Source organism: Pseudomonas pharyngis (assembly GCF_021602345.1).
GTDB lineage: Bacteria > Pseudomonadota > Gammaproteobacteria > Pseudomonadales > Pseudomonadaceae > Aquipseudomonas > Aquipseudomonas pharyngis.
Window position 1 is genome coordinate 168,147 of sequence record NZ_BQID01000006.1, and the last position, 57,339, is coordinate 225,485.

At 61.7% G+C, this 57,339-nt stretch carries 52 protein-coding genes (2 of these 52 running past the window's edge); 34 read left to right on the top strand and 18 right to left on the bottom strand.

All coding sequences use genetic code 11. The features are described from left to right. The 3 genes from recQ to L6D74_RS14555 form a co-directional block, all read left to right on the top strand. A protein-coding gene (recQ, locus tag L6D74_RS14545; RefSeq protein WP_007958398.1) for a DNA helicase RecQ crosses the window boundary here: on the top strand, window positions 1–1,836 show its 3' portion. 294 nt of this gene lie to the left of the window's left edge; the window shows 1,836 of its 2,130 coding nt (coding positions 295–2,130); its start codon lies beyond the left edge, outside the window; it ends in the stop codon at window positions 1,834–1,836. Between the two features lie 134 nt (window positions 1,837–1,970). Next, on the top strand, window positions 1,971–2,405 hold the full coding sequence (locus L6D74_RS14550) for a MarR family transcriptional regulator (protein ID WP_039765478.1): 435 nt from the start codon (window positions 1,971–1,973) through the stop codon (window positions 2,403–2,405). Between the two features lie 127 nt (window positions 2,406–2,532). After that, a complete protein-coding gene (locus L6D74_RS14555; protein WP_236189625.1) occupies window positions 2,533–4,314 on the top strand; it encodes a motility hub landmark protein FimV in 1,782 nt (593 codons plus the stop codon). 6 nt (window positions 4,315–4,320) lie between these two features. Here the strand turns inward: L6D74_RS14555 and L6D74_RS14560 are convergent, their stop codons facing one another. Next, on the bottom strand, window positions 4,321–6,522 hold the full coding sequence (locus L6D74_RS14560) for a patatin-like phospholipase family protein (protein ID WP_236189627.1): 2,202 nt from the start codon (window positions 6,520–6,522) through the stop codon (window positions 4,321–4,323). Between the two features lie 71 nt (window positions 6,523–6,593). On the opposite strand from L6D74_RS14560, the gene L6D74_RS14565 reads away from it, so the two are divergent. Further along, window positions 6,594–6,881 carry an Rdx family protein gene (locus L6D74_RS14565; RefSeq protein ID WP_039765482.1) on the top strand — a complete coding sequence of 96 codons (288 nt, stop codon included), beginning with the start codon at window positions 6,594–6,596 and terminating at the stop codon, window positions 6,879–6,881. Here L6D74_RS14565 and L6D74_RS14570 read toward each other — a convergent pair. Both L6D74_RS14570 and L6D74_RS14575 read right to left on the bottom strand, forming a co-directional pair. Beyond that, on the bottom strand, window positions 6,875–7,768 hold the full coding sequence (locus tag L6D74_RS14570; RefSeq protein ID WP_236189629.1) for a DMT family transporter: 894 nt from the start codon (window positions 7,766–7,768) through the stop codon (window positions 6,875–6,877). The two genes, L6D74_RS14565 and L6D74_RS14570, sit on opposite strands and share 7 nt — an antisense overlap. Before the next feature lie 72 nt (window positions 7,769–7,840). Beyond that, on the bottom strand, window positions 7,841–8,605 hold the full coding sequence (locus tag L6D74_RS14575) for an AraC family transcriptional regulator (RefSeq protein ID WP_236189631.1): 765 nt from the start codon (window positions 8,603–8,605) through the stop codon (window positions 7,841–7,843). Between the two features lie 132 nt (window positions 8,606–8,737). Here L6D74_RS14575 and L6D74_RS14580 point away from each other — a divergent pair, with 132 nt between their 5' ends. Next, a complete protein-coding gene (locus L6D74_RS14580) occupies window positions 8,738–9,553 on the top strand; it encodes a UDP-2,3-diacylglucosamine diphosphatase (RefSeq protein ID WP_007958385.1) in 816 nt (271 codons plus the stop codon). Window positions 9,554–9,712: 159 nt separating this feature from the next. Here the strand turns inward: L6D74_RS14580 and L6D74_RS14585 are convergent, their stop codons facing one another. Next, on the bottom strand, window positions 9,713–10,297 hold the full coding sequence (locus L6D74_RS14585; RefSeq protein WP_085648550.1) for an HD domain-containing protein: 585 nt from the start codon (window positions 10,295–10,297) through the stop codon (window positions 9,713–9,715). Window positions 10,298–10,321: 24 nt separating this feature from the next. Further along, complete coding sequence (locus L6D74_RS14590) at window positions 10,322–10,633, bottom strand: Mpo1-like protein (protein WP_041475173.1); 312 nt, start codon at window positions 10,631–10,633, stop codon at window positions 10,322–10,324. A gap of 167 nt (window positions 10,634–10,800) precedes the next feature. Between L6D74_RS14590 and L6D74_RS14595 the strand changes: the two genes are divergently transcribed. Further along, a complete protein-coding gene (locus tag L6D74_RS14595; RefSeq protein WP_011332998.1) occupies window positions 10,801–11,862 on the top strand; it encodes an AraC family transcriptional regulator in 1,062 nt (353 codons plus the stop codon). Here the strand turns inward: L6D74_RS14595 and L6D74_RS14600 are convergent. After that, on the bottom strand, window positions 11,819–13,273 hold the full coding sequence (locus L6D74_RS14600) for a TrkH family potassium uptake protein (protein WP_039765494.1): 1,455 nt from the start codon (window positions 13,271–13,273) through the stop codon (window positions 11,819–11,821). The two genes, L6D74_RS14595 and L6D74_RS14600, sit on opposite strands and share 44 nt — an antisense overlap. 121 nt (window positions 13,274–13,394) lie before the next feature. On the opposite strand from L6D74_RS14600, the gene L6D74_RS14605 reads away from it, so the two are divergent. Then, window positions 13,395–13,961, top strand: coding sequence for a nitroreductase family protein (locus tag L6D74_RS14605; RefSeq protein WP_134334345.1), 567 nt, complete (start codon window positions 13,395–13,397; stop codon window positions 13,959–13,961). Window positions 13,962–14,231: 270 nt separating this feature from the next. Here the strand turns inward: L6D74_RS14605 and L6D74_RS14610 are convergent, their stop codons facing one another. The 6 genes from L6D74_RS14610 to L6D74_RS14635 all read right to left on the bottom strand — a co-directional run bounded on the left by L6D74_RS14610 (window position 14,232) and on the right by L6D74_RS14635 (window position 18,340). After that, on the bottom strand, window positions 14,232–15,572 hold the full coding sequence (locus L6D74_RS14610; protein WP_236189633.1) for a sensor histidine kinase: 1,341 nt from the start codon (window positions 15,570–15,572) through the stop codon (window positions 14,232–14,234). A gap of 67 nt (window positions 15,573–15,639) precedes the next feature. Next, window positions 15,640–16,089 carry a Spy/CpxP family protein refolding chaperone gene (locus L6D74_RS14615; RefSeq protein ID WP_007958371.1) on the bottom strand — a complete coding sequence of 150 codons (450 nt, stop codon included), beginning with the start codon at window positions 16,087–16,089 and terminating at the stop codon, window positions 15,640–15,642. A gap of 136 nt (window positions 16,090–16,225) precedes the next feature. Then, entirely contained in the window at window positions 16,226–16,903 is a 678-nt protein-coding gene (locus tag L6D74_RS14620) for a response regulator transcription factor (RefSeq protein WP_236189635.1), read from the bottom strand. Between the two features lie 7 nt (window positions 16,904–16,910). After that, window positions 16,911–17,321: an SH3 domain-containing protein gene (locus tag L6D74_RS14625; protein ID WP_039765500.1), complete on the bottom strand. Its 411-nt coding sequence runs from the start codon at window positions 17,319–17,321 to the stop codon at window positions 16,911–16,913. Between the two features lie 121 nt (window positions 17,322–17,442). Beyond that, window positions 17,443–17,742, bottom strand: a complete 300-nt coding sequence (locus L6D74_RS14630; protein WP_064594279.1) for a YciI family protein — start codon at window positions 17,740–17,742, stop codon at window positions 17,443–17,445. A gap of 1 nt (window position 17,743) precedes the next feature. Further along, window positions 17,744–18,340: a septation protein A gene (locus L6D74_RS14635; RefSeq protein ID WP_011333003.1), complete on the bottom strand. Its 597-nt coding sequence runs from the start codon at window positions 18,338–18,340 to the stop codon at window positions 17,744–17,746. Between the two features lie 87 nt (window positions 18,341–18,427). Here L6D74_RS14635 and L6D74_RS14640 point away from each other — a divergent pair, with 87 nt between their 5' ends. The 8 genes from L6D74_RS14640 to arfB all read left to right on the top strand — a co-directional run bounded on the left by L6D74_RS14640 (window position 18,428) and on the right by arfB (window position 26,120). Continuing rightward, entirely contained in the window at window positions 18,428–19,291 is an 864-nt protein-coding gene (locus tag L6D74_RS14640) for a PHP domain-containing protein (RefSeq protein WP_064594281.1), read from the top strand. 13 nt (window positions 19,292–19,304) lie between these two features. Next, window positions 19,305–19,934 (top strand): L-threonylcarbamoyladenylate synthase, encoded by a 630-nt coding sequence (locus L6D74_RS14645; RefSeq protein ID WP_102686021.1) that lies wholly within the window; start codon window positions 19,305–19,307, stop codon window positions 19,932–19,934. Between the two features lie 120 nt (window positions 19,935–20,054). After that, window positions 20,055–20,753 (top strand): segregation and condensation protein A, encoded by a 699-nt coding sequence (locus L6D74_RS14650; protein WP_170928268.1) that lies wholly within the window; start codon window positions 20,055–20,057, stop codon window positions 20,751–20,753. Between the two features lie 11 nt (window positions 20,754–20,764). Continuing rightward, a complete protein-coding gene (gene scpB / locus L6D74_RS14655) occupies window positions 20,765–21,784 on the top strand; it encodes an SMC-Scp complex subunit ScpB (protein WP_236189637.1) in 1,020 nt (339 codons plus the stop codon). A 2-nt stretch (window positions 21,785–21,786) separates the two neighbouring features. Continuing rightward, window positions 21,787–21,978: a DUF1289 domain-containing protein gene (locus L6D74_RS14660; protein WP_007958358.1), complete on the top strand. Its 192-nt coding sequence runs from the start codon at window positions 21,787–21,789 to the stop codon at window positions 21,976–21,978. A gap of 153 nt (window positions 21,979–22,131) precedes the next feature. After that, the gene (rluB, locus tag L6D74_RS14665; protein WP_007958356.1) at window positions 22,132–23,349 is read left to right on the top strand and encodes a 23S rRNA pseudouridine(2605) synthase RluB; all 1,218 of its coding nucleotides are present in this window, start codon (window positions 22,132–22,134) and stop codon (window positions 23,347–23,349) included. Between the two features lie 848 nt (window positions 23,350–24,197). After that, window positions 24,198–25,616 (top strand): amino acid permease, encoded by a 1,419-nt coding sequence (locus L6D74_RS14670; RefSeq protein ID WP_064378594.1) that lies wholly within the window; start codon window positions 24,198–24,200, stop codon window positions 25,614–25,616. Window positions 25,617–25,706: 90 nt separating this feature from the next. Continuing rightward, a complete protein-coding gene (gene arfB, locus L6D74_RS14675; protein ID WP_011333010.1) occupies window positions 25,707–26,120 on the top strand; it encodes an alternative ribosome rescue aminoacyl-tRNA hydrolase ArfB in 414 nt (137 codons plus the stop codon). Here the strand turns inward: arfB and L6D74_RS14680 are convergent. The 6 genes from L6D74_RS14680 to phhA form a co-directional block, all read right to left on the bottom strand. Then, on the bottom strand, window positions 26,117–27,304 hold the full coding sequence (locus L6D74_RS14680; RefSeq protein ID WP_172829517.1) for an MFS transporter: 1,188 nt from the start codon (window positions 27,302–27,304) through the stop codon (window positions 26,117–26,119). The two genes, arfB and L6D74_RS14680, sit on opposite strands and share 4 nt — an antisense overlap. Window positions 27,305–27,399: 95 nt before the next feature. After that, window positions 27,400–27,579 (bottom strand): hypothetical protein, encoded by a 180-nt coding sequence (locus L6D74_RS14685; RefSeq protein ID WP_011333012.1) that lies wholly within the window; start codon window positions 27,577–27,579, stop codon window positions 27,400–27,402. A gap of 73 nt (window positions 27,580–27,652) precedes the next feature. Beyond that, window positions 27,653–27,784, bottom strand: coding sequence for a hypothetical protein (locus L6D74_RS29990; RefSeq protein WP_007958347.1), 132 nt, complete (start codon window positions 27,782–27,784; stop codon window positions 27,653–27,655). A 258-nt stretch (window positions 27,785–28,042) separates the two neighbouring features. After that, a complete protein-coding gene (locus L6D74_RS14690; protein WP_011333013.1) occupies window positions 28,043–29,236 on the bottom strand; it encodes an amino acid aminotransferase in 1,194 nt (397 codons plus the stop codon). After that, window positions 29,236–29,592 (bottom strand): 4a-hydroxytetrahydrobiopterin dehydratase, encoded by a 357-nt coding sequence (locus L6D74_RS14695; RefSeq protein ID WP_003222798.1) that lies wholly within the window; start codon window positions 29,590–29,592, stop codon window positions 29,236–29,238. Before L6D74_RS14695 ends, L6D74_RS14690 begins: the two co-directional genes overlap by 1 nt. Before the next feature lie 110 nt (window positions 29,593–29,702). Continuing rightward, the gene (gene phhA, locus L6D74_RS14700) at window positions 29,703–30,494 is read right to left on the bottom strand and encodes a phenylalanine 4-monooxygenase (RefSeq protein ID WP_039765515.1); all 792 of its coding nucleotides are present in this window, start codon (window positions 30,492–30,494) and stop codon (window positions 29,703–29,705) included. A gap of 280 nt (window positions 30,495–30,774) precedes the next feature. Here phhA and L6D74_RS14705 point away from each other — a divergent pair, with 280 nt between their 5' ends. From L6D74_RS14705 to pseB, 19 genes are all read left to right on the top strand, one after another. Next, on the top strand, window positions 30,775–32,337 hold the full coding sequence (locus L6D74_RS14705) for a sigma-54-dependent phenylalanine hydroxylase transcriptional regulator PhhR (RefSeq protein ID WP_011333015.1): 1,563 nt from the start codon (window positions 30,775–30,777) through the stop codon (window positions 32,335–32,337). A gap of 204 nt (window positions 32,338–32,541) precedes the next feature. Beyond that, window positions 32,542–33,282, top strand: a complete 741-nt coding sequence (locus L6D74_RS14710) for a flagellar basal body rod protein FlgF (RefSeq protein WP_007958343.1) — start codon at window positions 32,542–32,544, stop codon at window positions 33,280–33,282. 45 nt (window positions 33,283–33,327) lie between these two features. Then, window positions 33,328–34,113: a flagellar basal-body rod protein FlgG gene (gene flgG, locus L6D74_RS14715; protein WP_039765524.1), complete on the top strand. Its 786-nt coding sequence runs from the start codon at window positions 33,328–33,330 to the stop codon at window positions 34,111–34,113. 53 nt (window positions 34,114–34,166) lie between these two features. Beyond that, complete coding sequence (gene flgH, locus L6D74_RS14720) at window positions 34,167–34,862, top strand: flagellar basal body L-ring protein FlgH (RefSeq protein ID WP_039765527.1); 696 nt, start codon at window positions 34,167–34,169, stop codon at window positions 34,860–34,862. A 27-nt stretch (window positions 34,863–34,889) separates the two neighbouring features. After that, window positions 34,890–35,978 (top strand): flagellar basal body P-ring protein FlgI, encoded by a 1,089-nt coding sequence (locus tag L6D74_RS14725; RefSeq protein ID WP_011333019.1) that lies wholly within the window; start codon window positions 34,890–34,892, stop codon window positions 35,976–35,978. Window positions 35,979–35,989: 11 nt separating this feature from the next. Next, window positions 35,990–37,282, top strand: coding sequence for a flagellar assembly peptidoglycan hydrolase FlgJ (gene flgJ / locus L6D74_RS14730; RefSeq protein WP_221398965.1), 1,293 nt, complete (start codon window positions 35,990–35,992; stop codon window positions 37,280–37,282). Window positions 37,283–37,303: 21 nt separating this feature from the next. Then, window positions 37,304–39,349: a flagellar hook-associated protein FlgK gene (gene flgK, locus L6D74_RS14735; RefSeq protein ID WP_236189638.1), complete on the top strand. Its 2,046-nt coding sequence runs from the start codon at window positions 37,304–37,306 to the stop codon at window positions 39,347–39,349. Between the two features lie 13 nt (window positions 39,350–39,362). Further along, complete coding sequence (locus L6D74_RS14740) at window positions 39,363–40,934, top strand: flagellar hook-associated protein 3 (RefSeq protein WP_064594294.1); 1,572 nt, start codon at window positions 39,363–39,365, stop codon at window positions 40,932–40,934. Window positions 40,935–41,046: 112 nt separating this feature from the next. Further along, window positions 41,047–44,643, top strand: a complete 3,597-nt coding sequence (locus tag L6D74_RS14745; RefSeq protein ID WP_236189639.1) for a glycosyltransferase — start codon at window positions 41,047–41,049, stop codon at window positions 44,641–44,643. A 191-nt stretch (window positions 44,644–44,834) separates the two neighbouring features. Beyond that, window positions 44,835–47,243 (top strand): calcium-binding protein, encoded by a 2,409-nt coding sequence (locus L6D74_RS14750; RefSeq protein ID WP_064594301.1) that lies wholly within the window; start codon window positions 44,835–44,837, stop codon window positions 47,241–47,243. Window positions 47,244–47,498: 255 nt separating this feature from the next. Continuing rightward, window positions 47,499–48,272, top strand: a complete 774-nt coding sequence (gene rfbF / locus L6D74_RS14755) for a glucose-1-phosphate cytidylyltransferase (RefSeq protein WP_011333025.1) — start codon at window positions 47,499–47,501, stop codon at window positions 48,270–48,272. Then, complete coding sequence (rfbG, locus tag L6D74_RS14760) at window positions 48,254–49,336, top strand: CDP-glucose 4,6-dehydratase (protein ID WP_192563975.1); 1,083 nt, start codon at window positions 48,254–48,256, stop codon at window positions 49,334–49,336. Before rfbF ends, rfbG begins: the two co-directional genes overlap by 19 nt. After that, window positions 49,333–49,893, top strand: a complete 561-nt coding sequence (gene rfbC / locus L6D74_RS14765; RefSeq protein WP_064594307.1) for a dTDP-4-dehydrorhamnose 3,5-epimerase — start codon at window positions 49,333–49,335, stop codon at window positions 49,891–49,893. The genes rfbG and rfbC overlap by 4 nt, the downstream gene beginning before the upstream one ends. Then, window positions 49,890–51,116: a class I SAM-dependent methyltransferase gene (locus L6D74_RS14770; RefSeq protein WP_236189640.1), complete on the top strand. Its 1,227-nt coding sequence runs from the start codon at window positions 49,890–49,892 to the stop codon at window positions 51,114–51,116. The genes rfbC and L6D74_RS14770 overlap by 4 nt, the downstream gene beginning before the upstream one ends. Continuing rightward, the gene (locus tag L6D74_RS14775) at window positions 51,113–52,234 is read left to right on the top strand and encodes a DegT/DnrJ/EryC1/StrS family aminotransferase (protein ID WP_064594311.1); all 1,122 of its coding nucleotides are present in this window, start codon (window positions 51,113–51,115) and stop codon (window positions 52,232–52,234) included. Before L6D74_RS14770 ends, L6D74_RS14775 begins: the two co-directional genes overlap by 4 nt. Next, window positions 52,231–52,896 (top strand): acetyltransferase, encoded by a 666-nt coding sequence (locus L6D74_RS14780; RefSeq protein ID WP_064594314.1) that lies wholly within the window; start codon window positions 52,231–52,233, stop codon window positions 52,894–52,896. Before L6D74_RS14775 ends, L6D74_RS14780 begins: the two co-directional genes overlap by 4 nt. Window positions 52,897–52,926: 30 nt before the next feature. Next, complete coding sequence (locus tag L6D74_RS14785; RefSeq protein ID WP_236189641.1) at window positions 52,927–53,655, top strand: cephalosporin hydroxylase family protein; 729 nt, start codon at window positions 52,927–52,929, stop codon at window positions 53,653–53,655. A 51-nt stretch (window positions 53,656–53,706) separates the two neighbouring features. Then, window positions 53,707–56,631 (top strand): glycosyltransferase family 2 protein, encoded by a 2,925-nt coding sequence (locus tag L6D74_RS14790; RefSeq protein ID WP_236189642.1) that lies wholly within the window; start codon window positions 53,707–53,709, stop codon window positions 56,629–56,631. Window positions 56,632–56,663: 32 nt separating this feature from the next. Beyond that, a protein-coding gene (pseB, locus tag L6D74_RS14795) for a UDP-N-acetylglucosamine 4,6-dehydratase (inverting) (RefSeq protein ID WP_007958320.1) crosses the window boundary here: on the top strand, window positions 56,664–57,339 show its 5' portion. The gene runs 326 nt beyond the window's last position; only the first 676 of its 1,002 coding nucleotides appear in the window; the start codon lies at window positions 56,664–56,666; its stop codon lies beyond the right edge, outside the window.

The following is a 57,339-nucleotide window of genomic DNA, read 5'->3' on the forward strand; positions in this document are numbered from 1 at the left end:
CTCGCCAACCGGATCAAGCGCGGCGAAGTGAAAATGCTGTATCTGGCGCCGGAGCGGCTGGTGCAGCCGCGCATGCTGTCGTTCCTGCAAGGCTTGAACATCGCCCTGTTCGCCATCGACGAAGCGCACTGCGTATCGCAATGGGGCCATGACTTCCGCCCGGAATACCTGCAACTGGGGCAGTTGGCGGAAATGTTCCCCGACGTACCCCGCATCGCTCTGACCGCCACCGCCGACAAACGCACCCGCGAAGAAATCGTCACCCGCCTGCACCTGCAGAATGCCGAACGTTTCCTCTCGAGCTTCGACCGGCCGAACATCTTCTACCGCATCGTGCCCAAGGAGCAGCCGCGCAAGCAGTTGCTGGCGTTCCTTGCCGAGCGGCGCAGTGACGCCGGCATCGTCTACTGCCTGTCGCGCAAGAAAGTGGAGGAGGTGGCCGCGTTTCTCACCGAGCAGGGCTTCCCGGCCCTGCCGTATCACGCCGGTCTGCCCAACGATCTGCGCGCCTATCACCAGAAGCGCTTCCTCAACGAGGAAGGCCTGATCATGGTCGCCACCGTGGCGTTCGGCATGGGCATCGATAAACCCAACGTGCGCTTCGTTGCTCACCTCGACCTGCCGAAATCCCTTGAGGCGTATTACCAGGAAACCGGACGTGGCGGCCGTGACGGTCTGCCGGCGGACGCGTGGATGGCCTACGGCCTGCAAGACGTGGTGATGCTTAAGCAGATGCTGCAGAACTCCGAGGGCGACGAGCGCCACAAGCGTCTGGAGCAGCACAAGCTCGACGCCATGCTCTCGCTCTGCGAAGAAACCCGCTGCCGCCGTCAGGCGCTGCTGGCCTACTTCGATGAAGACATGCCGGAGCCGTGCGGCCACTGCGACAACTGCACCGACGGCGTGCAGACCTGGGACGCCACCGAGCCTGCGCGTCAGGCGCTGTCGGCGATCTATCGCACCGGCCAGCGTTATGGCGTCGGCCATCTGGTGGACGTGCTGCTGGGCAAGGACAACGAAAAGGTCCGCAGCTTCGGCCATCAGCATCTGTCGGTGTACGGTGTCGGCAAGGCGCTGAGCGAGAGCGAATGGCGCTCGCTGTTCCGTCAACTGGTTGCTCGCGGCCTGGCGGATGTCGATCACGAAGGTTACGGCGGGCTGCGTCTGAGCGACACGTGCCGGCCGCTGCTCAAGGGTGAAGTGAGCCTGGAGCTGCGCCGCGACCTCAAGCCGCAAGTCTCCGCCAAGAGCGGCAGCAAGAGCCCGGCCAGCCAACTGGTGCGCGGCGAAGAACGGGAACAGTGGGAAGCGTTGCGCGCCCTGCGGCGCAAGCTGGCGGAAGAACACGGCGTGCCGCCGTACGTCATCTTCCCCGACTCGACCCTGCTGGAAATGCTCCGCAGCCAGCCGACCTCGCTGGCCGACATGGCCCGGGTCAGCGGCGTCGGCGCGCGCAAGCTGGAGCGCTACGGCGAGGCCTTCCTCGAAGTGCTCGGCGGCGAGGCCGAGGCGCCGAAAGTCGTGGCCGACGTGCGCCACGAACTGATCACCCTGGCCCGCGCCGGCATGACGCCGTTGCAGATCTCCGGTCAATTGCAGTGCTCGGAAAAGAACGTTTACACCATGCTCGCAGAAGCCATCGGCAAGCAGCAGCTGTCGCTCGAGCAAGCGCTGGATTTGCCGGAAGACCTGATGGGCGAAGTCCAGGATGCGTTCCTTGACGGCGAAGGCGAGTTGCCGTCGGTCGCCGAAGTGGCCGAGCTGTTTGCCGGTCGCGTGCCTGAAGGTGTGCTGTATTGCGTACGGGCTGCGCTGCAATCCGAGTTTGAAATGTGAGAGGGCGTTTGTGCCAACCGCTATACCGATGTAACGATTCAGTACAGGACGCCTCTTGCCTATAGGCAAATGTCATGCTTAGCTGACTAATAATTAGTTTTTCTCTATTTCTTCAGTCTGATCATGAGTGTTTTATGCCGTTGACCGATCAACACCGTTTTGGCATGCAATTGGCCCAGATGTCCCGTGGCTGGCGTGCCGAACTGGATCGCCGGCTGGCCGGCCTGGGCTTGTCCCAGGCACGCTGGCTGGTGCTGCTGCATCTGGCGCGTTTCGAAGAGGCGCCGACCCAGCGGGAGCTGGCGCAAAGCGTCGGCGTCGAAGGGCCGACCCTGGCCCGTCTGCTCGACAGCCTGGAAAGCCAGGGCCTGGTGCAACGCCAGTCCGTGATGGAAGACCGTCGGGCGAAAAAAATCGTGCTGTGTGCTCCGGCCCTGCCGCTGATCGAACAGATCGAAACCATCGCCACGCAACTGCGCAAGGAATTGTTCGAAGGCGTCGACGAGGCGGATCTGAAGGTCTGCATGCGGGTTCACGGGCACATTCTGGCTAACCTGGAAAAGTCTTGAGGCACAACCGCGTGCCGTTTTTTTGAGAGATCGCGCTGGGCAGACTATAAGAACTACTGGGCAATATCGTGTTCGTACCGGATGTGCGAACGCATAGAAGTCGGTTTTGCTTATTCAAGGGATGCTCATGCTCGGAAGTCGGCACGTAGTACTGCGTTGCGCCAACTCGCTGTTGGTGGCCAGTGTTCTCACCTGGTCCACTGCGTCATTGGCGCTGGGGCTCGGTGACATCACCGTGCATTCAGCCCTCAATCAGCCGCTCAAGGCTGACATCGCCCTGGTGGATGTCGGGGGCGTCAGTGAAAGCGAACTGGCGGTCCGTCTGGCCTCGGCGGACGAGTTTGGCCGCGCCGGTATCGAGCGCGTGTTCTTCCTCAATGACCTCAAGTTCACCCCGATCCTGCGCGGCAATCGCAACATGATCCGGGTGACGTCCAGCAAACCGGTCAACGAACCCTTTCTGAATTTCCTCGTGCAGCTCGATCAGCCCAACGGCCACCTGCTGCGCGAATACACCGTGCTGATCGACCCGCCGGGCGCACCGGGAATTGTTCCGGCCACCGACGAGCCAACGGCGCGCGCGCAATCCTCGGAATTCCCGACCCCCGAGACTCCCACCGCAACTACGCCGGCCAAACCTGCTGCGCCGGTGCAGCCACCGGCTCCGGTCGCCGCCGCGCAGGCCGAACAACTGGCGGCGAGTCTTGTGCAGAACCAGCAACTGCAAAAAACCATCGATGCATTGAACGTGAAGCTTCAGGCGCAGGAAGTGCTGATCGCTGACGGCAAGAAACAGCTCGGTGATTTGCAGGCCCGTCTGATTGAAGTGCAACAGGCACCCCCAGTGACCTCAGCGCCCGTGGCACCTGTGCCGGCGCCGGTCATTGCCCCGGTCGAGGCTCAAGAGGATTCACTAAACTGGCCGCTGCTCGGCGGATTGTTGCTGGTACTGGGGTTGCTGGTGGCGGGGTTGTATGTGCGCCGGCAACGCCAGCAGGCGCAAGGGACTGCTGCGCCGTTGCCGTTCCTGCCGGTACGAAACGAACCCCCGGTCGACGACGCCGAACCGATGCGGCCGAGTGCCATTCACAGTGCTGTCGAGCATCGCGAGGAACACGCCAACGGCGATGTGCTGGAAGCGGTCGGCATTTATCTGGCTTACGGACGCTTGGGCGAGGCCGCCGGCCTGTTGCGCGATGCGTTGCAGCGGGAGCCGGAGCGCATCGACCTTGGCGTGCAGTTGCTTGAAGTGCTGGGGCGGCAGGGCGACACGCCGATCTATGACGAGCAGGAAAACCGCCTGCGCCAGCTCGGGGTCGAGGATCAGCGCTTGCAGGAGATTCGCGCCCGCTACCCGAAACTGGCCAGCGCCGCACCTCTGGCGGCAGCGGCTCCGGTGATTGCCGCGCTGCCGATCGAACCCGCGACGCCTGTGGAGCCGGAACCCGAAGACAATTTCGAACTGAACCTGGATCAGCTCTCGATGGCGTCGAGTTGGGATCTTGAGGAGACTCGCTCCACCACCGACGCACCTGAACAGGCGCCATCAACGCTCGGCTCCGATCTGCAGGTACTGCCACAGGATTTCGAATTGCCGGAAACCCTGCCCGACGATACCGAAACCGCCGAACTGGAATGGATCGTCGAACCGGAAACGCAGCCGCTGGATGAGGACTTTCTCAACGAGTTTGGCGATCCCGGTTCGTCGCTCTCGTTGGAACCACTGGAGCTGCATGCCCCGGAAGACGAACCCTCAAACGCCGCCAACGCCGGCAAACTCGAACAGGCCCAGACCTGCATCGACGACGGCGATATCGACAGCGCCATTGCCTTGCTCAACGAACTGCTCAAGGAAGCCGACGAACCCCTCAAGCAAACGGCGCGCACGCTGTTGGCGGGGATTCGCTGACCGCTGTCAGAAGGTCTGCCCGAGGTTCAGGTACACCGCCTGCTCATCCGCATCGTTCAGTCCATAGCTGAAGTTCAGCGGCCCCAGCGGCGTATCGAAGCCGATGAACACGCTGGCGGCGTTGATGTAGCCACTGTCGAACTCGTTGTCGTTGTTCCACGCCCGGCCGCGTTCCAGCGAGGCGCCGGCGTACAGCGGGAAGTCCAGCGGCAGGTACGAGCGCGGGGTGAGGCGGCGGTAATACACCGCACGCATCAGACTGACGTTCTGCCCGGAGATCGCGTCCTCGCGGAAACCGGACAGTTGCCGGGCACCGCCGAGCAGGAAACTGGAGGTCACCACGTTGGCATCGTCCAGCGTACGGCCGTAACGACCGCCCAGGATCAGCGTATCCGGGCCACTGCTCATGGCCTTGTCCAGTTTGAATTCCCACTGCCGGTAGCGCGTGTCGGAACCCAGGCTCGGCTCGAACTGCACCAGCGTCAGGCCGATGTCCTCGCCTTCGTGGGGGTAGTAGACGTTGTCCAGCGAGTCGAACGAGTACTTCAACGCATAGAACCCTTCGTTGAAGTTCTCGCTCGGCAGATCCTGATCGCCGATCCGCACATCCGCCTTGCCCCAAGCCTCGCCGACGCCGAAACGCACTTCGCCGCTGTTGCCGATCTGCCGGCCGACATTCAGGCCGAAGCCGTAGCGCTCGACGCGATACTGGGCGATCGGATCGTTGTCCAGCACCGAGTCGACGTTTTGTGCGGCGAACGACGCATAAGGCGCCACGAAGTAGCGAGAGCCCACGTCCAGCGGCTGGTAGAACTCGCTGTACAACTCTTGTTTATCGCCGATCTGCGCCCGGGTCAGCCATTCCGCGCCGAGTCGGTTGATGCCGTTCATGCGGTAACTGGCGCCGAGGTTGAAGGCGCTGTCGCCGCGCATGTCGTCCGACAGGCTGAGGCCGACCCGCAGGTAATCGGTGCCGGTGCGTTTGCCGCGCGCGCTGATCACCAGCGTGTGATCCGTGCCCTTGTGCACCACGCGGTAATGCACCTGCTCGAAATAATCGAGGCCGTACAGAGTGCCCATGTCGGTTTGCAGGTGGCCCAGGTCCAGCGGTTCGCCGATGTGCTGGCGGATGTAATAGCGGATCACGTCATCGCCGACTTTAGAGTCGTTCTCGACCTTGATCGCGGTGATGATCGGCGTGCGTTGGCCCGGCGCGCGGGCAGCGTTGAGTTCGGCGTCCTGCGACTGCACCGGTTTGAGGCGGGCAAGGCGTACGTCCAGGGCCTGGGTCGCTCGGTAGCCGGCGTCGATCATCTCCTGGCCTCGGCCGAAATCGGTGGAACCGAAACTGGCCAGCGGCGGCTGGATCAGCACGTCATTGGGATGCAGGGTCGCCAGTTGCTCTTCGGAGTTGCGTCGGGTCATCAGGGTGATCGACTGGTTCAGCACATCGACCACGGTCACCAGTTGCTTGCGGTTGCGCAGTGGGGTGCCGATGTCGACCACGATGGCCACGTCGACGCCCATTTCCCGCGCCACATCGAGGGGAATGTTGTCGGTCATGCCACCATCCACCAACAATCTGCCGTCGAGTTCGACCGGGGCGAACACTGCCGGGATCGACATGCTGGCGCGGATCACCTGGGGCAGATGGCCCTTGCGGAACACCACTTTTTCGCCGTTGGCGATGTCGGTGGTCACGGCGCGGAACGGTATTGGCAGCTTGTCGAAATCCCGGGTGTCGCTGGTATGGGCCAACAGGCTTTCGAGCAGCAGCGCGAGGTTCTGGCCTTGAATCACGCCCAAGGGCAGGCCGAGGCTGCCGTCGTCGCGAAAGCTCAACTTCTGTTTCACCAGAAAATCGCGGTCGTCCTGCTTGCGCCGGAACGGTACGTCTTTGCGGGGCGGGGCGTCGGACAATGCCTGCTGCCAGTCGATGGTCAGGGCGAGTTTTTCCAGCTCGTCAATCTTGTAACCCGAGGCGTACAGCCCGCCGACCACCGCGCCCATGCTGGTGCCGGCAATCGCATCGATCTTGATGCCTTGCTCTTCCAGGGCCTTGAGCACACCGATGTGCGCCAGGCCACGGGCCGCGCCACCGGACAGCACCAGTCCGACTTTCGGGCGTGTGGTCTCACTGGCATGGACGCTGACACCAGCGAACAGGGGGAGGAAACCAAGCAGCAGGCAGATCAGAAGACGACGCATCGTGATTCTCGGGGCGAGCGATAAAGCCGGCTATTATAGCGGCGCCCTCTGGCTCAGGAGTTTCAGCAATCATGACCGTCACAAAACCGGAAATCGTCATCACTTATTGCACGCAATGCCAGTGGCTGTTGCGTGCCGCGTGGCTGGCACAAGAGCTGCTCAGCACCTTCGGCGATGACCTCGGCAAAGTGTCACTGGTGCCGGGCACCGGCGGGATATTTCACATTACCTGCAACGACGTACAGATCTGGGAACGCAAGGCCGACGGCGGCTTCCCCGAGGCCAAGGTGCTCAAGCAGCGGGTGCGCGACCGGATCGACCCTGACCGCGACCTCGGCCACAACGACCGTACTCAGTGAGAGGCGGCTTCGGCCGCGACGGTTTTCTTGTCGCTGCTGCCTGACATCCGGCTCGACACCACGATCGCGACGATGATCAGCGCGCCGCCGATCAGCATGCGCAGGGTCGGATCTTCATCGAACAGCAGCCAGGCCACGGTAATCCCGTACACCGGCTCCATGGCGAACACCACCGCGGCGGTGCGCGCCTTGATTACCGCGAGGCTGGCAACGAACAAACTGTGGGCGACGCCAGTGCAGAACACCCCGAGCAAACCGATCCACAACCAGTCGATGGCGCGCACGTCGCTCAGTTGCGGCGCTGCCACCGGCAGCAGACACAACGCCACCACCACGTTCTGACACAACGCTGCCTGCACCGCCGGGATGCGCCCGGAGCTGGCGCGGTTGGTCAGGGACAACAGGGAAAACAGCAGGCCGGACAGGATCGCCCAGAGCAGGCCCGTGGTCGCGCCGCTGGCCAGATCGAACGCCGGGGTCACCAGCACCAGCCCGACACTCACCAGCACCACCAGCACGATTTCATTGATGCGGATGCGTTCGCGGAAAATCAGCCCTTCTAGGATCACCGTGAAGGCCGGGAAACTGGCGAAACCCAGGGTCGCAATGGCGACGCCCGCGACCTTGACCGCAATGAAGAAACTCACCCAATGCCCGGCCAGCAGCACACCGCTCAGGGCCAGTCGTCGCCAGTCGACGGCCTGCAGTTTCTGCCAGCCGCCCTGTTGGGCGAAGCGGGCGAAAAACGCCAGGGCCAGCACGGCAAACGCGGCGCGCCCGAACACGATGACGGCGGGCGTTGCGGCGGCGAGTTTGCCGAAGACGCCGGTCAGGCCGAACATCAGTGCGCCGATATGCAGGGCGCCGAGGGCGGTACGGGGAGTCATTGCAGTCCTTTTTCCAAACACCATTACAGGCACACATTGAAGCGTGTCACGGCGCAAAAGTCTGTCGGCAGGCTATCGACTTTTGTCGTCAGCCTCGCGTCGCAATTGTGTAGGAGACGTACCGAACTCACGCAGGACGGCAGCCGAGAACGCGCTTTGCGAGTTGTAGCCGACCCGGCTGGCCACTTCACCGACGGGCAGTGTTGTGTTGCGCAACAGCGCCACGGCTTTGTGCAGCCGGCGACTGCGAATGTAGTCCATCGGTGTCTGCCCGCATTCGGCGACGAACCGCGCATGCAGCCGGGCGCTGGACAATCCGGCGACACGTGCCAGATCCGCGACTTGCAACGGATAGGCCGCGTACTGCTCGATGTGCGCATCGAGTGCCGCGTAGGGCAGGCGGCGCGCGACGATCTCGGCGGGTGGCACGTGGTTCAGGCTCGCCAGCAGCAACACCGCGCCTTGTTGCGCAATCAGCGGATCGTTCACCGGACTGTTCGCCAGCCAGTTGACCAATTGACCTTGCCCGGCATCCAGCGACAACCGCGCGGCGTTGCCCAGCAGACGGCGACTGGCATCGGCGTGATTGCCCAGCGAGCGCGCCAGCCATTGCTCGTCGGGCACATCCAGCACCAGACAGCGACTGCCCTTGGGACTGCCGCACGCGTGATGCGCGCCGGCGGGAATCACCACGAAGCTCTGCTGCAATACCTGACTGCCACGCCCTTCGACTTCGAAATCCAGCGCGCCGGACAGGCCGAACACCAGTTGCGCGTGGTCGTGGCTGTGGGCGATCAGGTCGTGGCTGTAATGGCGCAGGGTCAGGATCGGTTGCATGGCGGTCTCCGGGCGAGCCGCCAGTCTACACCGGCGCAGGGGCGACGCGTTTGTCACACGACTGACGCACAGCTGTCATGGTCGATTAACCGGGCGCGCGCACAGTGGCGAAAACATCGCAGAGGGTTGCCCATGACCAGCGCCGAGCTCGCCAGACCCAGCCGTAAACAACGGGTTCGCACCCTGTGGATCTCCGACGTGCACCTGGGCACGCGGGATTGCCAGGCCGAGCATCTGTCGCAATTTCTCAAGGGCTATCACGCCGACAAGATCTATCTGGTCGGTGACATCATCGACGGCTGGAAACTGCGCGGCGGCATGTATTGGCCCCAGGCCCACACCAACGTGATTCGCCGTTTGCTGACCATGAGCAAGCGTGGCACCGAGGTGATCTACGTCACCGGCAACCACGACGAATTCCTGCGCCGCTATTCGAAACTGATTCTGGGCAACATCCAGCTGGTCGACGAAGCCGTCCACGTCACCGCCGATGGCCGGCATCTGCTGGTGATTCACGGTGACCAGTTCGACGTGATCACCCGTTACCACCGCTGGCTCGCGTTCCTCGGCGATTCGGCCTACGAGTTCACCCTGACCCTCAACCGCTGGCTCAATCACTGGCGGGCGAAATACGGTTACGGCTACTGGTCGCTGTCGGCCTATCTCAAGCACAAGGTGAAGACCGCGGTCAGCTTCATCAGCGACTTCGAAGAAGCCATCGCCCACGAATGCGTGAAGCGCGAGTTGCACGGGGTGGTCTGCGGACACATTCACCACGCCGAGATCCGCAAGGTCGGCGAGGTGGATTACCTCAATTGTGGCGATTGGGTGGAGTCGTGCACGGCGCTGATCGAGCACTGGGACGGCACGATCGAGTTGTATCGCCTGGCCGATGCGCAGGCGCGAGAGGCCGAGTTGAAAGCGGCGAAGGTTGCCGAGCTGGCTTAGAAAAGATGTGTGTCGGTTTTGCTGGCCTCATCGTCGGATCGCCGCCCGGAGCAAGTCCGCTCCCACAGTGGTCGAAGGTGTACGTAGCCTTTGTGTACACCCCAAAAACCTGTGGGAGCTGGCTTGCCAGCGATGAGGCCGGTGCAGACAACATCAGGCCTAGGCGTGCTCTTCCATCGCCGCTTTGTAGATCGAGTTTTTCGGCTGGGCGAACAACCTTTCCATCATCGGCTCGAAGAAGCTCAGCGGCAGGGTGTCGTACTCGGGGTCGAACGCCGCTGCGTCGTATTTGGCGCAGAACTCTGCGGTCGCCAGAAACTGCGGGTGGTCGCTGAACTGCTCGCGCAGGTGCCGATCCATGCCCAGGTGATGGAAGAAGTAGTAGCCCTGGAAAATCCCGTGCTTTTCCACCATCCACAGGTTTTCGGCACTGACGAACGGCTTGAGAATGGCCGCGGCAATGTCCGGGTGATTGTAGGAACCGAGGGTGTCGCCGATGTCGTGGAGCAGGGCGCAGACCACGTATTCCTCGTCGCGCCCGTCGCGAAAGGCGCGGGTCGCGGTTTGCAGCGAGTGGGTCAGGCGATCCACCGGGAAACCGCCGAAATCGCCTTCGAGCAGTTTCAGGTGCGCCATGATCCGGCCCGGCAACTGACGGGCATAGGCGCTGAAATCCGCCGCAATGATCGCCCAGTCTTCCTGCGTGCCGTCCTTCATGTGGGTGAAACGGGCATTGGCATTCATCGGCAATCCTCTTGGTCGGAATTTCTAGAACGGCACGCGGCCCAGGATCATGTCGCGGTACATGACGAAGTCGCCGAGCAGGCTGTAGAACGGGTGCTGGAAGGTGGCCGGGCGGTTTTTCTCGAAAAAGAAATGGCCGACCCAGGCAAAGCTGTAGCCCGCCAGCGGCAACGCAAGTAAAAGCAGCCAGGCGCCCTTGGCGATGGTCAGGGCGAGGATGAAGATCACCAGCGTCGTGCCGATGAAATGCAGGCGACGGCAGGTGCTGTTGCTGTGCTCGCTGAGGTAATACGGATAGAACTCGGCGAAGCTGTTGAAAGGCTTGAGGGTTTCCACGACTGCGATCTCTGTGGCTATTGTTCTGATTGCAAGTTGTTCGGCGGGTAGCTTATTTGAGTCTAGAGTGATCATTGGCGTCGGCCAGTGACAATCGGCGCCACTTTACTATCCTTGGGAAATCGGCCGTAGTATGCGGCTTACCATGTCATCCAAGAAAAAACGCCATGAGCGAAAGAACGACTTCTGCAAGCTGGGCGATGGGGATTGTCAAAGCACTGGAAATGGACGGCCTGGATTGTCGGGTTCTGTTCAGACAGCTGGGGCTCGACTACGCGGCGCTGGAGGATCCGGACGCACGCTTCCCACAGGATTCCATGACCCGACTCTGGCAACGGGCGGTCGAGCTGTCCGGGAATCCGGCGATCGGCCTGAACATGGGCAAGGTGGTGCGGCCGGCTTCGTTCCATGTCGCGGGCTACGCGCTGATGTCCAGCAATACCCTGGCGGAAGGTTTTCAGCGTCTGGTGCGTTATCAGCGGATCATCGCCGAAAGTGCCGACCTGAGTTTTCGCCTGCTCGACGAGGGTTATGCGCTGATCCTGACGGTGCACGGCGATCACCTGCCGCCGACCCGCCAGAGTGCCGAAGCCTCGCTGGCCTGCGCGCTGGCACTGTGCGGCTGGCTGACCGGGCGCACGCTGCACCCACGCAAAGTGCTGGTGCAGGGTGACGAGCCGGATGATCTTGAACCCTACAAACAGGCCTTCCATGCACCGCTGGTGTTCAACGCACCGTATGACGCGCTGATCTTCGAACGGGCCGACATGGAGGCGCCGCTGCCCACGGCCAACGAGGCGATGGCGCTGCTGCACGACCGGTTCGCCGGGGAGTATCTGGCGCGTTTTTCCGAAAGCCGCGTGACCCACAAGGCGCGTCAGGTGTTGTGCCGCCTGCTGCCGCAGGGCGAACCCAAGCGCGATACGGTGGCGCAGACCCTGCATCTGTCGCAGCGAACCTTGCAGCGACGCTTGCAGGAGGAGGGCACCAGTTTTCAGCAGTTGCTCGATGACACCCGCCGCGAACTCGCCGAGCAATACCTGGCGCAACCGAGCATGACCTTGCTGGAGATTGCCTATCTGTTGGGGTTTGCCGATCCGAGCAATTTCTTCCGCGCCTTCCGTCGCTGGTTCGACACCACGCCCGGCGATTACCGGGCGCGGTTGCTGGAGGCGCCGAAGGCGATCAGTGACGCCAGAACGCCGGAATACACAGTACAAACACCGTAATGATCTCCAGTCGGCCGAGCAGCATGCCGAACGACAGAATCCACTTGGCCGCATCCGGCAGGCTGGCGAAGTTGCCGGCCGGGCCGATGGTCTCGCCCAGGCCCGGGCCGACGCCGGACACGGTGCTGGCGGCGCCGGTCAACGCGGTCATCCAGTCCACGCCCAGCAGCGATAGCAGCAGGGCGATCACGCAGATGGTGATCGCGAAGAAGAACGAAAAGGTCAGAATCGAACGAACGATTTCCTCGTCGAGGCGATGACCGTTGTACTTCTGCTTGATCACCGCTCGTGGGTGAATCAATTGGTTAAGGTTGGCCTTGAGCAGGATGTAGGCGACCTGGAAACGGAAGATCTTGATCCCGCCCGCCGTCGAACCGGAACAGCCACCGACGAAGCCCAGATAGAAGAACAGCATCAGCGAGAAATTGCCCCACAGGCTGTAGTCCCCCAATGCAAATCCTGTGGTAGTGACCACCGACGTCACGTTCAGCGCCACGTGGCGCAGCGCGTCCAGCCAGTGCAGGTTGGTGGTCCACCAGTACCAGGTGCCGAGCACCAGCCAGGTCGCCAGCAACATGCCGAGCAAACCCTGCACCTGTTGATCCTTGATCAGCGCCCGGCGGTTGCCGCGCAGCGTCGCCACGTACAGGGTGAACGGCAGGCTGCCGAGAATCATCACCACCACGGCCACCCAGTGCACCGCCGGTTGCGTCCACTTGGCCAGGGACTGGTCGGAGGTCGAGAACCCGCCGGTGGAAATCGCTGACATCGCGTGGTTGATCGCATCGAACGGGCTCATCCCGGCCCACCAGAACGCCAGGCTGCCGAGAATCGTGATGCCGACGTAGGCTGCCACGATCAGCCGCGCCACCATGTGCGAGCGGGGCATGACCTTTTCCGAGCGGTCCGAGGATTCGGTCTGGAACAGCCGCATGCCACCGATGCGCAGCAGCGGCAGGATTGCCACCGCCATGCCGATGAAGCCGATACCGCCGATCCAGTGCAGCAGCGAGCGCCACATCAGGATGCCGGGGGACATGTCGTCCAGATGGTTGAGCACGGTCGACCCGGTGGCCGTGATGCCGGACATGCTTTCGAAGAACGAGTCGGTGTAGCTGATGTGCTGGGTCAGCAAAAACGGCAGCGCGGCGAAAATGCACACCACCAGCCAGCTGCTGACGGTCAGCAGGTACATGTCCCGGGGGCGCAGGTGAATGTGTTCCGGGCGGCCGGGAATGACCAGCGCGAGGCCGGCGACGAAGGTGATCATGCTCGCCCAGAGGAACGACGGCAGATCGCCGGTGCGCTCGAAAATCACCAGGGTGGCCATGGGCACGACCATGGCGACGGCCAGGGTGATCAGGAAGATGCCGATGATGAAACCAATGATCCGTAAGGTCGGCAACGCCATGAAGTCCGCTCGGGCTGATGTGGGAAGGGCGCCATTCTACCTGCGGTGCAAGGCATGTAAACCGACGCGTCTGGATCACTTGCAGCTAGAATAGCCGGACATTTTTTTCAGGAGGTGGCCGATGCAGGCTCTCGACGCTTTGCTCAACCGTGTTTCCGTTCCACGACTGATCGATCCGGCCCCCACTGCCGCACAGCGCGAAGTGCTGTTCGCCGCCGCGACCCGCGCACCGGATCACGGCCATTTGCAGCCGTATCGCTTCCTGACCGTCGAAGGCGCGGCGCGTGAGCAGATGGGCGAGTTGCTGGCCGAAGCTGCACAGATGCAGGAAGGCGAAGTCACCGAAGCGATGATTGACAAGGCACGCAACGGCCCGCTGCGGGCGCCGCTGGTGGTCGTGGTCATCGCCAAGTTGCAGGATCACGTCAAATACCCGAAGGCCGAGCAATTGCTGGCAGCGGGCTGTGCGGCGCACGGGATTCTGCTGGCGGCTTACGCGCAGGGGATTGGCGCGGTGTGGCGCACCGGTGATCTGGCTTATTCGAAACATGTCGCCAAAGGCCTGGGCCTGACGGATGACGAAGAGGTGATTGCGTTCCTGTACCTAGGCACGCCGCAGAAAGAACCGCGGGTGGCCGAGAAGGTTGATCTGGCGGAGTTTGTTAGCGCTTGGTCGGGTAAGGCTTAAAGGGCGTTAAAAGCTATAAAAGCGCCCTCACCCTAACCCTCCCGAAACGTCGGACCGCCCGGAGGGAGAGGGGACTGATTGGGGGATGCTTCAGAGGTTCACCGACCTGAAAGAACTTGGCCGAATCCGGAATTGACGCGGTTCAGGGGCTTTGGCAGATCCATAATCGACTCGTTTTTTCAGGTTGATGTATGACGCAAGACACCTCGGTCGGCTCCCTCTCCCTCCGCGAGAGGGCTGGGCGGGCGGCGTTCCGATGAGGGGGGCTTTTCAGGGTTGCACCACAATCCCAGGCTCCAGCGGTAACTCAAGACTGGCCACAAATCCGCCCTGCGGGTGATTGGCGAGCACCAACGTCCCGCCATGCCGCTCCGCCGCCCGCCGGGCAATCGCCAGTCCCAGGCCATGGCCCGCAGCGGTCTGCCCCGGCGCCCGATAAAACGGTTCGCCCAACTGGCTCAGGTGCTCGGCCTGCACCCCCGGCCCGTGGTCACGCACGCTGACCACGATCCGCTCGCCCTGACGTGACGCCTGCATTTCAATCGACTGCCCGACCGGGTTGAAGCGTTGGGCATTGCGCAGCAGGTTGTCCACGGCGCGTTCGATCATGGTCGGCCAGCCTGTCAGCCTGAGCGCCGGCTCGGCCTCCAGACGCACGGTCTGCTCTGGCGAACCCAATTGAGCGTCTTTTTGCAGGGTGGCGAGCAGGGCATTCAAATCCACCTCTTCGGCGCTGGCGTTGTCGGCATCGACTCGCGCCAGCACCAGAATTTCACTGATCAGCGCTTCCAGCCGGTCACACTCGCGGGTCAGGCGCGGCCAGAGTTTTTCCCGTTCTTCGGGGCTTGCACGTTCGGCCAAAGCCAGGGCGATGCGCAGTCGGGCCAGCGGTGAGCGCAACTCGTGGGACACGTCGCGCAACAGTTGGCGCTGGCTGCCGATCAGGCTTTGCAGGCGTGCGCCCATGCGGTTGAAGTCATTGGCCAGCACGCCGAATTCATCACGACGGTTGGCCAGTTGCGCCAGGCTGTTCTGCTGATAGGTGGTCTGCCCGAGGTCGTGCACCGCGCCGCGCAAACGGCTGAGCGGGCGGGTGATGGAAAAGGTCACCAACAGGCTGAACAGGGTCAGCACCACCAGCGCGATACCCAGCGCACTCAACGGCCAGAGCAGGCTTTCGCGGTGCCAGGCGTCGAGTTCCGGGTGCGGGATGCGGTAGATGAAGAGGTAGGTGTCGCCGCTTTTGTCGCTGGTGAATTCGTCGGTCAGTCGGCGCCAGGGCAGGCGTCGGTCATCGTTGTTCTGCCGCGCCTCGAAGGCGGCCGCACGCCGGGGGAAGGTGCCGCGCACCACCGGGTCGCCGCTTTCATTCAGCACTTGCACGTCGATGTGGTACTGGCGTTTGCGCTGTTCGAGGATGTCCTGGGCGGCTTCTTCGCCCTGGGCTTCGTAGGTCTGCGTCCATTCGGCAGCTAGGGTGTTGAGGCCCGGATGGCGGCTGAGGATCCACGCATCCTGATTGAGCATGTGCCCCAGCAGAATGGAAAGCCCTGCAACCAGAGCGATGGCCAGCCAGAAGCTGGCGAGAATACGCCAGAACAATGAACGCACAGAAAATCCTCAAACAAAGAAAACCCAACGGCGGTGAGCCGTTGGGTCAGGGCGTGACGCTAGAACATTATTGCGCCTTTTGCGGCTGTTGCGCTTTCCAGGCTTTGAACTCGGCCCATTCGGCGCGGCGTTCGGCCTGTTTCTTCTGGATCTCGTCGAATTTCTTCTGTTGATCCGGTTTCAACACGGCGCGAACATCAGACTCGGCTTTCTTGTGGTTGGCCGCCATCTCGTCCTTCATGGCTTTCTGGTCGGCTGGCGAGAGTTTCTCCAGGTATTTTTCGACCGTCTGCTTACGCTCGTGCATTTGCTCGCCCATGATCTTGCGAATTTGCTCGCGCTGTTCGCGGGACAAGTCGAGCTGGCTGTACGGGCCTTTGCCGTGCATGCCGTGCATCTGACCGCCATGGCGCGGGCCGTCCAGCGGGCCACCCATCGGGCCGCCATCCTGTGGCATGGCCATGGCGACGGTCGGCAGGGCAGCGGCGAACATCAGAGCGATAAGAGTCTTGCGCATGGTGAATCTCCTTTGTCTCGTTCCCGGTACGTTCCGGATGAGTACAGATTACGGAGATCAAGGTCAGCGGCGGTCAGCGCTGTGTAAAGCTTGGGTAAACACGCTTTCGCGCCGACCTGACAAAACTGACAGACGATCAGAGGCTGTAGTAGTAGCCACGGCTGCGCAGGGCGACGATACGCGGGCGGCCGTCGGGGTGCGGGCCGATCTTTTTGCGCAGGTTGCTGACGTGCATGTCCAGGCTGCGGTCGTACAGGGTCAGCTTGCGGCCGAGGGCGATCTGCGCCAGTTCCTGTTTGTCCAGCGGCTCGCCCGGTTGCTTGAGCAGGGCCTCGAGCAGACGGCTTTCGGAGACGGTGAGGGTGAATTCCCTTTCGTCGATGCTGACCACGCCGCGCACCGGGCTGAAGCTCAGGTCGCCCAGCTCCAGCTGGGTCGACACGGCAGCCGGGTGGCTGCGGCGCAGCACGGCGCGCAGGCGGGCGGTCAGTTCGCGTGGATCGCAAGGTTTGGCCAGGTAATCGTCGGCGCCCAGTTCCAGGCCGAGAATCCGGTCCAGCGGCTCGCCCCGGGCCGAAAGCATCAGCACCGGCAGATCGGCATGATCGCTGCGCAGTTGCTTGAGCAGTTCCAGGCCGCTGCCGTCGGGCAGCATCACGTCCAGCACCACGGCCGCCGGCGCGGTTTCGGCCAGCGCCTTGCGGGCACTCTGGCCATCGTGACAGGCCCGGACCTGAAAGCCTTCCTGGCTCAGCCAGCTACTCAGGAGTTCACACAACTCCTGGTCATCATCAATCAGTAACAGCTCGCTCATGACTCACTCAATTTAGCCATTGCCGACGTTTTCGGCTTGCTCCACTGGCAAAGATACCGCAGAGCAGCGCCAATAGCGCTACCCCGGCCCCGGTGACGAACCATTGCTGCTGTTCGGTCAGCAGGCGCGGCAGCGGGCTGGCCTGGGCTTCCTTGAGTTGCAGCTTCAGGCGCTGGTTCTCCTGGCGCAACCGGGCGAGCTGGGCGCTTTCGCGGGTGTTGTCGGCATTTTGCAGTTGTTTGCTCAGTTCTTCCCGTTGCTGCTCGCTGGCCTTCAGGCGCTGCTGCAACTCGGTGATCTGGCTGCCGGCGCTCAATGAAAGCGGCGTGGAGCTGTTGCCTTCGGTGCTTTCTTCACCATGGGCGGGCGCCATGATCGACAACGTGACCAACATCAGACACAACGGACCCTTGCGCATCGCGACTCCTGTTTCCAAATGGATATTGGGCAGGTTGTCGGCCGGCAAACGAGAATAATGAGCGATTGAGAACGCGATGAACCGACAAGGTTCATCGCGCTGAGGGCTTTTGCGGGGGAGGTTACGGCAGGACTTGCTTGAACGGCTTGACGATCACGTTGGCGTAGACGCCGGCGGCGACGTACGGGTCGGCATCGGCCCAGGCTTGCGCCGCGCTCAGGGAGTCGAATTCGGCGACGATCAGGCTGCCGCTGAAACCTGCTGCGCCCGGATCATTGCTGTCGACCGCCGGGTGCGGGCCGGCCAGCACGATGCGGCCTTCGCCCTTGAGCACTTGCAGGCGTTCAAGGTGTGCCGGGCGCGCAGCGAGGCGGGCGTCCAGGGAATTGGCGACGTCGGTGGCAATGATGGCGTAGAGCATGTCAGTCCTCGGTTTTTGGCGTTGTGGTATCGGCGTCGTGCAGGTGACGGGACAGGTAGATGCCCTGACCGACCAGGAACAGCACGGTCATGCCCAGGCTGCCGAACACCTTGAAGTCCACCCAGATGCTCTGGAAGGTGAAGGCGACGAACAGGTTGGCGGCTCCGCAGAACAGGAAAAAGGCGATCCAGGCGATGTTAAGGCGGGTCCAGACCGGATCCGGCAGGGTCAGCGCGTGGCCCATGATGCGCTTGATCAGCAGGCGGTCACCGATGAAGTGGCTGCCGATGAAGGCCAGGGCGAACAGCCAGTTGACCACCGGGGCTTTCCATTTCAGGAAGGTTTCGCTGTGAAAGGCCAGGGTCAGGCTGCCGAACACCAGGCAGGCGATCAGGGTCAGCCACTGGCTCTTCTCCAGCTTGCGCTGCTTGATGAAAAGCGCGCCGTACACCACCAGGGAGCTGATGATCAGCATGGCGGTGGCACTGTAAATGCCGCCTACCGTCAGTTCATGGCCGGCAACGTCGACGGTGCGTGGATCGAGTTTGTAGACGATGAAGAACAGCAGAAGCGGGATGAAATCGATGAATTGTTTCACAGTGAGAGCCAGAAGCTGGATGTGGCGGCATAATAACAAACATATGGGCGCGCGATAGCGCCAGCTGATTTGAGGTAACACATCCCCGTGAATGTTGATTTGCACTGCCACAGCACGGCCTCCGATGGCGCCCTGGCGCCTGCGGCACTGGTTGCGCGTGCGTTCGAGAACGGCGTGCGAGTCCTGGCCCTGACCGATCACGACACCCTCGAAGGCCTCGCCGAAGCGCGCACGGCCGCCGAGGGGCTGGGCATGCAACTGGTCAACGGCGTCGAATTGTCCTGCACCTGGGGCGGGGCGACCATTCACGTGCTCGGATATGGTTTCGACGTCAACGCCGCGCCGTTGGTCGAGGCGATTGCGAAGTTGCACGACGGCCGCTGGCTGCGGTCTGAAGAAATAAGCCGCAAGCTCGCCCTCAAGGGCATGCCGAATGCGCTCGACGGCGCGCGGCAGATCCAGCAGGAATTGGGCGACAGCGGCAACGCGCCGGCCCGCCCGCATTTCGCCGACTGGATGGTGCGTGAAGGTTTTGTAAAGGATCGCGCCGAGGCGTTTCGTAAATGGCTCGGCGCCGGCAAGCTGGGGGACGTCAAGCAGCATTGGCCGACCCTGGAAGACACCGTCGGCACGTTGCGCGCCGCCGGCGCCTGGGTCAGCCTGGCGCATCCGTGGCACTACGATTTCACCCGCAGCAAGCGCCGAAAGCTGATTGCCGACTATATTCAAGCGGGCGGGCATGCGATCGAAGTGGTCAACGGTCATCAGCCTGCGGAACAGGTGGGCAGCCTTGCCATCCTTGCCCGTGAGTTCGGTCTGCTGGTCAGCGCCGGCAGTGATTTCCATGGCCCTGGTGGCTGGTCCGAGATCGGCCAGTACCGGCCGGTGCCGGAGGACCTTCCACCCCTGTGGGGTCGGTTCAAACATGACCCAGTTATTGCCGCCGTCTGAACAGGTAGAGAATGTGAGTCAATTTTTCCAGATTCATCCGGAAAACCCGCAAGCGCGCCTGATCAAACAGGCGGTCGAGATCATCCGCAAGGGCGGAGTGGTGGTCTATCCCACGGACTCTTCCTACGCAATCGGCTGCCAGATCGGCGACAAGAACGGCATCGAGCGCGTTCGACGCCTGCGTCAGCTCGACGAGAAACACAACTTCGCACTGATCTGCAGCGACCTGTCGCAACTGGGCAATTACGCCAAGATCGACACCGGGACGTTTCGAATCCTCAAAGCCCACCTGCCGGGGCCGTACACCTTCATTCTTAACGCCACCCGCGAAGTACCGCGCCTGTTGCTGCATCCGAAGAAGCGCACCATCGGTCTGCGGGTGCCGAGCCATCCGATCGCGCTGGCGCTGCTGGCCGAACTGGGCGAGCCGTTGATGAGCGTGACCCTGATCATGCCGGGCGATGAAGACCCGTTGAGCGACCCGTACGAAATGCGCCAGTTGCTCGAGCATCAGGTGGATCTGATCATCGACGGCGGTTCCGGCGGCATCAAGGCCTCCACCGTGATCGACCTCACGGGCGACGATCCGGAAGTGATCCGCGTCGGTTGCGGCGATCCTGCTCCATTCATGGTCGAGGCCTGAATGTCTGCAGTGGAAACCGTTGATCCCCAGGCCGGTGCCCAGCAGGAACTGCCGTTTGCCATGGTCTATGGCCAGGCCGTTACGGAAATGCCGCTGGACCTGTACATCCCGCCGGATGCGCTGGAAGTCTTCCTCGAAGCCTTCGAAGGCCCGCTCGACCTGCTGCTGTACCTGATCCGCAAACAGAACATCAACATCCTCGACATCCCGGTGGCGGAAATCACCCGCCAGTACATGGGCTATGTCGAGCTGATGCAGTCGGTGCGCCTGGAACTGGCCGCCGAGTACCTGGTGATGGCCGCGATGCTGGCCGAGATCAAGTCGCGGATGCTGCTGCCCCGGGCCGAAACCGTCGAGGACGAAGAGGACGACCCGCGCGCCGAACTGATCCGTCGCCTGCAGGAGTACGAACGGTTCAAGGCTGCCGCCGAAGGCATCGATGGCCTGAGCCGGGTCGGTCGCGACGTGATCGTGCCCAAGCTCGACGCCCCGGAAGCCCGCGCGCGCAAGCTGTTGCCGGACGTGGCGCTGGAAGAAATCCTGATGTCCATGGCCGAAGTGCTGCGCCGCGGCGACATGTTCGAAAGCCATCAGGTCAGCCGCGAGGCACTGTCCACCCGCGAGCGCATGAGCGACGTGCTGGAGCGGCTCAAGGGCGGCGGGTTTGTGCCGTTCATCGAGCTGTTCACCGCCGAAGAGGGCAAGCTCGGGGTGGTGGTGACCTTCATGGCCATCCTTGAACTGGTCAAGGAATCCCTGATCGAGCTGGTGCAGAATGAGCCGTTCGCCGCGATCCACGTGCGAGCCCGAGCCGAATAACGAGTCCCGATATGAACCTGACTGAACCCCGCGAGCTGGCGTCCCTGCTTGAAGCCTTTCTGTTGGCCTCGGGAAAGCCGCAATCCCTCGAGCGTTTGTATGAACTGTTTGAAGAGGGCGAGCGCCCGGAACCGCCGGTTTTCAAGAAAGCCCTGACCCTGCTTGGCAAGTCCTGCGAGGGCCGGGCGTTCGAGCTCAAGGAAGTCGCGTCCGGCTATCGCCTGCAAATCCGTGAAAAGTTCGCACCGTGGGTCGGTCGCTTGTGGGAGGAGCGTCCGCAGCGCTATTCCCGCGCACTGCTGGAAACCATGGCGCTGATCGCCTACCGCCAGCCGATCACTCGGGGCGAAATCGAGGACGTGCGGGGCGTGGCGGTCAACACCAACATCGTCAAGACGCTGATCGAGCGCGAGTGGATTCGCATCGTCGGTTACCGCGACGTGCCGGGCAAACCGGCGATGTTCGCCACCACCAAGGCGTTTCTCGACCACTTCAACCTGAAGAACCTCGACGATCTGCCGCCGCTGGCCGAATTGCGCGAGATCGAGGCGGAACCGGTGCTCGACCTCGACGACGCTCCGGTGCCACCGGGCTTGCAGGAACTGGCCGACGCCAGCGCCGAGCCGGAAGAACCGAAGGAGGAAACCAGTTTCCACACCCTGCTGCTGGAACTGGACAGCATGGAGGAGGGGATCAAGACCGACTTCGACGACTTGCTGCGTGACGGGGTGGGCGGCGAATCGCTGCCGACCGGGGTTGAGTCCGATCCGGTCGAGCCGTCGGTTGAGGGTGAGCCAGAACCTGAATTTGAGCCTGAATTTGAGCATGAGCCTGAATTCGAGCCCGAACCCGAGCAGGAAGACGATGTGCTCGGCGTGGCCGAAGCCCGGGAAAAACTGCTGGCTGCCGTCGCCCGGCTTGAACAGCCCGCCCCGGAACCCGCCGCCGAGGAAGAGCTGAGCGAAGAGGAAGCCGAAGCTCGCGCCCTGGCCGAAGCCATTGAAGCCGAACGCCGCGAGTTCGAGGACTGAGCATGAGCTCGACCAAAGACCCGTGCATCAGCGTCTGCAAGTTCAGCGACGACATCTGCCTCGGTTGCGGCCGCAGCAAGCGCGAGATCCGGGCCTGGAAGAAACTCGACAAGGACGACAAGCGCACCGTACTGGCCGAAGCCGCGCTGCGTCTGATCAAGCTCGGGGCCACCGGTCGGCGGAAAAAGAAATAACCTTGGCCTGATCGACTAGTCTCTGATGCGCGCGCGGCCACATCCGCGTATGATTCGCGACCCTTCGGCGATCCCTTCGCCCGAAAACCCAGATTTCAACGCTTCAGCGGCTCATTCAGCGCCGCTGAACAGACCACACCGGGAGGTGCCCAGATGAGTGACATCAATCAGAAAGACGACCAGGAAATCGGCCCAGCAGGCGAAAAGCTGCAGAAAGTCCTCGCCCGTATCGGCGTCGGCTCGCGCCGCGACGTCGAATCCTGGATCGCTGCCGGCCGGATCAAGGTCAATGGCAAAGACGCCACCTTGGGCCTGCGTGTCGACATGCACGACGCCATCACCATTGATGGCAAGGTCATCAAGCGTGAAGAAGCTGCCGAGTCGGTTCGCCGCGTGATCATGTACAACAAGCCCGATGGCGAGATCTGCACCCGTGACGACCCGGAAGGCCGTCCGACCGTGTTCGACAAGCTGCCGCGTCCGAAAGAAGGCCGCTGGATCAACATCGGTCGTCTCGACATCAACACCACCGGTCTGCTGATGTTCACCACCGACGGTGAACTGGCCAACCGCCTGATGCACCCGTCCTACGAGATGGACCGTGAATACGCGGTGCGTGTGCGCGGCGAAGTCGATGACGAGATGATCGAACGCCTGAAGGCCGGCGTGGTGCTGGAAGACGGCCCGGCGCGGTTCACCGACATCCAACAGGCACCGGGCGGCGAAGGCTTCAACCACTGGTATCACTGTGTGGTGATGGAAGGCCGCAACCGTGAAGTGCGTCGCCTGTGGGAATCCCAGGGCCTGGTGGTCAGCCGCCTGAAGCGCGTGCGTTTCGGTCCGGTGTTCCTCAACTCCGACCTGCCGATGGGCCGCTGGCGCGAAATGAGCCAGTACGAAGTCGACGTGCTGAGCGCCGAAGTCGGCCTGACCCCGGTGGCCATGCCGCAACTGAACGCCAAGAGCAAAGACAAGCTTGACCGCATGCAGCGAAAATCGTCGCGTCCGATGGCCCGTACCGAGCGCGTGCGCACCCTGCGTCCGGCCAACGGTGCGCCGATTGGCGCCGGTCCGCGTCCGGTTCGGGAGCCTCAGATCGAAGGCGAGCGTCCAGGTCGCAAACCGGCAGCGCGTCCGGATGGCGAGCGCGGTCCACGCACGCCGCGTCCGGCCAATGGCCGTACCGAGCGTGGTGAAGGTCGCGGTACGCCGGTGGCGGATCGTCCAGTCGACACCAAGCGTCCGTCCAAGCCATCGCCGAAGCGTCCAGGCATCAAGCTGGCTGATGATGACAAGCCGTCGGGCAAGCGCCGTGGCGCACCGGCCGGTTCCGGCCAGCGTCCGGGTTTCGGTCGCAAGAAGCCGGAATAACGCGGTTGTAAGCTTCGAGCGGCAAGCTTCAAGCTGAAAACAGAAAACGCCAACCTCAGGGTTGGCGTTTTTTTTTGGACTTTTTATTTCTTTTTTCGGGCGTGTTTTTCTTGTTTTTAAACAAAAAACTTAACGCCTTTCAAATAGTTAGCCAGCTAACGTCAATCACCGGACACCTCTTCGATGGGTCTGGAGTGGAAACTTTACGTTACGCGCTGTCAGTAGATATTTACGAAAAAGACCTCGCCGTCCCATGAATCGGGTGGCTTTGACTGGCTGTAAGGAAAATCTGCCGCAGCCACGCCCGCCGGGCCTTGCGCAGCCCTCTGGCGTGCTTGTTTCAGCGTCGTTTGGAAGGTGAGATGCGCGGCATGCCTGTCGTGCAGGTGCATAACAAGAAGGAGGCGCAATGAACGCCGTAATCCATTTTCACTTCTCCACGTGGGGCGGATTGTCCATCGTCCACGCCGATGGCCTGCAAAGGCCTGACTCAATTTTTGCAGCCGCCCGGGCTTCCCGGGGTGGACACATGCAATCCCGGCAACCGACACGCTGATCCGGCGAGGTCTGGCAGCAGGGGGTTAGCGGTGTACAATGCGCCGCGTTTTAACTGTGACCCTCTGCGTAATCGCGCAAACCTCAAGGTTTATCCGCCTTGTTCACTCCGCCGCGTCACAAGCGTGTCGGGTTCGATTTCGTCACAGATAAAAACAAACAGGTGACGCATGACCGTTGTAAAAAAGCTGAATTCCTGGTGCCTGCGCTGGGGTTTGATCAAGGTTGGCTGAAATCGCAACCTTGCAGCAACGTCTACTGAACATCATCAAACCTTGCGTGAGACCTTTTTCATGAGTGGACAAAACTCGCAATCAGGCGAGCTGAAACGCGGCCTGAAAAATCGCCATATTCAACTGATCGCCCTCGGTGGCGCGATCGGTACCGGACTGTTCCTCGGCTCGGCCGGGGTGCTGAAATCCGCCGGCCCGTCGATGATCCTCGGCTATGCCATCTGCGGCTTCATCGCCTTCATGATCATGCGCCAGCTCGGCGAAATGATCGTCGAAGAGCCGGTGGCCGGCTCCTTCAGCCACTTTGCGCACAAATACTGGGGCGGTTTCGCCGGTTTCCTGTCGGGCTGGAACTGCTGGATCCTGTACATCCTGGTGGGCATGTCGGAGCTGACCGCGGTCGGCAAATACATCCACTACTGGGCGCCGGAGATCCCGAGCTGGGTCACCGCTGCCGCGTTCTTCGTGCTGATCAATGCGATCAACCTGGCCAACGTCAAAGTCTTCGGTGAAGCCGAATTCTGGTTCGCGATCATCAAGGTCGTGGCAATCGTCGGCATGATCGCCCTGGGCAGCTACTTGCTGGTCAGCGGCCATGGCGGCCCGCAAGCCTCGGTCAGCAACCTGTGGTCCCATGGTGGCTTCTTCCCGAACGGCGTCAGCGGTCTGGTGATGGCCATGGCGATCATCATGTTTTCCTTCGGCGGTCTGGAAATGCTCGGTTTCACCGCAGCCGAAGCCGACAAGCCGAAAACCGTGATCCCGAAAGCGATCAACCAGGTGATCTACCGGATCCTGATTTTCTACATCGGTGCACTGGTGATCCTGCTGTCGCTGACCCCATGGGACAGCCTGCTGGAAACCCTCAACGCTTCGGGCGATTCCTACAGCGGCAGCCCGTTCGTGCAGGTGTTCTCGATGCTTGGCAGCAACACCGCCGCGCACATCCTCAACTTCGTGGTTCTGACCGCGGCATTGTCGGTGTACAACAGCGGCACCTATTGCAACAGCCGCATGCTGCTGGGCATGGCCGAGCAGGGCGACGCGCCGAAAGCGCTGGCGAAGATCGACAAGCGCGGCGTACCGGTGCGTTCGATCCTGGCGTCGGCGGCGGTGACTCTGGTGGCCGTGCTGCTCAACTACCTGATCCCGCAACATGCGCTGGAACTGCTGATGTCGCTGGTGGTTGCAACGCTGGTGATCAACTGGGCGATGATCAGCTTCTCGCACTTCAAGTTCCGCCAGCACATGAACAAGACCCACCAGAAGCCGCTGTTCAAGGCGCTGTGGTACCCGTACGGCAACTACATCTGCCTGGCGTTCGTGCTGTTCATCCTCGGCGTGATGCTGCTGATCCCGGGCATTCAGATCTCGGTGTACGCGATTCCGGTGTGGGTCGTGTTCATGTGGGTCTGCTACGTGATCAAGAACAAGCGTGGTGCGCAACAGGCACTGCACGCAGCGAGCGCAGCCAAGTAAGCGTCGTTGCAAAAACACCAAACCCGGCCAAGTGCCGGGTTTTTTGTACTTTCGCGGTATCCTGCGGGTTCTGATCAGGGACGCTTTTCCATGCTGGTGATTTCCAACAATGTGCATCTGCCGGATGCCGAGATCGAACTGACGTACATCCGCGCCCAGGGCGCCGGTGGGCAGAACGTCAACAAGGTCTCCAGCGCCGTGCACCTGCGCTTCGACATTCCGGCCTCGTCCTTGCCCGAGTTCTACAAGGAGCGGCTGCTGGCGCTGCGCGACAGTCGCATCACCGGCGACGGCGTGCTGATCATCAAGGCCCAGCAGTACCGCACGCAGGAACAGAACCGCGCCGATGCGCTGGAGCGTCTGACCGAGTTGATCCTCAGTGCCACCAAGGTTGAGAAGAAGCGGCGGCCGACCAAGCCGACGCTGGGTTCCAAGAAGCGTCGGCTCGAATCGAAGACCAAGCGCGGCAGCATCAAGGCCGGGCGCGGCAAGGTGGATTTCTAGTCTTCGCGGTACTTCGCCGTGTGGCGGTAGAGATAGACGCTCAGTGCCAGGCCGCTCAGCGCGGCGAGGGCGGCGAACAGGAAGATCGAGGCAAATCCGAAGCCCGCTGCAATCGCCCCTGCCAGCGGCCCGGTGATGCCCAGCGACAAGTCAATGAACAACGAATAAGCCCCGACCGCCGCGCCACGGCTGGAGGCCGGCACCAGATTCACGGCTTCCACGCCCAGCGCCGGGAACACCAGCGAGAAACCGAAACCGCTCAATGCCGCGCCGGCCAGTGCCCAGTGCGCGTCCGGCGCCAGCCACAACAACAGCAGGCCCAAGGTTTCCACTGACAGGCAGGCAATCGCCACTCGAAAGCCGCCGAGGCGGTTGATCAGGTTGCCGAACAGCAGGCGTGCGCCGATGAAGCTGGCGCCGAACAGGCTGAGGCACAGCACCGCGTTATCCCAATGCTGCGTGGCGTAATACAGGGTGATGAAGGTGGCGATGGTGCCGAAACCGATCGAGCCCAAGGCCAGTCCACAGCCGTGCGGGAAGACGCGACCGAGAACGTGCATGAACGGCAGGCGCTCGCCGGCCACGATCGGCGCGGCGGTTTTCGGCCAGGCCAGCAGCAGCCCCAGCGTGGCGAGCAGCAGAATGCTCACACCCATGCTCCACAGACCGAAACGGCTGACCAGCCACACCCCCAGCGGCGCACCGACCGCCAGCGCGCCGTAACTGGCGATGCCGTTCCACGAGATGACCTTGGCGGTGTTGGCGGCACCGACGCGGCCGATGCCCCAGCCGATCGATCCCGAGCCGACAAGACTTTCCGCGCTGCCCAGCACCAGGCGGCCGACGAACAGGCTGATCAGGCTCAGCAGCGGCAGGTTGGGCGTCCACGCCGAAATCAGCATGAACACACCGCTCAAACCACAACCGGCCAGACCGATCATCACCGCACGTTTGCTGCCCTGGTTGTCGATGATCTTGCCAGCATACGGGCGGCTGAGCAGGGTGGCGAGGTATTGCACGCTGATCACCAGCCCGGCGATGACCGCGCCGAAGCCCAGGTCGCTGTGCACATAACCTGGCAGCACCGCCAGCGGAATGCCGATGTTCAGGTAGCCGATGAAGGTGAACAGGACGATGGAAACGACTTGCAGCGTGACCGCCAGGGGGCGCTGGGGTTCTGGCATAGAGGACGACATGAATTACGATCCACGGGAAGAGCAGAATAGATAGGCTGCTCATGATACCGATGCGGACGCGTCCGGGGCGGGGAAAAGTAAAACTATTTGGCCGGGGCGACCAATTGCGTGGTGACCAGGGCGGCCAGCGCGTTTTCTTCGCTGCCGAAACGGGCGAGCAGGGCGGCCTGTTTCTCGGGCGAGAGACGGCTCCAGATCTCGATCATCTTCTCGGTGGCACCGATCAGGGTCTCGGCCTGTTGTTCATCGAATTCTTTGGACATGGCAACTCAGGTTTCAGGCAGTGTGGAAAGCGCATGTTAGCGCTTTCCACACGGTCTGTACGGCGGGTGTTGCTTACTCTTCGCTGTCGGCCGGACGGCTCTCGGCGGCTTCTTTCGGCTCGGGCTGTTGGGCACCGGCTTGTTGCGTGGTCGTCTGCTCAGTTTCGTGCAGGCTTGGGAAGGGGAGATTCGGAATCTCGTGCATGGTTGCGCTCCTCGCTAAGTCTGTTGATAGATCTGGTAGATCCGCGCTTTCAGAAAGCTTGCGCAGGATACAGCAAGAAAAATGACAATCAGACTTTTAAATCCATTTGGTTCGACGGGCGGGATTGTCTAGACAAGTGCGACAGGGTGACGCAGGGCAGATGTGGGAGCGAGCCTGCTCGCGATGAGTGCTTGTCAGTCGACATTTGTGCTGACTGATGCACCGCTATCGCGAGCAGGCTCGCTCCCACAGTTGGGACTATTTGCAGACGTTGGCGATCGCTTCGGCCAGCAGGTCGAGACGCGTCGCATCAATCCCGGCAACGTTGGCCCGGCCCGAGCTGACCATGTACACGCTGTGATGCTCACGCAGGTTCTTCACCTGTTCCGGCGACAGCCCGGTGTAGGAGAACATCCCGCGTTGCACGCCGATGTGCGCAAAACGCTCGCGCAGGCCGTGCGGTTCCAGCGCTTCCACCAGACCGCTGCGCAACTGGGCGATGCGCAGACGCATGGCTTCCACTTCGTCGGCCCAGCGGCGTTTCAGCTCCGGGTCGGCGAGGATCGTGGCGACCACAGCCGCGCCGTGATCCGGTGGCGTTGACCACAGGTTGCGGGCGATGTGCGCCAACTGGCTGCGGATGTCGATCAGCTTGTCAGCGGTTTTCGCGCTGACGATCAACGCACCGGTGCGGTCGCGATATAAACCGAAGTTCTTCGAGCAGGAGCTGGTGATCAGCAGCTCGGGCAACTCGGCGGCGAATAGCCGGGTCGACCATGCATCCTGCTCCAGGCCGTCGCCAAAGCCCTGGTAGGCAAAGTCGATCAGCGGCAGCAGATCGCGGCGGCGTACTACCTCCAGCACTCGCTGCCAGTCGTCGTGGCTCAGGTCGAAACCGGTCGGGTTGTGGCAGCACGCGTGCAGCAGCACCACATCACCTTTCGGCACTTCGTTGAGCACGGCGAGCATCGCATCGACGTCGAGGCGGTTGTCGCTGCCGACGTACGGGTAATGGCTGATCTTGACCCCGGCGGCCGCGAAAATCGTTTCGTGGATCGGCCAGGTCGGGTTGCTCAGCCATACGCCCTTGCCCGGCAGGCATTGGGCGATGAAGTCCGCCGCCAGACGCAGGGCACCTGTGCCGCCCGGCGTCTGGGTGGCGCCGGCGCGTTGCTCGGCGATCAGCTTCGAATCGACGCCAAGCACCAGCTCATTGATAACCTTGCCGAACAGCGGATTACCGTGGCCACCAATGTAGGTCTTGGTGTCCTGGCTCTCGACCAGTCGCGCCTCGGCGATTTTCACCGCCTCGGGGATCGGCGTCAGGCCCTGGGCATCCTTGTAGACGCCCACGCCAAGGTCGAACTTGCGCGGGTTGGAATCCTGCGCGTAGGCCTCCATCAGACCGAGGATCGGGTCGCCGGGCACTCGGCCGATGGCGTCGAAGTGCATTACTTGCGTCCTTCTGCGGTCTTGGCCACTTCGTCAGTGCGCGCGGCCATGATGAAGTCGTTGCGATGCAGGCCTTTGATGGAGTGGCTCCACCAGGTCACGGTGACTTTGCCCCACTCGGTCAGCAGGCCCGGGTGGTGACCTTCGGCCTCGGAGATCTCGCCGACGGCGTTGGTGAACGCCAGCGCGTGTTTGAAGTTCTTGAACAGGAAGACTTTTTCCAGCTGCATGATGCTGTCGCGTACTTCGATGTTCCAGTCAGGAATCTGCTTGATCAGGATCGGCAGTTCTTCATCGCTAACTTGTGGGGCATCGGCACGGCAGGCTTCGCAATGGGCTTGGTTCAAAGTGGACATGGTGAACTTCCTGAAATCTGAAGGTGTTTTTTTATATTGGCGGTCAATGTCGCCACGCTAAACCAAAGTGGCGACGACGGACAGACTCACTTGTAAGCAAAAGTCGCGGGTCACGCGGCTTTCGGTTTTGGCGGAAACTTCGGTGCGTGCAGACCCAGCTGCATGCCTTGCTTGACCATGGCCATGATGTCTTCGTGGGCCAGGTCGAACAGGCGCTTGAGGTTCGGCAGGACAAAGTACAGCGGTTGCAGGATGTCGATGCGATACGGCGTGCGCATGGCTTCCAGCGGATCGAAGGCCTGATGCTCGGGCTCGTCCGACAGCGAGTAAACAGTTTCTTTTGGCGAGGACAGGATGCCGCCGCCGTAGATGCGTTTGCCTTGCGGGGTGTCGACCAGGCCGAACTCGATGGTCATCCAGTACAGGCGCGCCAGGTAAACGCGTTCTTCCTTGGTCGCCTGCAGGCCGAGCTTGCCGTAGGTGTGGGTGAATTCGGCGAACCACGGGTTGGTCAGCAGCGGGCAGTGGCCAAAGATCTCGTGGAAAATGTCCGGCTCCTGCAGGTAGTCCAGTTCTTCACGGGTACGAATGAACGTGGCCACCGGAAACTGCTTGCTGGCGAGCAATTCGAAAAAGGTCTGGAAAGGGATCAGCGCTGGGACGCGGGCAACCTGCCAACCGGTGGTCTCGCCGAGCACCTTGTTGATCTCGCCCAGTTGCGGAATGCGGTCGTGGGGCAGACCGAGTTTTTCGATACCGTCCAGGTATTCCTGGCACGCACGACCCTCGATCACTTTCATCTGGCGGGTGATCAGCGTGTTCCACACCGCGTGTTCTTCGGCGGGGTAGTCGATAAAACCTTGCGCATCGGGCTCGCGGGCCACGTATTGCGTCTGCTTCATACTGCTCTCCTGCGAGGGGAATTTCGTTCTTGTTATGTCCTGCGATGGACTGAGAAATACCCCGGAACGTTTGTTGTTGCAGCAGGTTGAAGACTGGTTGAGTAGGAAAAGTCTCTTTAATTCGTAAAATTTTCGTTACGCTTCGCGCGATAAGTCGTGTTTACGGTGACCGTCGGGTTTGAAAAGGCCGATGGCTGTCACATAATCTTGACGACTATCTTGCGCGCTGCGCAGAAAATTCCGGCGTCAGACCGCCTCTTCACCTGTTTCGGGCCTTTATATGCGTATCAAAGTCCACTGCCAGAACCGCATCGGCATCCTGCGCGACATTCTCAATCTGCTGGTGGAGTACGGGATCAACGTCGCCCGTGGCGAGGTGGGCGGTGAGCATGGCAACGCGATCTACCTGCATTGCCCGAACCTGATCAACATTCAGTTCCAGGCGCTGCGACCCAAGTTCGAGGCGATTGCCGGGGTGTTCGGCGTCAAGCGGGTAGGGTTGATGCCCAGCGAGCGGCGGCACATGGAGTTGAATGCGCTGCTCGGCGCGCTGGAGTTCCCGGTGCTGTCGATCGACATGGGCGGCTCCATCGTTGCCGCCAACCGTGCGGCGGCGCAGTTGCTCGGAGTACGGGTGGACGAGGTGCCGGGGATTCCGTTGTCGCGTTACGCCGAAGATTTCGATCTGCCGGAACTGGTGCGCGCCAACAAATCGCGAATCAACGGCATGCGGGTCAAGGTCAAGGGCGACATCTTTCTGGCCGACATCGCGCCGCTGCAATCGGAACACGACGACAGCGAGGCCATGGCTGGTGCTGTGCTGACGCTGCACCGCGCGGACCGGGTCGGCGAGCGCATCTATAACGTGCGCAAACAAGAGTTGCGTGGCTTCGACAGCATCTTCCAGAGCTCGAAAGTGATGGCGGCGGTGGTGCGCGAAGCGCGACGCATGGCACCGCTGGATGCGCCGTTGTTGATTGAGGGCGAAACCGGCACCGGCAAGGAATTGCTGGCGCGGGCCTGCCACCTGGCGAGCCCGCGTGGTCAGTCGCCGCTGATGGCGCTCAACTGCGCGGGGCTGCCGGAGTCGATGGCCGAGACCGAACTGTTCGGCTACGGCCCCGGTGCCTTTGAAGGCGCGCGGGCCGAAGGCAAGCTCGGGCTGCTGGAGCTGACGGCGGGCGGCACGCTGTTCCTCGATGGTGTCGGCGAAATGAGCCCGCGCTTGCAGGTGAAACTGCTGCGATTCCTGCAGGACGGCTGCTTCCGCCGTGTGGGCAGTGATGAAGAGGTTTACCTGGATGTGCGGGTGATCTGCGCAACCCAGGTCGACTTGTCGGAGCTGTGCGCACGCGGCGAATTTCGCCAGGATCTGTATCACCGCTTGAACGTGCTGTCGCTGCACATCCCGCCACTGCGCGAATGCCTCGACGGTTTGACGCCGCTGGTGGAGCACTTTCTCGATCAGGCCAGTCGACAGATCGGCTGCCCGCTGCCGAAACTGGCGCCGGCGGCGATGGACCGGCTCAGTCACTACCATTGGCCGGGCAATGTGCGGCAACTGGAGAACGTGCTGTTCCAGGCGGTTTCGCTGTGCGACGGCGGCACGGTCAAGGCCGAGCACATTCGCCTGCCGGATTACGGCGTGCGTCAGCCGCTTGGCGATTTCTCCCTCGAAGGCGGGCTGGACGAGATTGTCGGGCGCTTCGAGAAAGCGGTGCTGGAGCGCTTGTATTCCGAGCATCCGAGCAGTCGGCAGCTGGGCAAGCGGCTGGGGGTTTCGCACACCACGATTGCCAACAAGTTGCGTGAGTACGAAGTCGGCAAGGACGCGTCGGAGTGATCACGGCCGGATCGGGTGTTTGCCGCCAAGCGGCATGACACCGCCGGTTTTTCGTCTTCGATACATTTCCCTTCTCCCCGCAAAATCCCTCAAGTCCTTTGTTTACCGGGTCGTGGGCCGCCAGAAAAAAGTTGGTCTGCAAATTGCTTATGGCTCAGCAGTACAGCGGTGGGCGGCAAACGTCCGGCATGCAGAGGAAAGAGTGTGGACAAGTACCTTTATGTGGCAATGACCGGCGCCAGCCAGAACGCACTGGCGCAAAAGGCTCATGCCAACAACCTGGCGAACATCTCCACCAACGGTTTTCAGCGCGACCTGGAGCAGGCGCGTTCGATGCCGGTGTTCGGTGACAGCTTTCCGGCGCGTGCGTTTGCCATGAGCGAACGGCCCGCCACCGACTTCACGCCGGGCTCGCTGGTGCAGACCGGTCGTGACCTCGACGTGGCTGTGTCGGGCAACGGCTGGATCGCCGTGCAGAACCCCAATGGCGGTGAAAGCTACGTGCGCACCGGCAGCCTCAATATCGATGCACTTGGCGTATTGCGTGCCGGCAATGGCATGCCGGTCATGGGCAATGGCGGGCCGATCGCGGTGCCGCCGGAGCAGCAGGTGGAAGTCGGCGAAGACGGCACCATCAGTATCCGTGCGATGGGCGAGGGCCCGCGCGTCATGGCCGAAGTCGACCGCATCAAGCTGGTCAATCCGGACATCAAGAACATGAACAAGGGCCTGGACGGTTCGATTTACACCAAGGACGGCCAGCCTGCGCCGGCCGATGCCAACGTCAAGCTGGTGTCGGGTTTCCTGGAGTCGAGCAACGTCAATGCCGTGGAAGAGATGACGTCGGTGCTGGCCCTGGCCAAGCAATTCGAATTGCACGTCAAGATGATGAACACCGCCAAAGACGACGACCAGGCCATGGCTCGGGTCTTGCAGATCAGCTAATTATCAGAACGTCGCGCCGTAAAACAGGCGCACGAGGAGAATCGAATGCTTCCGGCTCTATGGGTTGCCAAAACCGGTCTGTCCGCCCAGGACACCAACCTGACCACCATTTCCAACAACCTGGCGAACGTGTCGACCACGGGTTTCAAACGTGACCGCGCCGAGTTCCAGGACCTGCTGTACCAGATCAAGCGTCAGCCAGGCGCCCAGTCGACCCAGGACAGCGAACTGCCGTCGGGTCTGCAAGTGGGTACCGGTGTGCGCATCGTCGGCACCCAGAAAAACTTCACCGCCGGCAGCCTGCAAACCACCGAGCAGCCGCTGGACATGGCCATCGACGGTCGCGGTTTCTTCCAGATCCTGCAGCCGGACGGCACCACGTCCTACACCCGTGACGGTACTTTCCACCTCGACTCCAACGGCCAGATCGTCAACGCCAGCGGTTTCGCCCTGGAACCGGCCATCGTCATCCCGAACAACGCCCAGACCTTCACCGTAGGTCGTGACGGCACCGTGTCGATCACCACCGCCGGCAACGCCGCATCGCAAGTGATCGGCAACCTGCAAACCGCCGACTTCATCAACCCGGCCGGTCTGCAAGCGGTGGGCAACAACCTGTTCCTGGAAACCGCCGCTTCCGGTGCACCGCAAGTCGGTACGCCGGGCCTGAACGGTTTCGGTACCACCCTGCAGAACACCCTGGAAACCTCCAACGTCAGCACCGTGGAAGAGATGGTCAACATGATCACCACCCAGCGCGCGTACGAGATGAACTCCAAGGTGATCTCCACCGCCGACCAGATGCTCTCGTTCGTAACGCAGAATCTGTAATCAAGTCTATGAGGCGGCCATGAGGCTGCCTGCAACACCGTGAGGTAAGGGTCATGAAGCGCTTTGTATCTGTTGTGGCATTGAGCGGGGTCGTCTCGCTCGCGGGCTGCGTCGCTCCGACGCCCAAGCCCAATGATCCTTACTACGCCCCGGTGTTGCCGCGCACACCGTTGCCGTCGGCCGCCAACAACGGCTCGATCTATCAGGCCGGTTTCGAGCAGAACCTGTACAGCGACCGCAAGGCGTTCCGGGTCGGTGACATCATCACCATCACCCTGAACGAGAGAACCCAGGCCAGCAAGAACGCCAACTCTCAGGTGGCCAAGAACAGCAAGACCGGCATCGGCCTGACGTCGCTGTTCGGCAGCAGTGCAACCACCAACAACCCGATCGGCGGCAATGACCTGAGCCTGAGCGCCAGCTATGAAGGCGACCGCGCGACCAAGGGTGACAGCAAGGCCGCCCAGGGCAACACCCTGACCGGCTCGATCACCGTGACCGTCGCCGACGTGTTGCCCAACGGCATCATCGCCGTGCGTGGCGAGAAGTGGATGACCCTCAACACCGGCGACGAGCTGGTGCGGATCGCCGGTCTCGTGCGTGCCGACGACATCGCCACCGACAACACCGTGTCCTCGACCCGGGTCGCCGATGCGCGCATCACCTACTCGGGCACCGGTTCGTTCGCCGATGCGAGTCAGCCAGGCTGGTTCGACCGTTTCTTCCTCAGCCCGCTGTTCCCTTTCTAGGTGGCTACGTTGAATTTCAAGAGCCTCATGCTCGCTGCGGCGTTGATGTCCGCAGCCTTTGGTGCCCACGCAGAGCGGCTGAAAGATATCGCCAGCATTTCCGGCGTGCGTTCCAACCAGTTGATCGGCTACGGCCTGGTGGTCGGTCTTAACGGCACCGGCGACCAGACCACGCAGACCCCGTTTACCCTGCAGACCTTCAACAACATGCTCTCGCAGTTCGGCATCAAGGTGCCGCCGGGATCGGGCAACGTGCAGCTGAAAAACGTTGCGGCAGTGTCGGTGAGTGCCGATCTGCCGGCGTTCGCCAAACCGGGTCAGCAGGTCGATATCACCGTGTCGTCCATCGGTAACTCCAAGAGCCTGCGCGGCGGCACGCTGTTGCTGACCCCGCTCAAGGGTATCGACGGCAACGTCTACGCCATCGCCCAGGGCAACCTGGTGGTCGGCGGTTTCGATGCTGAAGGTCGTGACGGTTCGAAGATCACCGTCAACGTTCCGTCGGCCGGTCGCATCCCTGGCGGGGCGTCGGTCGAACGTTCGGTGCCGAGTGGTTTCAACCAGGGCAACAGCCTGACGCTGAACCTCAACCGTTCCGACTTCACCACCGCCAAGCGCATCGTCGACAAGATCAACGACATGCTCGGCCCTGGCGTGGCCCAGGCCATCGACGGTGGTTCGATCCGTGTGACCGCGCCGCTCGATCCGAGCCAGCGCGTCGACTATCTGTCGATCCTGGAAAACCTCGAAGTCGATCCCGGTCAGGCGGTGGCGAAAGTCATCATCAACTCGCGTACCGGCACCATCGTCATCGGCCAGAACGTGAAGGTGTCGCCGGCCGCCGTGACCCACGGCAGCCTGACCGTGACTATCACCGAAGACCCGATCGTCAGCCAGCCGGGCCCGCTGTCTAACGGCCAGACCGCCGTCGTGCCGCGCTCGCGGGTGAATGCCGAACAGGAAGCCAAGCCGATGTTCAAGTTCGGCCCGGGTACCACCCTCGACGAGATCGTCCGTGCGGTGAACCAGGTCGGCGCCGCGCCGGGTGACCTGATGGCCATCCTTGAAGCACTGAAGCAGGCCGGCGCGTTGCAAGCCGACCTGATCGTGATCTGAGGACGCCGATCATGGATATGCGCAAAAGCGGTCTGGTCAGCAGCAGCGATTCGGGTTCGTACTCCGACCTCAATCGTCTGAACCAGCTCAAGGTCGGCGACAAGAACAGCGACGCGAACATGCGCAAGGTCGCGCAGGAATTCGAATCGCTGTTCCTCGGTGAAATGCTCAAGTCGATGCGCTCGGCCACTGAAGCGCTGGGCCAGGACAACCCGCTCAACACGCCGGCGGCCAAGCAATATCAGGAAATGTACGACCAGCAACTGGCGGTCTCCATGTCCCGCGAGGGCGGTGGTATCGGCCTCGCCGACGTGCTGATGCGCCAGATGTCGAAGAACAAACCGATGGCGCCGGGCGAGGCTGCGGCCGCATCCGCCGCCAAGCAGGAAGAAGCCAAGGCCAAGGCTGCAGCCGTGGCCACGCCGATTGCCGCCGGCACCGTGGCTACGAATGGTCCGTTGTCGCGACTCAATGGCGAGCGTCCGCTGTGGGCGTCGCGTTCGGTGCATGCGCCGAGCACCGAACTGACCCATCGCAATGACATGGAAATGATCAACCAGCGTCGTCTGGCGCTGCCGCCGAAACTGGCGGATCGCTTGCTCGCAGGTCTGGTGCCGTCAGCCACGCCGGCGGCGACCACTCAACTGCCGCAACGCGCCACGACCGCCGCTGCCACCGGTTCCGGCCCGCTGTACAACGGCGACTGGCTGGCCCGTGCCGAGGCAGATAAAGCTTCGGGCGGGCAGATGCAGATTTACGGCCGCGCCATGGCGCAGATCCCGCTGGCACCGGCAAAGAAAGCGTTCGGCAACGCCGACGAATTCGTCAACACCATGCTGCCGATGGCGCAGGAAGCCGCCGCGCGAATTGGCGTCGATCCGCGTTATCTGGTGGCTCAGGCTGCGCTGGAAACCGGCTGGGGCAAATCGGTCATGCGCGCCCAGGACGGCAGCAGCAGTCACAACCTGTTCGGCATCAAGGCGAGCAGCAACTGGAAGGGCGATTCGGCCCGGGCGATCACCAGCGAATTCCGCAACGGGCAGATGGTCAAGGAGACGGCCGAGTTCCGTTCCTACGCCTCGTACAAGGACAGCTTCCACGATCTGGTGACTTTGCTGCAGAGCAATAATCGCTATCAAGATGTGCTGAAGTCGGCCGATAACCCAGAACAGTTTGTACGCGAATTGCAAAAGGCCGGTTACGCGACCGACCCGAACTACGCGACGAAGATTTCGCAGATTGCCAGGCAGATGACGGTCAATCAGAACTACGCTGCGGCCGGCGTTTCAACAACGCCCTTATAAACACAAGGTAAGGTTTGAATCATGAGTTTGCTCAATATCGGGATGTCGGGGTTGGCCGCGAGTTCATCCTCTCTGGCTGTGACGGGTAACAACATTGCCAACGTCGACACCGCCGGTTATTCGCGCCAGCAAACCGTGCAGGGCACCAAGTCCTCGATTCAGTACGGCAACGTGTTCATCGGTACCGGTACGACCCTCGCCGACGTGCGTCGGGTGTACAACTCCTACCTTGAATCGCAGCTGCGTACCGCCACGTCGCTCAATAGCGAAGCCGCCGCTTTCGGTGCGCAGGCGACCGCACTGGACGGCTCGCTGTCCGACACCAACACCGGCCTGACCGGCGTGCTGCAGAAATTCTTCACCTCGATGCAAGGCGTATCGACCTCGGCCACCGACGACACTTCCCGTCAGTCGGTGCTGACCGGCGCGCAGGCCCTGACCAGTCGCTTCAATGCGCTGGCCAAGCAGATGAACGATCAGAACGCCACGCTCAATGGCAACCTGTCCGACATGGCGTCCCAGGTGAACAAGCTGGCAACCTCGATTGCCACGCTGAACCAGAAGATCGGCGAGATCTCCACCAGCGGCGGCCAGCCGAACGATCTGCTCGACAGCCGTAACGAAGCCGTGCGTCAGCTCTCCGAGCTGACCGGCGCGCAAGTCGTTGAGCGTGGCACCAGCTTCGACGTCTACATCGGCAGCGGCCAGCCGCTGGTCATCGGCAATACCACCAATACCCTGAGCACCGTGCCGCTCAAGGGTGACCCATCGCGCATGGGCATCCAGATGGATCGTGGTTCGAGCACCATCGACATCACCTCGGCGATGACCGGTGGTGAAATCGGCGGTCTGCTGACTTATCGCAAGGAAGTGCTCGATCCTGCACTCAATGAGCTGGGCCGTGTGGCACTGGTCGTTGCCGACCAGATCAACCGCCAGCAAGCCCAGGGCATCGACAAGAACGGTGACTTTGGCGCGGCGATTTTCAACGACATCAACAGTGCCGCCCTGATCAGCCAGCGCAGTATTGCCCAGTCCGGCAACAGCGCAGGTTCGGGCAACCTTGATGTCACCATCAAGGACACCGGCAAGCTGACCACCAGCGACTACCAGGTCACCTTCACCAGCGCGACCAATTACACGGTCAAGCGCTCCGACGGCACCGACATGGGTTCGTTCAGCACCACGACCACGCCGCCTCCGGTAATCGACGGCTTTACCCTGGCCCTGAACGGTGGTGCCCTGAGTGCCGGCGACACGTTCAAGGTCACCCCGACCCGCAACGCGGCGGCCAGCATCCAGACCGTGCTCACCGATCCGAAGAAAATCGCGGCAGCCGCACCGTTGACCGGCGTGGCCAGTGCCAACAACTCAGGCACCTACACTCAGCCGACGCTGACTGACGTCGTCGATATCTACAACCCGGCGTCCCAGGCGGAGCTGCAGAACGCGCTCAAGTATTCGACCCCGGTCAAACTGGTATTCGGTGCCACCACCAGTGGCAGCCAGACTTACAACATGGTTGATGCCAAGGGTGCCACGATCGGTTCCGGCGTCATCGTTCCCGGTCAGGCGAACACCCTGAACCTGAAGATCGGCATGGTCGACTCCACCGGTGCTCCGGTGATGGACACCACCGTCATCCCGAACGTGCAAAAGACCTTCACCGTGCAGACTACCGTGGGCGCGACGCCGAAGTCCGGCGAAACCTTCACCATCAACCTGACCGGCGCAGCTTCTTCGGACAACCGCAACGCCCAGGCACTGGTCGGCCTGCAGACCAAGCAGACCGTCGACACCGGCACGGCGAGCAAGGGCATCAGCCTGACCGACGCCTACAACAAACTGGTGACCAACGTCGGTACCCAGGCCGCCCAGAGCAAATCCGACAGCGCAGCCACCACGGTGATCCTGGATCAGGCCCAGGGTGCGCGGGACTCGCTGTCCCAGGTCAACCTGGATGAAGAGACCGGCAACCTGGTCAAGTATCAGCAGTACTACACAGCGTCTTCGCAGATCATCAAAGCTGCGCAGGAAACCTTCGCCACGCTGATCAACAGCCTTTAAGGAGCCGTAATTCATGCGCATTTCCACCGCCCAGTATTACGCGACACAAGCTGCCCAATATCAGCGCAACTACAGCAAGACGGTCGCGACGGCCAACGAAGCCAGCAGCCTGCAGCGCATCAACACCGCCGCCGACGATCCGATCGGGGCTGGTCGTTTGCTGAAGTTGGGCCAGCAGGCCGCAATGCTCGAGCAGTACAAAGGCAACATTGACACCACCAAGAGCTCGTTGACCGTTCAGGAGTCCACTCTGAGCGCCATCACCACCGCTCTGGCACGTGCCAAGGAAATCGGTCTGGCGGCCAACAACGGCATCGCCACCGACAAGGACCGCCAGGCTTACGCCGCGGAACTTGGCCAGATCCAGCAGCAGGTGCTGGGCCTGATGAACTCCAAGGATGCCAACGGCAACTACCTGTTCTCCGGCTCGAAGACCGATACTGCGCCGTATTCGCAGAACGCCGACGGCACCTACACCTACAACGGCGACCAGACCCAGATCAACCTGGGCATTGGCGACGGCCTGTCGGTGGCCACCAACACCACCGGTTGGGATGCCTTCCAGCAGACCATCAATACCGCCCGGACCCAAACCAGCATGACGGCTCCGGCGGTCGATGACGGTCGTGTGGTGCTGACCAACGGTATCGTGGGTACCGCTGCGACTTACAACGCCAAATTCACGGCCGGCCAGCCGTACACCGTGGATTTCATCAGCAGCACTCAGATCAAGATCACCGATGCCTTGGGCAATGACGTAACCACCGAAGCCAGTCAGAACGGTGCGATCACCAACAGCAACGGTGCCAACCAGACGGTCAGTTTCCGTGGTGTCGATCTGAAACTGAACATCAACCTCAAGCCAGGTGATACCAACCCGGACGCGGTCATTGCCGGTCACAGCTTCCAGCTGTCGGCCACACCGGACTCTTTCACCTCCGTGCGCAGCCCGGGCAACCCGTCGACCGCGGTCATCACCGGTTCGAACGTGACCAACCAGGCGGCCTACAACGGCGCTTTCCCGTCGGGCGGCGGCGCCGTTCTGAAGTTCACGAGTGCCACGGCATTCGACCTGTACGCGGCGCCTGTCACTGCCGACAGCAAACCGGTGTCTTCGGGCACCGTGGTCGGTGGCAACGCTACGGCTGCGGGCGTGACTTTCGCCATCGGCGGCACGCCAGCCGCCGGTGACCAGTTCTCGATCCAGTCCAACAACCACCAGACTCAGAACGTGCTCGACACCCTGGGCCAGATGGTCACTGCATTGAACACACCGATCGATGGTGATCCGGTCGCCAAGCAGAAATTCCAGGGGGCGATGGAGTCGGCGCTGGGCAACATCGACAGCGCCAGCAACCAGATCGGTTCCGCCGTCACGTCGATCGGTGCCCGTGGCCAGTCGCTGGATGACCAGACCACCACCAACGAGTCCCTGATCCAGGCGAACACCACCACTCAGGGCTCGATCCGCGATTCCGATCCGGCCGAGGTGATGACCCGCCTGACCCTGCAGCAGACCATGCTGCAGGCCTCGCAACTGGCGTTCAGCAAAATCAGCCAGCTGGGTCTGTTCAACAAGATCTGACGGCAGGCGGGCGCGCAAGCGCCCGCGTTGCCCTGTTCCTTCAATAGTTAATGTCTTAGCGGTTTCAAGAGCTCGCTTTTCTGGGCGGGTTCGCACCGCCTGTGAGCCCGCCGTGAATTCACTTCCCCTCGTCAGCCTCGTCATTCCAGCCTTCAATCCGCGTTTTTTCGAACGGGCATTGCAAAGTGCCGTGAGTCAGGGCTATGGCAATCTCGAAATCATTGTCTGCGATGACAGTCGTGGTCACGAGATCAAAACCATCGTCGACTCGGTGAGCGAAAGCAGCGGCGTGGCGGTGCGTTATGTACGCAATTCCCGGACGCTGGGGCTGGTGGGCAACCTGCACGTCTGTCTCGAACAGGCTCAGGGCGAGTTCATAAAATTCCTGTGCGATGACGACCAGTTGTTCAGCATCTGTGTCGAGCGTCAGGCGCAGGTACTCATCGATCAGCAGGATGTCAATCTGGTCCTGGCTCAGCGCCTGTTCTGGGACGCAGACGATCGGCCGCTGCCGTCACGCCTGCAAAACACGCCGCTGTCTCCGACCTGCGGGCTGTTCAAGGGTGAAGACCTGCTGGCGATCTTCGAGAACTTTCCGGTCAACATTCTGGGCGGTTTCAGCAATGCCCTGTTTCGCCGCGCCGATGTAGTGGAGTTGCTGCCGGCGTTGACCCAGCCGGGGCACTGCTTTGTCGCCAGTCTGGACTTCGCCCTGTATGTCTGTCTGCTGCGCCGGGGCAACATGGTGGTCTCGAACCATGTATTGAGTGTCGAGCGACTGTACCCTGAACGATTGAGCGGTCAGCAGGCCATGCGCGATGCGATCGAGGCCGAGCGTCAATGGCTGACGCAGATGCTCAAGGCGCGCAGCGGCGAGTCGGCGCCTGCACCGGGCTGGGTGCGCTACGTGCCGATGACCAAGGCAGACGAGTCGCCGCGTGTCTGGGAAGAGCTGCCGCTGAGCCGGACACTGGGTACCAAGCAGACGACCCAGGATTGGCACGTGGGCATCTCCAGCGTCAGTTTCGCCGAGCTGTACGCGCAGTGGCTCGAATGCCGCCGCCTGACCGAAGGCCAGCGTGAATTGCTGCCGGATACACTGGCCGCGTGGCCGCGTATACCGAAAATCGTTGCACTGATCATTGACGAGCAGGGCAGTCGCTCGGCGCTGGATCTTACGTTGCAATCGCTGGCCGCCCAGGAGTATTTGTCCGAGCTGACCATCGTATTGTCTGCGGCCTGTACCGAGGTGCAGCTGGACGAGCGCGTGGTGCGCATGCCGCTGCAGGATGACTGGCAGCAACAAATCAATGATCTGCTGCCGCAACTCGATGGCGCCGACTGGTTCTACCTGCTGCGTGCCGGCGATCGGTTGGTGGTGCCGGCGCTGCTGGTGATGGCCGAGCGCATTGCGTTGTCGCGTACCTTGACGTGTCTGTACAGCGATGAGGGTGGTCTGTCCCAGGGTGAATCGACCGAGCCGGTATTCAAGCCGGACTTCAACCTCGATCTGATGCGCAGCTACCCCTACGTCGGCAGGGCGCTGGCGTTCGAGCGTGAACGTTTCCTGGCCCTGGGTGGTTTCGATTCGTCGTTTGGCGAACTGGCACCCCACGATGTGCTTTGGCGCATGGTCGAGGAGGGCGGCACGCCAGTGGTCGGTCATATCGCCGAGGTGTTGCTGGAGTCGGCATTTGACCTGGCCAAGTGGCTGTCGGGACCGGAAATGGCAGACAGCAATGCGCAACTGGTCGGCGCACACCTGGATCGGCTGGGCATCGCTCATGACATCCGTCGAGGTGCATCGAACCTGTTGAACCGGGTCGACTATCACCACGCCCGCCGGCCGCTGGTGTCGATCATCATCGTCAGCAAGGATCAGACGGCGGCGGTGCAGCGCTGCGTCGAGAGCCTGCTGGAGAAAACCGCATACGCCGAGTACGAACTGCTGCTGGTGGACAACGGCAGCGAGAGCGCCGAAGCCCGGGCCTGGTTCGATGGCATGGCGCAATTGGGCAGCGAGCGGATTCGCGTGCTGGACTGCCCGCAGCAGGACAACCTGGCGTCAGTGCGCAATCTCTCCGTGAGTGAGGCCCGTGGCGATTACGTCCTGCTGCTCAACCCGTACGCCGTGATCACCAACGGCGAATGGCTGGCGGAAATGCTCAATCATGCGCAAAGGCCGGAAGTCGGTGTAGTGGGCGCGAAACTATTCAACCCGGATGGCCGGATCGTGCATTCCGGGCTGATTCTGGGTCTGCAAGGGCCGGCCGGCGTACCGTTTTTCGGTGAATCGCTGCAGGCGACGGGTTACATGTATCGTCTGCTGGCGGCGCATGACCTGAGCGCCGTCGGCAGCGATTGCCTGCTGGTGCGCAAGTCGGTTTTCGAGGCCGTCGGTGGCCTCGACGAACAGGATCTGGCGCAGTCGCTGAACGAAGTGGACTTGTGCCTGCGTGTCGGTCAGCAGGGTTATCTGGTGGTCTGGACGCCTTATGCGCAGCTGGCATTGGGTGCGCAGCCGGCCGTTACGCCAAAAGAGGGTGAAGAGGCGCAGCTCGGCAAGGAGCAGGAAACGTTCTACAAGCGCTGGTTGCCCATCGTTGCGCGGGACCCGGCCTACAACAAGAATCTGTCGCTGAACGGCCTTGGCGGGTCGAGCTTCAGTCTCGATCCAGGCTTGCGTACTGGCTGGACTCCGTTCTCCCAGCCACAACTGCCGAAGATCCTTGCGCTGCCGGTCAACGCCTCCGCCATCGGCCACTACCGCGTGACGCAGCCTTTGATCGAGCTGGAAGCAGCAGGTCGCGCGCTGGGGCGCATTCACTACAACCTGCCGACCATCATTGAAGTCGAGCGTCAGTCGCCGGACGTGATCATTTTGCAGGGGCGCTATGCCGAAGCGCCGATCAACGAAATCCCGAGTCTGCAAAAGTACTCCAGTGCGCGGCGGATCTATGAGCTCGATGACTACGTCATCGATGTGCCGCACCGCAATGCGCACATCCGCAACATGCCGAACAAGGACGAAATGGAAAAACTCGTCCGCCGGGCAATTGCCATGTGTGACCGGGTCGTGGTGTCCACGGCGCCGCTGGGCAATGCGCTGTCGAGCATGCATAACGACATCCGGGTCGTTCCGAACATGCTGTCCCGACACATGTGGTGCGACTTGCGCAGCCAGCGCCGCACCTCGAAAAAACCACGGGTCGGCTGGGGTGGCGGCACCAGCCACCACGGCGACCTGGCCGTGATTGCCGACGTTGTTCGTGAACTGGCCAATGAAGTCGACTGGGTGTTCTTCGGCATGTGTCCGGATGATCTGCGTCCGTACATGCATGAATTCCACGGCGTGATCGGCCTGGACGTGTACCCGGCGAAACTGGCGAGCCTCAACCTCGACCTGGCCCTGGCACCGCTGGAGTTCCACATTTTCAACGACTGCAAGAGCAACCTGCGTCTGCTGGAGTACGGTGCCTGCGGATACCCGGTGATCTGCACCGACACCGAGGCCTATCGCGGTTACCTGCCATGCACCCGGATCAAGACCAACACCACGGATGAGTGGCTGCAAGCGATCCGCATGCACCTGGCCGATCCGGATGCGAGCTATCGCATGGGTGACGAATTGCGTGAAGTCGTGCTGCGCGATTACGTGCTGCGTGGGGATAACCTACGGTACTGGGAAAACGGCTGGCTGGCGGATTGATCGGTTCGTACAGGCTTTTTCTCAAAACAGGCGACTTTTACAGTCGCCTGTTTTGTTTTTTTCAGGCTGGTTCCTATCGTTCGGCGTCGTTTGAGATGACCGAAGTCATGGGTCCGAAGTTTATTTTCAGCAAGCTGGCGCTCAGCGCTCTTTGACGGTATCCGGTTCAACAACAACGCAAGGAAGAAGCAATGTCAGTAGTGAATGGAACGAGTGATGTGGATTACCTGGTGGGCACCGATGGCAATGACGAACTCTATGGAATGGGGTCGGATGATCAGCTGATCGGCAGCGCCGGATCGGACGTGCTGGACGGGGGTGAGGGTTTTGACACGGCGGACTATCGCGTGCTGTCTTCGGCCGTCAGTGTCGAAATCGACCAGGACTCACTGACTGTCACGGTGGCCGACGGCAAGCGCGATACCTTGCTCAATGTCGAGAAAGTCATCGGTACCTCTTTGAACGACACCTTCACCAGCAACAACTCCGGTGTGACGCTGGAGGGCAGCTGGGGGGACGATGTGTACATCGTCGGCAGTGAAGGCGTGACCATCATCGAAGAGAATTACGGCGGTTACGACGAGCTGCGCACCAGTCTCAACACCATCAAGATGGACTCCTTCATCGAGAAGCTGACCTTCACCGGTACGGGTGATTTCAAGGCCTACGGCAGTGACACTGACAACGAGATCATTGGCGGTGCCGGCAACGACTGGCTGTGGGGCGGCGACGGGGCGGATCACTTCGTCGGTGGTGATGGCTTCGATACCGTCAGCTACAGCGACAGTTCCGAAGGGGTGAGAATCGCGGACTGGAGCAACTATGACGGGTTGACCATTGCCTACGGAGACACCTTCACCGGTATCGAAGCCATTGAAGGTTCGAAGTTCGATGATCTGATCTATCGCTTCGAAGGGTCGATGATCATTGACGGTTCCGATGGCTACGACACGGTGAGCTATCACCATAACGCAGGGCCGGTCAGCATCGAGATCGGCAGTGGAATCAATGCAGTTGGCGACACCTTTCGCAATGTCGAAAAAATCATTGGCACCAGCAATGCTGATCAGTTCACCGCCAACATCGGTGGCGTGACCCTGGCCGGTGGCGACTGGAACGATGTGTACATCATCAACAGCACCGGTGTGACCATCGAAGAAGTCGAGGGCTTCATGGGCGGCACCGATCAGGTTTACACCACGCTGTCTGTGATGCACCTGGATCCGTTCGTTGAAAACCTGACGTATACCGGGACCGGCGACTTCACCGGCTACGGCAACGACACCTGGAACACGATCGTCGGCGGCAGTGGCAACGACGTGTTGTTCGGCGGTGACAAGGGCGATTCCTTTGACGGTGGCGACGGTATCGATGTGCTCAGTTACGGCGACAGCACGGTCGCCATGACGCTGAACTGGGCGACCCGGGAGTTTTCAGGGATCGCTGACGGCGATACGTACCAGAACATCGAGATCATCCGTGGCAGTGACTTCAACGACACCTTTTACGCCAGCGGCATGTCCTGGTTTTTCGGCCTCGATGGCGGGCAGGGGCAGGATCTGCTGAGTTTCAAATACGCCTTCATGCCGATGACGATCGACCTGAGCGGGGCCGCGTACAAACCCTGGAATCCGGTGCCTGAATACACCGGGATCGAACTGATCGAGGGCAGTCAGTATTCTGATAACTTCATGGGTTCGGCTGGCAATGACACCTTCATCGGTGGTGGTGGCGCAGATGCGGTCGATGGGCGCGATGGCATCGATAGCGTCTGGTACCTCACCAGTGCCTCGGCAGTAGAAATCAATCTGCAGACCGGTATCAACCTGGGTGGCGATGCCCTGGGCGACATGCTGACCAATATCGAAGGCGTGATGGGCAGTCATTTCGACGACACCTTGACCGGCAACGATGCGGACAACACGCTGGAAGGCGGGCGCGGCAGCGATCTGATCAATGGTGGTGACGGTAACGACGTCATCTATGGCGGCCTGGTATCCGATATCGGGCCGTTCAGCCTCGAAGGTGTGGCCGATAATGCGCAGGCCGATCAGTTATATGGCGGGTCGGGTGACGACGTGATTGTCAGTGCTGAAAACGATCTGGGTACCAACGCGTTCGGTGAGGACGGCAATGACGCCGTGACGGTAGTCAACGGCAGCGCCATCGGCGGTATCGGCAACGACGTATTGACCGGCAAGGGCAGCACCTACTCGTTGTTCGGTGGCGAGGGTGACGACCGGTTGATTCTCAATCTGGCCGGCCAGCAGGCATCCGGTGGTTTCGCCAATGGCGGTGAGGGTGATGATACCTACGTGGTGAACACCTCCGGTCTGGTGGTGATTCAGGACGGCGGCACCAGCCTGAACGACACCCTGATCCTGAACGCCATTGCCAACGCCAGCCAGTTGGGCGTTACCCGTATCGGTGACGACGCCTATCTGCACAGCGCCAATGACGGCAGCACCGGGGCACCGACCAATGGCGTGAAACTGGCGGGCTGGTATGCGGGCTTCAATAGCATCGAGCACATCCAGACCGCTGATGGTCAGGTTTACAATTTGCCGGCCGCTGTTGACGGGTTTGCCATGTTCGGTTGATCCGGTCGACGCACGGGAGTTGTTTGAAGGGAGGGATGAAGCCGGCAACGGCTTCATCCCTTTTTTCATGGGCAAATGTCCTGCCGACGCGCAGCCAGCGGAGCTGGCGCGTTTCCTGCAAGTCCCCCTCAAATCGCCATAAAACGAGCGCTCGCGGTCATTGCCCCTGCGCCCGTACCGGCAGAAAGGTTTAGCCAGAAGGCCGCAATGCGCAAAAAGCAGCGCGCAGCCCTGTGACGAACGAGAGGGGAGACCATGAAGGCAGTTATTTTGGCGGGTGGCCTGGGCACGCGCATCAGTGAAGAGTCGCACCTCAAGCCGAAACCGATGATCGAGATCGGTGGCAAGCCAATTCTCTGGCACATCATGAAACAGTATTCCGCCCACGGGATTCATGACTTCGTGATTTGCCTTGGCTACAAGGGCTACGCGATCAAAGACTTCTTCGCCAACTACTTCCTGCACACCTCCGACGTGACGTTCGACATGCGTGAAAATCGCATGGACGTTCACCAGAACTACAGCGAACCGTGGCGCGTGACGCTGATCGACACCGGCGAGGAAACCATGACCGGTGGCCGTCTGCGCCGCGCCGCACGCTATCTGGAAAACGAACAAGCCTTCTGCTTCACCTATGGCGACGGCGTCTCCGACCTGAATATCAGCTCGCTGGTGGATTTCCACCTGACTCACGGCAAGTTGGCGACAGTCACCGCCGTACAACCGCCGGGTCGCTATGGCGCGCTGGATCGTGACGGCGACCGGGTTCTCGGTTTCACGGAAAAACCGCGCGGTGACGGTGGCTGGATCAACGGTGGTTTCTTTGTGCTCTCGCCCAAGGTTTTGCCGCTGATCGAAGGCGACGAAACCTCGTGGGAGTCCGGCCCGCTCGACGGTCTGGCCGAGCGCGGCGAGTTGATGGCGTACCAGCACGAAGGCTTCTGGCAGCCAATGGACACCCTGCGTGACAAAAACCACCTCGAAGCGTTGTGGCAGAGCGGGGAGGCCCCATGGAAGCAATGGGACTGAGTCCGGAATTCTGGCGCGGCAAGCGGGTTCTGGTCACCGGTCACACCGGTTTCAAGGGCAGCTGGCTGACCCTGTGGCTGCAAAGCCTCGGTGCGCAAGTCAGCGGTTTTTCCCTCGACCCGTCGACCGAGCCGAGCCTGTTCGAACTGGCGCGTGTGAGCGAAGGCATCAACGACCAGCGCGGCGACCTGCGTGACCTCGGCGCCTTGCTCGAGATCATCGCCGACACCGAGCCGGAAATCGTCCTGCACCTGGCGGCCCAGCCGCTGGTGCGCGAAGGTTATCGCGATCCGCTCGGCACTTATTCCAGCAACGTCATGGGCACCTTGAATCTGCTCGAAGCGATTCGTCAGGTCGGTTGCGTGCGGGCCTGCGTGCTGGTGACCACCGACAAGGTCTACGCCAACAAGGAATGGCTGTGGCCCTACCGCGAAGACGAAGCACTCGGTGGCCACGATCCTTACAGCAGCAGCAAGGCCTGCTGCGAGTTGCTGGCGCAGTCTTACGCGGCGTCGTTTTTCCCGGCCGACAAATACGCCGAGCACGGTCTGGCCCTGGCCACCGCGCGCGCCGGCAATGTGTTGGGCGGCGGCGATTTCGCCCCTGAACGGCTGATTCCCGACGTGCTCAAGGCCTGGACGGCAGACGAGCCGGTGACCCTGCGTTACCCGCAAGCCGTGCGCCCGTGGCAGCACGCGCTGGAGCCGCTGGCTGGCTACCTGCAACTGGCCGCCGGCCTCTATGAAGATGGCCCGGAGTACGCCGGGGCGTGGAACTTCGGCCCGGGTGAGGCGGACATGTGCAGCGTCGGCGAAGTGGTCGAACTGCTTTCCAACCGCTGGCCTCAGGCCCGTGGCCTGCGCCTCGAAAAGAGTGACCTGCACGAAGCCGGCCTGTTGCGTCTGGACAGCAGTCGCGCCCGTCAGGTGCTTGGCTGGCAACCGCGCTGGTCGTTGCAGCAATGCCTGACCCAGACGCTCGACTGGCACCTGGCGTGGCAGAACGGCGACGACATGCGCACCGTGACGCTCGGCCAACTGAACCTGTACCGGGGCGCGCTGTGAGCGAGTTTTCCTTGAAACCGTTGCCGCTGGCCGGTTTATTCAGCGTTCAGCACAAACGCTTCCAAGACCAGCGCGGGCACTTCGCCCGGCTGTTCTGCGAGGGCAGTCTGGAAGCGTTTGGTGCCGAGTTTCACATCCGCCAGATCAACCATTCCTGCACCCGCGAGAAGGGCAGCGTGCGCGGTCTGCATTACCAGAACGCCAATGCGCCGGAAGCCAAACTGATCACCTGCCTGCGCGGTGAAGTGTGGGACGTGGCGGTGGACCTGCGCCCGGACTCGGAAACCTTCCTGCACTGGCACGCCGAGCACCTGAAGGCCGGCGACGGTCGCAGCCTGCTGATTCCGGCCGGCTTCGCCCACGGTTTCCAGACCCTCACCGAAGACGCCGAACTGCTTTATCTGCACAGCGCCGATTACGCGCCGGAGCACGAGGGCGGCCTGTCGGTGAACGATCCACGGCTGGCGATTGCCTGGCCGTTGCCTGTCAATAATTTGTCAGCGCGTGATTCCAGCCATCCCGCGCTCGATCAACACTTTGCTGGAGTGCGTCTATGAACTGCCGTGGGTGCGCCGCACCGCTGAGCTTGCCGCTGATCGACCTCGGCACCTCGCCACCGTCCAACGCCTACGTGCATGCCGATCGGCTGGAGCAGGCCGAACAATGGGTGCCGCTGAAGGTCGCCGTGTGCGAGCAATGCTGGCTGGTCCAGACCGAGGATTACACCTCGGCCGACAGCCTGTTCGACGCCGAGTACGCCTACTTCAGTTCGTTCTCCAGTACCTGGCTGGCCCACGCCGAGCGCTATGTGGCCGAGATGGTCGAGCGCTTCGGCCTGACCGCCGACAGCCGCGTGGTGGAGGTCGCCGCCAACGACGGCTACCTGCTGCAATACGTGGCCGGTCGCGGCATCCAGTGCCTGGGCGTCGAGCCGACCCGCAGTACCGCGCAAGCGGCGCGGGAAAAAGGCCTGGAGATCCGTGAACTGTTCTTCGGTCGCGACACCGCCGCCCAGCTGAAAAGCGAAGGCTGGGCCGCCGACCTGATGGCCGCCAACAACGTGCTCGCTCACGTGCCGGATATCAACGATTTCCTCGGCGGTTTCGCAACGCTGCTCAAGCCGACCGGCGTCGCCACCTTCGAATTCCCGCAACTGCTGACGCTGATGGCCGGCGCGCAGTTCGACACGCTGTATCACGAACACTATTCGTACCTGTCGTTGACCGCCGTGCAGACACTGTGCGAGCGCAATGGTCTGGAAGTGTTCGACGTCAGCCAGCTGACCACCCATGGCGGATCGCTGCGGGTGTTCGTCCAACGCAAGGACGGCGAACGCCGCGCCGTGCAGCCAGCGGTGCAACAGCAGTTGCAGGCCGAGCTCGACGCCGGGGTGAAAACCACCGGGTACTACGCGACGCTGGCGCCGGCCGCCGAAAACATCAAGCACCAGTTGCTGCGTTTTCTGTTGCAGGCCAAGGCCGAGGGCAAGCGCGTGGTCGGCTATGGCGCGGCAGCCAAAGGAAATACCTTGCTCAACTTCGCCGGCGTGAGGACGGATCTGCTGGCCTGGGTCGCCGATGCCAACCCGCACAAACAGGGCAAGTTCCTGCCGGGCAGCCGCATTCCGATTGTCGCGCCCGAACGCATCGAGCTGGAAAAGCCCGACTACATCCTGGTGCTGCCGTGGAACCTGTTGAGTGAAGTCACGCAGCAACTGGCCTCGGCCAAAACGTGGGGCGCACGCTTTGTCGTCGCCGTTCCGGAGTTGAGCATTCGATGAGCAGAATTCATTACACCAAACCCAGCGTCGGCGAACTCGAAGCCCGCTACACCCTTGACGCCGTGCAGAACGGCTGGGGCGCACGTTGCTACGAATACCTGACCCGCTTCGAGCACGGTTTTGCCGAGCACCTGGGCGCGACCTACGCCATCGCCACCTCCAGTTGCACCGGAGCCCTACACATGGGCATGGCGGCGCTGGGCATCGGCGAAGGCGATGAAGTGATCCTTGGCAACACCAACTGGATCGCCTCGGCGGCGCCCATCACTTATCTGGGCGCCACGCCGGTGTTCGTCGATGTGCTGGCCGACAGCTGGTGCCTCGACCCGCAGCAGGTCAGAAACGCGATCGGCCCGCGCACCAAAGCCATCCTGGCGGTGCATCTGTACGGCAATCTGTGCGACATGGATGCCTTGCTGGCCATCGGCAAGGAATTCGGCATTCCCGTGATCGAGGATGCAGCCGAAGCCATCGGTTCGCAGTGGCGCGGCAGGGCGGCGGGCTCGCTCGGTGCTTTCGGGGCTTTTTCGTTCCATGGCACCAAGACCATGACGACTGGCGAGGGCGGGATGTTCGTCACCTCGGACAAGGCCTTGTACGAGCGCGTGCTGACCCTGTCCAACCACGGTCGGGTGGCCGGCTGCACCAAGCAGTTCTGGCCCGAGTTCGTCGGTTTCAAATACAAGATGAGCAACCTGCAGGCGGCCGTCGGTTGCGCACAGGTCGAGCGGATCGAAGAGTTGATCGCGCGCAAGCGGGCGATCTTTGCCAACTATGCGCAGGCGCTGGAAGGCGTGCCGGGTGTGTCGCTCAATCCCGAGCCGGCTCACGGGCGCAACGGTTACTGGATGCCGACCGTGGTGTTCGATGCCGACACCGGTATCCATCGCGACCAGTTGATCGCAGCGTTCCAGGCCGCCGACATCGATGCCCGGGTGTTCTTCTGGCCGCTGTCGACGCTGCCGATGTTCAGCGGGCACAACGTTGACACGCCGGTGTCATTCGCCCTGCCGGAGCGCGCCTTCAACCTGCCGAGCTATCACGACATGACCGACGCCGATCAGCAGCGCGTCGTGCAAGTGGTGCTGGACTTGCTGGCAAGCAGGCCCGCGCCGTGAAGATGTATCTGCTGGGGGCCGCCAACCCGGAAGCGGTACGCATGCTGCACGCGGTCAAGCGCAGTACGCCGAATGTCGAATTCGCGTTTCTGGACAACGATCCGCGCAAGCACCACACGATGTTTTACGGGGTGCCGGTGGTGGGTGGTTCGGAGCGGGTCGCCGAGCTCAATGGGCCGGACGTGCGCTTCGTCAATCTGATCACCGGCAGTACCCGGTTACGCTACGAAACCACGTGTCAGTTGGTAGATGCAGGGGCGAAGCTTGGTCAGTTCATTCATCCCGGCATCGATCTGAGCATGATCCGCATGGGGCAGGGCAGTTATCTGCAGGAAGGCGTGTTGATGCAGGCCGAAGTCGAACTCGGCGACAACACCAGCATCAGCGCCGGCAGCGTCGTGGGACATGAGGGGCGAATCGGTCACTCGGTGTTCATGGCGCCGGGCGTGTGCATCGCCGGCTGTGTGGAAATCGGCGACGGCACGTTTATCGGTACCAACGCCACGATCCTGCCGCGCCTGCGCATCGGTCGCTGGGTGACCATCGGCGCCGGTGCCGTGGTGACAAAAGACGTTCCGGATTTTTCGGTCGTGGTGGGCAATCCCGCCAGGATCATCAAGACCAACACCGTGCCATACCCTGACGCCAGGGTGTTCAGGTAAGCCGTTTTCCCGAATTTTTGGAGAGTCGCAATGAATCCACATGAGCAGTTTCGCGAAGAAGTAAAAGCCAACATCGAAGGCCTGCAACAGGACAAGGCACTGCAAACCGAATCGCTGGGCTGGGTCGGCACCACCGCAATACACAAGTACACCTACAACTTCAGCTGGATGGGCCGGCCGATCATTCAGTTCCCGCAGGACATGGTCGCCATGCAGGAAATCATCTGGAACCTGCGTCCGGACGTGATCGTTGAAACCGGGATCGCCCACGGCGGTTCGCTGGTGTTCTACGCCTCGATCCTCGAACTGATCGGTCACGGCGAAGTGCTGGGCGTCGACATCGACATCCGCCAGCACAACCGCGAAGCCATTGAAGCGCACCCGATGTTCAAGCGGATCAGCATGATCCAGGGTTCGAGCATCGATACCGCCATCGTCGACCAGGTACGTGATCGCGTGCAGGGCAAGAAAGTGCTGGTGGTGCTGGACTCCAACCATACCCACGAACACGTCCTCGAAGAGCTGCGCCTGTACGCACCACTGGTGTCGGTGGGCAGCTATTGCGTGGTGATGGACACCGTGGTCGAAGACATGCCCGAAGACGCCTTCCCGGATCGTCCGTGGGGCAAGGGTGACAACCCGAAAACCGCTGTGTGGGCCTACCTGGAAGAGAACAGCGATTTCGAAATCGATCAGGCCATTCACAGCAAGTTGCTGATCACTGTCGCGCCGGATGGCTATCTGCGTCGCGTTCGTTAATCGACAAAAACAACGTTGAGTTTTCGGCGACTCGCCGCTTGTGGGGAATTTATGCAAGGCAAGAACAGTTCTGGACACGATTTGGCACTCAACGAACAGTTGACCGTTGTGCTGATATCTCACGAACGCCCGGCGTTTCTGCGCAGGGCCGTGCGTTTCTACAGCGCCCTGCCGTGCAGGATCCTGGTGCTGGACTCGTCCGCCGAGGCATTGCCGGGCGTGGCCGGGCAATTTGCCAACGTGGAATATCAGCATCTGCCGCAGTTCGGCTATTGGGGCATCCGCGCCAAGCTGGCCTACGGCGTGCAGCAGTTGCAGACCCCCTACATGGTGTTCGCCGCCGACGATGACTTCCTGGTGCACGATGCCTTGCACCAGGCCGTTGACTTCATGGATGCCAACCCCGACTACAGCTTGTGCCACGGCTACAGCATGATGTACCTGACGCTGGCCAATGGCGTCAGCTACTACCGTCGTGACAAGAAAGTCTGCGAGGACTACTCGGCCGATCGTGCCCAGGATCGCCTGCTGGAATACATGTCCCAGTACCTGCCGCCGTTTTATGCGGTGCAGCGCACCGAGATTCTGCGCGACTGGTATGACGCGATGCCGCAAGACACGATCTTCCAGTGGCAGGAAGTCGGTCACACGTACTACATGCTGGCACGCGGCAAGGCACGTATCCTGCCGATCCCCTATGTTGTGCGTGAAATCAACTATCAGCATTCCGATCACAACACCGAGATCTTTCACTCACTGGCTTACACCGACGCCAAATCGGTGTCCGAGCGAGAGGCGTTTGCCACGTTCCTGGCCGGGTTGCCGACCCAGGTCGAGCATCAGGATCCGCAACAGGGAAAACAGTTTGTCCTGCAAAGTTTCGAAGCCCTGGCCGACAGCCTGCGCACTGGTCGGGCATTGACCGCCGAATTGATTCTGGAGTCGACCTGGACCGACATCGAAGCCGGCCCGCAGCGCCGCTTCGGGCCGAAACAGTACGTCGAAATGCCGTTCTACAATCAGGCGTTCTTCGATCAGTTGACCCAGTTCGAGTTTCTGCTGCACGCCATGCCGGCCGGCCGCATCCAGTTGCAAGGCCTGGAAGGCATCTGGGCCCGCCAGGAAAACCTGATGCAGGCCCGCAACAACGACACACCGGAAAGCGTGGTGGACCGCTTGTGGCAAGCCCACGACGCCAACGTATTCAACCGCACGGTGATCAACCGTCTGGTGGCGCAACTGCAATTGCTGGGCGAGGACGAAGACGCCGAAAAACTGCGTGCGTGGGTCGCTCGACTCGAAGCGGTGTCGCTCGAAGGCAATCAGGCGGTATTCGGCAAAATGCTGACCGGGCGTTTGCTCAAGTGGCTCGATGAGCGTCAGCCGGATGCCGGGCAGGCCCAGGCCATTGCCCGTCAACTGGCGGGCAATGGCGGCAGTCCGCAGTTCGGCATCTTCCTGCTGGATCTGGACAACGACATCGACAAGCTGCAGGTCACCCTGGACAGTCTGCTGGAAGGACACAGCAAGGCATTCAAGGTTGTGGTGTTCACCACCGGTGAACCACCGGCCGCGACCACGGCGCAGAATACCTTGCACTTTGTACGGGTGACCCAGGGCAACTTTGTCGACAAGCTGAACCTGAGCGTCAATCAATCGCCGTGCGACTGGCTGCTGCTGGCCGAAGCGGGCGACGAGTTCACCGCCAGCGGTCTGCTGCGTGCCGGTCTGGAACTGCAGTCGGCCGACGGTTGCCGTGCGGTGGCCACCGATGAAATCCAGCGCAGCGCCGACGGTGCCCTGGTGGACGTGTTCCGTCCGGGCTTCAACCTCGATCTGCTGCAAAGTCTGCCAGCCCTCATGGCGCGGCACTGGCTGATCCGCCGTGAAGTGCTGATCGAGGCGGGCGGTTACCAGGCCGACTTCAGCAAGGCGCTGGAATTCGACCTGTTGCTGCGCATCATCGAGCAGGGTGGTCTGGGCGGCCTCGCGCACCTCGACGAACCACTGCTGATTACCCGCTCTTCGGAGCTGGCAGAGAACACCGATGAACGTCAGGCGCTGCTGCGTCACCTGGGCAATCGTGGCTACAAGGCCAAGATCACCTCGTCGACGCCCGGCACTTACCAGATCGATTATCGCCACACCGAGCAGCCGCTGGTGTCGATCATCCTGCCGGTCAGCGATGATCTGCCGGCCTTGCAACGTTGCCTGGAAGGCGTGTTGCTGAGAACCCGCTACACCCGCTATGAAGTGTTGCTGGCGGCACGGGCTGGTCAGTCAGCCGCCGTCAACGACTGGCTGGGCACCCTGAGCCACGCCAAAGTCCGCGTTATGCATGCCGATCAACCGCTGAGCGACGCGGCGTTGTGCAACGCCGCCAGCCAGCAGGCGCAAGGCGAGTACCTGGTGCTGATGGCCGCTGACAGCGAAGTCGTCAACCCGAACTGGATCGAGTCGCTGCTCAACCATGCCCAGCGTCCTGAAGTGGGCGTCGTCGGGCCGAAGCTGGTCGACCGCGACGGGAAAGTCTCCCAGGCCGGTCTGATTCTCGGCGCGGATGGCACCGTTGGTTCGGCCTTCATCGGCGAGAAGCACGACGCCGAAGGTTACATGCATCGTCTGCAGGTTGATCAGAACTACTCGGCCGTGTCGGGCGTGTGCCTGATGGTGAGCAAAGAGTTGTTCGACGCCCTGGGCGGGCTGGACGCCAAAAGCTTCGACGAAGGTTTCAGTGACGTCGACCTGTGCCTCAAGGCCGGTCAGGCCGGTTACCTCACCGTGTGGACGCCGCTGGTGCAGGTGCTGCATGACGGGCAACTGTCGCAAGCGCCGCAGGCTCTGGAAGCACTGGCTGAAAAATGGTCCTCCGTCTTCGCTCAGGATCCGGCCGGTAACCCGAACCTGATCCTCAGCGGCAAAGGTTTTGGTCTGAACGAACGTGCTGCGGTGAATTGGGCGCAGTGGCTGGGCTGATGCCTCGGGGTACAGGAAACAGGACTCAAGACATGTTCAACGGTAAATCGATTTTCATCTCCGGTGGCACCGGCTCGTTCGGGCGCAAGTTCATCGCGCGCCTGCTCGAGCAATACCAGCCCAAGCGCGTGGTGGTGTTCTCCCGGGATGAGCTCAAGCAATACGAAATGCAGCAGACGTTCAACGCGCCGTGCATGCGTTACTTCCTCGGTGACGTGCGCGACGCCGATCGTCTGCGTCAGGCCATGCGCGGCATCGATTACGTGGTGCATGCCGCGGCGTTGAAGCAAGTGCCGGCGGCGGAATACAACCCAACCGAATGCATCCGCACCAACGTCAACGGCGCGGAAAACATCATCGCCGCCGCCATCGACAACGGGGTGAAGAAAGTCGTTGCGCTGTCCACCGACAAGGCGGCGAGCCCGATCAACCTGTACGGCGCCACCAAGTTGCTGTCGGACAAGTTGTTCGTCGCGGCCAACAATATCGCCGGTGAGCAGCAAACGCGTTTTGCCGTGGTGCGCTACGGCAACGTCGCCGGTTCGCGCGGGTCAGTGGTGCCGTTTTTCAGCAAGCTGATCGCCGATGGCGCGACAGAGCTGCCGATCACCGATGAGCGCATGACCCGCTTCTGGATCACCCTCGATCACGGCGTGCAATTCGTGCTCGACAGCTTTGCGCGGATGCACGGCGGTGAAGTGTTCGTGC

Excerpts from the sequence above, each read along its gene's own strand:
- L6D74_RS14550 (WP_039765478.1), top strand. The coding sequence starts at position 1,971 with ATGCCGTTGACCGATCAACACCGTTTTGGCATGCAATTGGCCCAGATG.
- L6D74_RS14555 (WP_236189625.1), top strand. The coding sequence starts at position 2,533 with ATGCTCGGAAGTCGGCACGTAGTACTGCGTTGCGCCAACTCGCTGTTG.
- L6D74_RS14560 (WP_236189627.1), bottom strand. The coding sequence starts at position 6,522 with ATGCGTCGTCTTCTGATCTGCCTGCTGCTTGGTTTCCTCCCCCTGTTC.
- L6D74_RS14565 (WP_039765482.1), top strand. The coding sequence starts at position 6,594 with ATGACCGTCACAAAACCGGAAATCGTCATCACTTATTGCACGCAATGC.
- L6D74_RS14570 (WP_236189629.1), bottom strand. The coding sequence starts at position 7,768 with ATGACTCCCCGTACCGCCCTCGGCGCCCTGCATATCGGCGCACTGATG.
- L6D74_RS14575 (WP_236189631.1), bottom strand. The coding sequence starts at position 8,605 with ATGCAACCGATCCTGACCCTGCGCCATTACAGCCACGACCTGATCGCC.
- L6D74_RS14580 (WP_007958385.1), top strand. The coding sequence starts at position 8,738 with ATGACCAGCGCCGAGCTCGCCAGACCCAGCCGTAAACAACGGGTTCGC.
- L6D74_RS14585 (WP_085648550.1), bottom strand. The coding sequence starts at position 10,297 with ATGAATGCCAATGCCCGTTTCACCCACATGAAGGACGGCACGCAGGAA.
- L6D74_RS14595 (WP_011332998.1), top strand. The coding sequence starts at position 10,801 with ATGAGCGAAAGAACGACTTCTGCAAGCTGGGCGATGGGGATTGTCAAA.
- L6D74_RS14600 (WP_039765494.1), bottom strand. The coding sequence starts at position 13,273 with ATGGCGTTGCCGACCTTACGGATCATTGGTTTCATCATCGGCATCTTC.
- L6D74_RS14605 (WP_134334345.1), top strand. The coding sequence starts at position 13,395 with ATGCAGGCTCTCGACGCTTTGCTCAACCGTGTTTCCGTTCCACGACTG.
- L6D74_RS14615 (WP_007958371.1), bottom strand. The coding sequence starts at position 16,089 with ATGCGCAAGACTCTTATCGCTCTGATGTTCGCCGCTGCCCTGCCGACC.
- L6D74_RS14620 (WP_236189635.1), bottom strand. The coding sequence starts at position 16,903 with ATGAGCGAGCTGTTACTGATTGATGATGACCAGGAGTTGTGTGAACTC.
- L6D74_RS14625 (WP_039765500.1), bottom strand. The coding sequence starts at position 17,321 with ATGCGCAAGGGTCCGTTGTGTCTGATGTTGGTCACGTTGTCGATCATG.
- L6D74_RS14630 (WP_064594279.1), bottom strand. The coding sequence starts at position 17,742 with ATGCTCTACGCCATCATTGCCACCGACGTCGCCAATTCCCTGGACGCC.
- scpB (WP_236189637.1), top strand. The coding sequence starts at position 20,765 with ATGAACCTGACTGAACCCCGCGAGCTGGCGTCCCTGCTTGAAGCCTTT.
- L6D74_RS14660 (WP_007958358.1), top strand. The coding sequence starts at position 21,787 with ATGAGCTCGACCAAAGACCCGTGCATCAGCGTCTGCAAGTTCAGCGAC.
- rluB (WP_007958356.1), top strand. The coding sequence starts at position 22,132 with ATGAGTGACATCAATCAGAAAGACGACCAGGAAATCGGCCCAGCAGGC.
- L6D74_RS14670 (WP_064378594.1), top strand. The coding sequence starts at position 24,198 with ATGAGTGGACAAAACTCGCAATCAGGCGAGCTGAAACGCGGCCTGAAA.
- arfB (WP_011333010.1), top strand. The coding sequence starts at position 25,707 with ATGCTGGTGATTTCCAACAATGTGCATCTGCCGGATGCCGAGATCGAA.
- L6D74_RS14680 (WP_172829517.1), bottom strand. The coding sequence starts at position 27,304 with ATGCCAGAACCCCAGCGCCCCCTGGCGGTCACGCTGCAAGTCGTTTCC.
- L6D74_RS14685 (WP_011333012.1), bottom strand. The coding sequence starts at position 27,579 with ATGTCCAAAGAATTCGATGAACAACAGGCCGAGACCCTGATCGGTGCC.
- L6D74_RS29990 (WP_007958347.1), bottom strand. The coding sequence starts at position 27,784 with ATGCACGAGATTCCGAATCTCCCCTTCCCAAGCCTGCACGAAACTGAG.
- L6D74_RS14690 (WP_011333013.1), bottom strand. The coding sequence starts at position 29,236 with ATGCACTTCGACGCCATCGGCCGAGTGCCCGGCGACCCGATCCTCGGT.
- L6D74_RS14695 (WP_003222798.1), bottom strand. The coding sequence starts at position 29,592 with ATGTCCACTTTGAACCAAGCCCATTGCGAAGCCTGCCGTGCCGATGCC.
- phhA (WP_039765515.1), bottom strand. The coding sequence starts at position 30,494 with ATGAAGCAGACGCAATACGTGGCCCGCGAGCCCGATGCGCAAGGTTTT.
- L6D74_RS14705 (WP_011333015.1), top strand. The coding sequence starts at position 30,775 with ATGCGTATCAAAGTCCACTGCCAGAACCGCATCGGCATCCTGCGCGAC.
- flgG (WP_039765524.1), top strand. The coding sequence starts at position 33,328 with ATGCTTCCGGCTCTATGGGTTGCCAAAACCGGTCTGTCCGCCCAGGAC.
- flgH (WP_039765527.1), top strand. The coding sequence starts at position 34,167 with ATGAAGCGCTTTGTATCTGTTGTGGCATTGAGCGGGGTCGTCTCGCTC.
- L6D74_RS14725 (WP_011333019.1), top strand. The coding sequence starts at position 34,890 with ATGCTCGCTGCGGCGTTGATGTCCGCAGCCTTTGGTGCCCACGCAGAG.
- flgJ (WP_221398965.1), top strand. The coding sequence starts at position 35,990 with ATGGATATGCGCAAAAGCGGTCTGGTCAGCAGCAGCGATTCGGGTTCG.
- flgK (WP_236189638.1), top strand. The coding sequence starts at position 37,304 with ATGAGTTTGCTCAATATCGGGATGTCGGGGTTGGCCGCGAGTTCATCC.
- L6D74_RS14740 (WP_064594294.1), top strand. The coding sequence starts at position 39,363 with ATGCGCATTTCCACCGCCCAGTATTACGCGACACAAGCTGCCCAATAT.
- L6D74_RS14750 (WP_064594301.1), top strand. The coding sequence starts at position 44,835 with ATGTCAGTAGTGAATGGAACGAGTGATGTGGATTACCTGGTGGGCACC.
- rfbF (WP_011333025.1), top strand. The coding sequence starts at position 47,499 with ATGAAGGCAGTTATTTTGGCGGGTGGCCTGGGCACGCGCATCAGTGAA.
- rfbG (WP_192563975.1), top strand. The coding sequence starts at position 48,254 with ATGGAAGCAATGGGACTGAGTCCGGAATTCTGGCGCGGCAAGCGGGTT.
- L6D74_RS14770 (WP_236189640.1), top strand. The coding sequence starts at position 49,890 with ATGAACTGCCGTGGGTGCGCCGCACCGCTGAGCTTGCCGCTGATCGAC.
- L6D74_RS14775 (WP_064594311.1), top strand. The coding sequence starts at position 51,113 with ATGAGCAGAATTCATTACACCAAACCCAGCGTCGGCGAACTCGAAGCC.
- L6D74_RS14785 (WP_236189641.1), top strand. The coding sequence starts at position 52,927 with ATGAATCCACATGAGCAGTTTCGCGAAGAAGTAAAAGCCAACATCGAA.
- L6D74_RS14790 (WP_236189642.1), top strand. The coding sequence starts at position 53,707 with ATGCAAGGCAAGAACAGTTCTGGACACGATTTGGCACTCAACGAACAG.